We start from the raw sequence: 57,340 nt of genomic DNA, 5'->3' as shown, positions 1-57,340 counted from the left end.
AACAGCCGGCGCGCTTCGTCCACACCTTGAGCGAAATTCAAGTGGAGGCGCTGCTGGCCGCGCCCGACGTCGCCACGCCGCTGGGCCTGCGCGAGCGCACCATGCTGGAGCTGATGTACGCCAGCGGCTTGCGGGTGTCCGAGCTGGTCACGCTCAAGCTGCTGGAGCTGAGCCTGAACGACGGCGTGCTGCGTATCACCGGCAAGGGCGCGAAGACGCGGCTGGTGCCGTTCGGCCAGCAGGCGCGGGTGTGGATAGAGCGCTACGTCAAGGACGCGCGCGGCATCATCCTCAACGGCCAGGTCGACGACGCGCTGTTCGTCACCGGTCGCGGCGGGCCGATGACGCGGCAGATGTTCTGGGTCTTGATTAAAAAACATGCCTTGAAGGCCGGCATCACGGCGCCGCTGTCGCCGCACACCTTGCGCCACGCCTTCGCCACCCATCTGCTCAACCACGGCGCCGACCTGCGGGTGGTACAGTTGTTGTTGGGCCATTCGGATATTTCGACGACCCAAATCTACACCCACGTCGCCCGTGAGCGGCTCAAGCATTTGCATGCGCAACATCATCCTCGCGGCTGAAAAACTTGCGTCGGCCGTAAGTGCGTCATAATGTGGGCAGGTAATCGAACCGTATAAAGAAGAGGTGGCAAATGGCAAAGACAAATTTCGCGTATGAAAAGCGGCAGCGTGAGCTGGAAAAGAAAAAGAAAGCGGATGAAAAAGCCCGCCGCAAGGCCGAGCTGAAGCAGAATCCCGGGCTGGCCCAGGAAGGCGAGCTCGATGAAGCCGATGGCGACGATGCCGCCGACGGCGATACCGCCGCTGAGTAAGCACGAAAAAAAACCGGGCATGCAGCCCGGTTTTGCGTTGTAGATCCCGATTACGCCACTTCGTTGCGGGCCTTGATGTCGTGCAGCGGTTCGATGGCGTCCTGCAGCGCGGCTTCTTCCTCGTGCGCCTTGCCCTTGAAGAAGCGGGCGCAACGCTTGCCCAGGCTGTCCAGGTAGGTGTAGGCCACCGGCACCACCACCAGGGTCAGCAGGGTAGAGGTGATCACCCCGCCGATCACCGCGCGGCCCATCGGCGCCTGCGTCTCGCCGCCGTCGCCCATGCCGATCGCCATCGGCAGCATGCCGAACACCATCGCCAACGTCGTCATCACAATCGGACGCAGCCGCACCTGGCCGGCCGACATGATGGCCTCGCGCTGGCCCATGCCGCCGCGCTGCGCGTGGTTGGTGAAGTCCACCAGCAGAATCGCGTTCTTCGTCACCAGGCCCATCAGCATGATGAAGCCGATCACCGAGAAGATGTTCAGCGTGCTGCCCGTGATCAAGAGCGCGACCAGCACGCCGATCAGCGACAGCGGCAAGGACATCATGATCGCCACCGGCTGCAGGAAGCTGCCGAACTGCGACGCCAGCACCAGATAGATGAAGATCACCGCGATGCCCAGCGCGATCATGGCCGACGACATGCTCTCTTCCATGTCCTGCGCATTGCCGCCAACGTCGAAGCGCACGCCGGCCGGCAAGTCGATTTCCTTCATGGCTTTCTTGACGTCGCTGTCGACGTCGCCGCTTGGACGGCCTTCGACCGCGGCGTACACCGCCACCCGGCGTTGCAGCGCCTGGCGCTTCAACACCTGCGGGCTGAACGACGGCACGAAGTCCACCACCTGGCGCAGCGGCACCATCACGGGACGGCCGTCCGGACCCAGCTTGCTGGAGGCCAGCGACAGGTCGGCCAGGTCGGCGATCTTCTGGCGGCCCGATTTCGGCAACTGCACGTTGACGTCGTAGTTCTGGCCATCGTCGGCCAGGAAGTGGCTGGTGGTGTCGCCCGCCACGAACGGCCGCAGCGCGGTGCCGATCTGCTGCACCGTCAGGCCAAGGTCGCTGGCCAGCTCGTTGTTGATCTTCACCGTGGTCGATGGATTGGCGCCTTCCTGGCTGTACTCCAGGTCGGCAACGCCCTTGATCTTGCGCATCTTGTCCATCAGGCGGTGGGCCACGGCGTCCAGCTTGCCTTCGTCGGTGCCGAGGATGGCGATGAAGATAGGCTTCCAGCCCACCGACATGGTGATGCCGGCGATCTTGCTCAGGCGTGCGCGCACCGCGCCTTCCAGCTGCTTCTGCGTACGGCGCTTGTAGGTCTTGCGGTCCTGCAGCTTCATGTCGATCTGCGCGGTGTTGCGGCCGTCCTGGGTGCCGACCACCGAGATCACGTTGGCGATTTCAGGGAACTCCTTCAGCGCCTGCTCAACCTGCTGCACCTTGTTGTCGGTGTATTCCAGGCTGGAGCCGACCGGGGTCTTCATGCGCAGGTTGATCCAGCCATTGTCCTGGTCGGGGAACATCTCGCCGCCTATCATCGGCACCAGCATCAGGCTGGCGACGAACAGCGCGGCGGCGAAGGCCAGCGTCAGCTTGCGCCAGCGCAGCGCGAGGGCCAGCACCTTGCCGTACACCACGTGCAGCGCTTCGACGCCGCCTTCCAGCCAGTGCATGAAGCGGCCCAGCCACGGCACGTATTTGAAGCGGTCCTTGACCGGGTCCGGCCACACCGACGACAGCATCGGGTCCAGCGTGAAGCTGACGAACAGCGACACCAGCACGGCCACCGCGACGGTGACGCCGAACTGCAGGAAGAAGCGGCCGATGATGCCCTGCATGAAGGCCACCGGAATGAACACGGCGACGATGGCGAAGGTGGTGGCCATCACGGCCAGGCCGATTTCGTTGGTGCCGTCTTCCGACGCGCGGCGGTGGTTCTTGCCCATGCCGAGGTGGCGCACGATGTTTTCGCGCACCACGATGGCGTCGTCGATCAGCAGGCCGATGCACAGCGACAGCGCCATCAGCGTCAGGAAGTTCAGCGTGAAGCCGAAGAATTTCATGGCGATGAAACTGGCCATCACCGAGATCGGCAAGGTCAGGCCGGTGATGATCGTCGAGCGCCACGAGTGCAGGAACAGGAACACGATGATCATCGTCAGCACCGCGCCTTCGATGATGGTTTCCTTCACGTTGTCGAGCTGGCTCTGCACCTTCAGCGATTCATCGTTGAGCACGGTCAGCGTGATGTCGGCCGGCAGCGTCTTCTGCAGATCGGCGGCGACCTTCTGGATGCGGCGGCCCACCTCGACCACGTTGGCGTCCTGCACCTTGGTGATGTCGATGGTGACGGCGCGCTTGCCGCTCAGGCGTGAGACCGACAGCTCTTCCTGCGCGCCGTCGATCACCGTGGCGACCTGCTCCAGGAACACCGGGCCGTTGGCGCGGCGGGCGACGATGATCTTGTTGAAGTCGCGCGCATCCTTCATCTTGCCTTCGATGCGCACCAGCTGTTCGGTGGCGCCGTAGCTGATCGAACCGGCCGGCAGGTTGGTGTTGGTGGCCTGGATCGCGGCGATCACTTCATCGACGCCGATCGCCTGCGCGGTCAGGTCGTTGGGACGCAGGCTGATCAGGATCTGGCGCGAAGCCGTGCCGTTCAGGCGCACCTGGCCGACGCCGGCCACGCCCTGGAAGCGCTTGCCGATCAGCTGGTCCGCCATGGTCGACAGTTCACGCAGCGTGTGGTCGGTGGCGGTCAGGCCGATCTGCGCGATAGGGCGGCTGTTCTCGCCTTCGAAGCGGACGATGAACGGATCCTTGGCTTCTTTCGGGAAGCGTGGGCGCACCTGCGCCACCTTGTCGCGCAAGTCCTGCATCGCCTTGTCCATATTGGTGGACAGTTCGAAATCGATGTACAGGCCGGCGCGGCCTTCCCACGAATTGGCGCGCAGCGTCTTGATGCCGCTGACGGTGTTGACCACGTCTTCCATCGGCCGCGTGATGTCGTTCTCCACCGCCTCCGGCGACGCGCCCGGATAGTTGACCTCGATCAGCGCGCCGGGAATGTCGACGTTGGGCATGGCCTCCAGGCCCAGTCCCCGGTAGGAGAACAGGCCCAGCACGACCAGCGCCACCATCACCATGGTGGCGAAGACCGGGTTCTGGATACTGGTTTTAGTGATCCACATGATTTAGTCCTTCTGGGCCAGCATGGCGGACTTCGGCGGCTGCGCCGGCGTGGCGACATTCACCGGCAGCTTGACCTGGCTGCCCGGCTTGACGCTGTCCAGTTTGGAGACGATGACGCTGGCGCCCGGCTGCAAGCCTTCGACCACTTCGGCATAGCCCTCGTCCTCGTTGCGCAGGCCCAGCTTGACCGGCTGCGCGATGACCTTGCCCTGTTCGATCTTGTACACCACCTGCTGGCCCTTGTCGGTGCGCAGCGCCGGCAGCGGCACGATGGGCATGACGGCGGAACGGTCGGTGACGATGCTGCCCTTGGCGAACATGCCGGCGCGCAGCGCGCTGTCCTCGTTCTTGACGGAGATGTAGACCAGCATGGCGCGCGAGCCCGCTTCGGTGGCGGGGTTGATGCGCGCCACCTTGCCGGCGAAGGCGCGGCCCTGGAAGCCGTCGACCTTGAACTTGACGTCCTGGCCCACTTTCACGCGCGGGATTTCCGAGGCCGGCACCTGCGCCTCCAAGGTCAGTTCGGCCAGGTTGACGATGCTGTAGACCGGCATGTCCGGCGCCAGCTTCTCGCCTGCCTGCACGTGGCGCTTGCTGACCACGCCGCTGATGGGCGCCTTGATCACGCCGTCATTGAGCGCGATGCGGGCGATCTCCACCATCGCGGCGGCCGACTTGACGTTGGCACGCGCCAGGTCGACGCTGTTCTGCGTCGAATCGTAGGCGTTTTGCGAAATGTATTTCTGCTTGAGCAGGGCGCCGCTGTTGGACTCGTTCTTGGTCGCCAGCGACAGCTTGGCCTGGGCTTCGTCGAGCATGGCCTGCTGCTGTTGCAGGCGGGCGCGCAGGTCGGACTGGTCGATGCGGGCCAGCACCTGGCCGGCGGACACCGCCATGCCTTCCTGCACCGTGGTGGCTTCCACCACGCCCGATACCTTGGACTTGATGGTGGCCGAACTCAGGGGCGCCAGCGAGCCGGATAAGGGCAAGCTGACCGCCAATGATCTTGCATCGATGGCCGCGATATCGCCGCTGGCCAATTCGAAGACTTCCTGTTTCTTCTTGTCGTCCTTGCCTGCCTGCGCGGTCGCGGGCGGCGCTTCCTTCTTGCCGTGCATGACGGTCCAGCCGCCGCCGGCCAGGCCGATCACGATCAGCACTGCGAGGGGTTTGCGCCAGCGCTTGCGGCTTGCGGTGGGCTGTGGGGAGACGGGCAAGGTTTCAAGTTTCATATCGTTCTTCTATTAAAAGGTCGCCACGGCGCAGGATTGTGCTGATTTGCGCATGGTGTCACTTTAGGTAGTTGCAAGGCGAACCGCCAGAAAAATGCGATGGGCGGCGCGAAAATGCGGATGAACTGCGAAAACGCGGGATCGAGCGCGTTTGAGGGAGGTCAATGAGCCATCCGCCCCAAGGGCAAGAATGAGCAAGGCCTGAGAAGGCGCGACGCCGGAGAGGGCCACGTGGCACAAGCAGACGACAATCCGAGTGCGGACTACCGCGCGCTGTACCAGCACACCAGCGACGCCTTGCTGTTGTTGCAGGATGGCCGCGTCGTCGATTGCAATCCGGCAGCGCTGGCCTTGTTCGAGTGCGGCGGGCCGCAGCGGCTGCCGGGCCGCAGTCTGGCCGATTTGTCACCATTGCAGCAGACCGAGGGCGTGCTGTCGGCGCGCGCGCTGGCCGACCTGCAGGCCGACGCGCTGCGCGATGGCAACCGCCGCTTCGAATGGTGCTGGGTGGGTTGCGGCGGCCGCCAGTTCTGGGCCGACGTGGTGTTGACGGCTCTTGGCCCGCAGCACCTGTGTGCGGCGATCCGCGACATCTCGGCCCGCAAGCACGAGCAGCTGGTGTTGTATCTGGCCTTGCTGGCCGATGTCGCCGGACGCCGGCCGGCGGAGCAGACCCGCCACCTGGCCGAGCACGATTTCCTCACCGACCTGCCGAACCGCGTGCTGCTACTCGACCGCCTGACGCTGGCGCTGGCGGTGGCGCGGCGCCGGCGCAGCCGGCTGGCCCTGCTGTTCCTCGACCTGGACCGTTTTAAAAACATCAACGATACGCTGGGCCACCACGTCGGCGACCGGCTGTTGCAGGAAGTGGCGGTGCGGCTGCGCGGCTGCGTGCGCAGCGTCGACACCGTCAGCCGCCAGGGCGGGGACGAGTTCGTCATCATCCTGCCCGAGATCGGCGGCATCGACCAGGTCGCCCACGTGGCGGCGGCCGTGCTGAATACGCTGGGCCAGGAATTCGTGCTGGAGCCTTACCGGCTGAACGTGGGCGCCTCGATCGGCATCAGCATCTTTCCCGACGACGGCGCCGACCTCGACAACCTGGTGCGCCACGCCGACCTGGCCATGTACCACGCCAAGGAAAACGGCGGCAACGGCTTCCAGTTCTTCAGCGCGGAGATGAATGCGCTGATCGTCGAGCGGGCGGCGCTGGAAAACGACTTGCAGCGCGCGCTGCGCGAACGCCAGTTCGAGCTGGAGTACGAGGCCCAGGTCGATCTCGCCAGCGGCCTGCCGCTGGCGGCGGAAGCGCTGCTGCGCTGGCGCCATCCGACGCTGGGCCTGCTGCGGCCGGAGCGCTTCATCGCCGTGGCCGAGGCTTGCGGCCTGATGGTGCCGATCGGCCAGTGGGTGCTGGAGCAGGCTTGCCGCGAAGCGCGCCGCTGGCAGCAGGCCGGCCATGCGCTGGCGGTGGCGGTCAATCTGTCGCCGACGCAGTTCCTGCAAAAAGACCTGGCGGTCAGCGTCGACCGGGCGCTGGCGGCGGCCGGCCTGGCGCCGGAGCTGCTGGAGCTGGAGCTGACCGAGGCCGTCATCATGCAGCATGGCGCCGCCGCGCCGGCCACGCTGGGGGCGCTGCGGCAGCTGGGCGTGCGGCTGGCGATCGACGATTTCGGCACCGGCTACACGCGCATCGGCCACCTGCGCGAGTATCCCTTCAACAAGCTGAAGATAGACCGCACCTTCATCGGCGACATCGACGGCGCGGCCGACGGCGCGACGCCGCCGACGGTGGTGACGGCCATCATCGCGATGGCGCGCAGTCTGGACCTGACGGTGCTGGCGGAGGGCGTGGAGACCGAGGCGCAGCTGCGCTTCCTGACGCAGCACGGCTGTCATCAGGTGCAGGGTTACTATATGCGGCAGAACGGCTGGCTCGACAGCCTGGATGGCTTGCTGGACGGCGGCTGACTACGCCCCGGCGTGGTCGCGCGCGCCGAACAGGCGCAGCCGCACCAGTACCTGGCCGTGGTCGGACGCCTCGGGCCGGTGCAGCAGCAGATGGTCGTTCAGATAGGTCACGTCCAGCACCTCGCCCACCGCGTAGCGCGAGGCGGGGTTGAATTCCTCCGACACCAGCACGTGGTCGATGGTCATGTAGTGGCCCTCGTGGATGTTGGTGTAGCCGATGTGGCGCAAGGTGTCGCGGCCCAGCTGGATCTGGTTGCAGTCGAACATGCGGCCGCTCAGCTCCTCGCCCGGCAGGCCGGCCGCGCCGGAGCCCATGACGATGGCGGTGGTGACGGCGTCGGCCGTGTCGTTGAAATCGCCCAGCACCACGCGCGGCCGGCGCGCGCGGCTTTCGAGCAGGCTGAGCAGGGCGCGCAGGGCCACCGCCTCGGTGCCGCGCCGTATCAGCGAGCGCAGGTTGGCCTGGGCGTACAGCAAGGGGTCGGCGTAGTCGTCGCCGCTGCTGTAGTCGGGGCGCTTGGATTTGAGGTGGACCACGACGACGTCGACGATGCGCTGGTCCGGCAGCAGCACCTGGGCATGCAGCGGCGCGCGGGCGAAGCGGTCGGCGTCGCGGCTGCCGGCCGGCAGCGCCACGCCGTCGGGGAAGGCGCTGTACTCGGCGGCCGGTTGCGCCAGCGGCAGGCGCGAGATCAGCGCCACCTGCGGCAGCAGGCGCGCGGCGCCGGTGTGCGGATCGGGCGCGGCGTCGAAGCCGGCCAGCGTGGCTTCGCGGTAGCGGCTGCTGTGGGCCAGCACGTCGCGCATCGCCGCCAGCGAGAACACTTCCTGCAGGCCGACCACGTCGGCGTCGAGCAGGTCCAGCTGCTGCGCGGTCCACAGGACTTTCGCTTGGTAGTCCGCCGGCGTCAATGGCGGCAGATTGTCGTACAATTTCGCCCCAGGCTGGGAAAGATTGCAAACATTGAAAGTGGCAAAGCGAATTTCCTGCTGCATAATTAGAAACTCCCGATCGAACTATTACTTCACAAGCAGCGTACCACGCATGGCTAAAAAAGAGCACATCTCCGAGACCCCGGCAACGCAAATGCTGCGCAAACATAAGGTGGTCTTCAGCGAGCACCCCTACGACTACGAAGAACACGGCGGCACCACGGTGTCCGCGCGCGAGCTGGGCGTGGACGAACACGCGGTGGTCAAGACCCTGGTCATGCAGGACGAGGCCGCTAAACCATTAATTGTGCTGATGCACGGCGATTGCAAGGTTTCGACCAAGAATCTGGCGCGCGGCATCGGCTGCAAATCCGTCGAACCGTGCAAGCCGGAGGTGGCCACGCGCCACAGCGGCTACCAGATCGGCGGCACCTCGCCCTTCGGCACGCGCAAGGTGTTGCCGGTGTATGTCGAGGATAGCATTCTTGCGCTGGAAACGATTTATATCAATGGCGGCAGGAGGGGCTATCTGGTCGGCATCGCGCCGCAGGTGCTGGTCGAGCTGCTGCAGGCCAAGGCCGTGCACTGCGCTCTGGCCGATTGAGGCGCGACAGTGTATATTCAACGGCCCCCAACGGGCGCATGACTACTTTTGAGGAAACAATGAATACAGTTTGGATGACCGTCGCCGCCTATCTGATCGGCTCGATCTCGTTTGCCGTCGTGATGAGCAAGTTGTTCGGCATCGCCGATCCCCGCACCTACGGCTCGAAAAATCCGGGCGCCACCAATGTGTTGCGTAGCGGCAATAAGGCGGCGGCCATCATGACCCTGATCGGCGACGGCGCCAAGGGCTGGCTGGCGGTATGGCTGGCGATCCGCTACCAGGACCAGTTGCAGATCGGCGACGCCACCATCGCGCTGGTGGCGATCGCGGTGTTCCTGGGCCACCTGTGGCCGGTGTTCTTCCGCTTCGTCGGCGGCAAGGGCGTGGCGACCGCGCTGGGCGTGCTGCTGGGCCTGAACCCGTGGCTGGGCCTGGCCACGCTGGTGACGTGGCTGGCGGTGGCTTACGCCTTCCGCTACTCCTCGCTGGCGGCGCTGGTGGCGGCGCTGTTCGCGCCGTTCTACTACGGCCTGCTGTTCGGCGTCGAACCGCAGCTGTTCGCGGTGTTCGCCATGAGCGCACTGTTGGCTTTCCGTCACAGCAAAAACATCTCGAATTTGCTGGCCGGCAAGGAAAGCCGCATCGGCAGCAAGAGCAAGGAAGCGGTTAAACCCCGCAAAAAGTAAGGTCATCCCCCGTCCCGGCGCTTGATTTTGCGCCGGGCGTCGCCATATGCTGAAATACCGTTTTAGCAAAGGCACAGCATGACTACTACCCTCAAGATCGATTTCGTCTCCGACGTTTCCTGCCCGTGGTGCGCCATCGGCCTCAAGTCGCTGGACCAGGCGCTGGCCAATATCGGCGACAAAGCCGCCGTCAGCATGCACTTCCAGCCCTTCGAACTCAATCCCAACATGGGCCCCGAAGGCCAGGACATCGGCGAGCACCTGAGCGAAAAATACGGATCGACGCCGTCGCAGCAGGAGCAGGCGCGCGAGATGATACGTGCGCGCGGCGCCGAAGTCGGCTTCGATTTCGCCATGGGCAAACGCAGCCGAATCTACAACACCTTCGACGCCCACCGCCTGCTGCATTGGGCCGAGCTGGAAGGCAAGCAGAAGGAGCTGAAGGAAGCGCTGTTCGGCGCCTACTTCACCAAGGGCGACGATCCGAGCTCGCACGAGGTGCTGCTGCGCGTGGTCGGCGAAGTGGGGCTGGATGTCGATGTCGCCACCGAAGTGCTGCAAGCGAACCGCTATGCCGACGAGGTGCGCGAGCGCGAGCAGTTCTTCCAGCGCCACGGCATCAACTCGGTGCCGGCCGTGATCATCAACGAGCGCCACCTGATCTCGGGCGGCCAGCCGGCCGCCGTGTTTGAAAAGGCGCTGCGCGAGATCATGGCGCAAGCGGCTTAAAAAATGCCGTCAGCGGCGGGGGCAAGTGCTCCCGCCGTCCCTGTTTTGCGATAAACTGATCGGGTAGCACCATAGTCCGGTCCCGCTGCATGCGGGTGTCCAGAAAAGATCGACGTCGCTACAGGGAGGCCTATGCTGGCCGCAGAAAAAGTACATACACTCTCCATCGCCCGTCCGCAGGCCGACCAGTTCCGGCTGGCCGCACTGCACCGCTACCACATCCTCGATACCCCCGCCTGCGAAGACTTCAGCTTCCTCACCGAGCTGGCCGCCAAGGTGTGCGAGGTGCCTTACGCTTTCATCTCGCTGGTCGATGCCGAGCGTGTCTGGATCAAGTCCTGCACCGGCATGCAGATGGGCGAGCTGCCGCGCGGCGAAAGCTATTGTTCGCTGGCGGTGCTGGGCGAGGCCGCCACCGAGATCCCTGACCTGACGCAGGACTTCCGCACCGCCGGCATGGCGCTGACGGTCAACGCGCCGTTCATGCGCATGTACAGCAGCGTGGCGCTGACCTCGTCCGACGGCTTCGCCATCGGCACGCTGTGCGTGATGGACACCAAGCCGGGCGGCCTGAATCCCGAGCAGCACGCCACGCTGGTCAAGCTGGCCCGCCAGGTGATGGCGCTGATCGAACTGCGCGCCAACGAGAAGGCGCTGGAAGCCACGGTGCGCGAGCTGGAGCAGCTGGCCACCACCGACGAGTTGACCGGCCTGCACAACCGCCGCTCGCTGCTGCACCGTCTGAAATTCGAGACGGCGCGCGCCAAGCGTTTCCGCTCGCCGCTATCGGCGGTGATGATAGACCTCGACCACTTCAAGCGCATCAATGATGAATACGGCCACGCGGTCGGCGACCAGGTGCTGGCCAGTGTCGGCCGCCTGCTGCGCGAGAGCGTGCGCGTGATCGACGTGCCGGGCCGCTACGGCGGCGAAGAGTTGTGCGTGATCCTGCCGAACACGCCGATCGAAGGCGCCTGCAAGTTCGCCGAGAGCCTGCGCGCCAAGATCGAGGCGCAAGTCCACTACGCCGGCCCGCGCCTGCTGCCGGTGACGGCCAGCCTGGGCGTGGCCTCGTTCGACCACATGGAAATCGCCGATGCGGAAAGCCTGCTGCGTCAGGCCGACGCTTCGCTGTATCGCGCCAAGCATGCAGGCCGCAACCGCGTGGAATGCAGCCCTAACTGACACTGAGAAGGAAGTCTTTCTATGCCTACCGCCAGCTGGAATGGCGTCGTCATCGCGCAGGCGCGGGACGACGAAGTTGAAATCGTCGAGAACAATGTCTATTTCCCGCCATCGAGCGTGAAGACGGAGTACCTGCAAGCCAGCGCGCATACGTCGCGCTGCCCATGGAAGGGATTGGCCAGCTACTACAGCCTGAACGTCGACGGCAAGGTCAACGAGAACGCCGCCTGGTACTACCCCGAGCCGTCCGAGAAGGCCGCGCAGATCAAGGACCACGTGGCGTTCTGGCGCGGCGTCGACGTGCAGCGCTGAACCGCATAGGTGCATGGACAATATCACCCACAGCATTATCGGTTTCGGCGTTGGCGAAGTGGTGCACCGCAGTCTGCCCGACGAGGCGGATGCGCCGTCGCAGCAGGTGCGGCACCGCTTGTTGCTGGTGGCCTGCGCGCTGGCCAGTAACTTCCCCGACCTCGATCTCTTCCTGACCAAGCTGCTGCCCAATCCGCTGGGCTATCTGCTGCATCATCGCGGCCATACGCATACGGCCTTGCTGGCGTTGCCGCAGGCGCTGCTGCTGGCGGCCTTGCTGTGGCTGTGCTGGCCGTCGGCGCGCGCGCTGTTGAAGGCCAGCCGCACGGCGCGGCTTGGCCTGGCCCTGAGCGTGGGCCTGGGTTTTGCGCTGCATCTGCTGATGGACTTTACCAATTCCTACGGCATCCATCCCTGGTATCCATTCGACGGACGCTGGTTCTACGGCGATATGGTGTTCATCGTCGAACCCTTGTTCTGGGTGGCGGTTGGCGTGCCGATGGCGCTCATCATGCGCTGGCGCTGGTTGCGCATGCTCGGCCTGGTCTGCCTGTTCGCGGCGCTGGTGGTGTTTGCCGGCAAAGGCTATCTGGCGTGGACTTCATTTGCGGCATTGCTGCTGATTGCGTCGGCTTGCGGCGCGGCGCAATTGCGCGCAGGGGAGCGCGGCCGTGCGGGTTTGCTGCTGGCGCTGGCCGTCAGCGTCGGCTTCATCGCGGTGCAGGGCGTGGCTTCGCGCGCGGGCCGCGAGCAGATCACCGCTGCTTTGTTGAACGCCGATCCGTCGGTGCGCGTGATGGATGTGGCGATGACGGCGTTCCCGTCGCAGCCTTTGTGCTGGGCGTATGCCAGCGTGGAAGCCAATGAGAAGCAGGGCTACTATCGTCTGCGGCGCGGTGTCGCCAGCCTGGCGCCGGAGTGGCTGGCGCCGTTGGCTTGTCCTGCCGGATTGGTCGGAGCGCCTGAAACGAAGCAGGCCTTGTCGCCCGCCGTTCAGCAATTCGGCGCGGTGCTGGCCAGCCTGCCGGCGCTGCGCATTTTGAAAGACAAGAACTGCCAGGTGGATGCCTGGCTGCGCTTCGCCCGCATGCCGGCGCTGATGCTGCCGACCAGTAACCTGGCCGACTACCGCTTCGCCGCCACGCCGCGCGGGAATTTCACGACGCTGCATTTCGGCGAGACCGCGCCGTGTCCCGAGGGCGTGCCGGGATGGCGCTACCCGCGTGAGGACTTGCTGTCGCTCCATCCACCCGGCAAACTTTAAGCAGCCTTTTGCTGCGGGGCGAAATCGGTCGATACCGCCAGATCCAGCCACCGCGCCATTTCCGTTTCGACGAACAGGTTCTTGGCGCGCACGCGTTCCACCGTGTCCGAGCCCAGTTGCAGGCGCACAGGCGGCTTGGCGCTGTCGGCCAGTTGCAGCAGGGCGACTGCCAGCTTGGCCGGATCGCCAGGCTGCTGATGGTTGACGCCGGCCGCGAACTCGCGCATCGCGCCCACTGTGGCGGCGTAATCTTCGATGCGGTCGCGGGTGCTGATCAGCGACGAGGCGTCGAGGAAGTCGGTGCGGAAGAAGCCCGGCTCCACCACCGTCACGTTGATGCCCAGCGGCGCCAGTTCCATCGCCAGCGCTTCGCTCAAGCCTTCCACCGCGAACTTGGTGGAGGCGTATGCGCCCCAGCCGGCAAAGGCCGAATAACCGCCGACCGACGAGATGTTGATGACGTGGCCATTGCCTTGGCGGCGCATCACCGGCAGCACGGCGCGGGTGACGTTGAGCAGGCCGAAGACGTTGGTCTCGTACAGCGCGCGCACTTCCTCGGCGCTGGCTTCCTCCACCGCGCCCAGCAGGCCGTAGCCGGCGTTGTTGACCAATACGTCGATGCGGCCGAAGCGCGCCACCGCCTGCTGGGCGGCGGTGATGGCCTGCGCTTCCAGCTTGACGTCCAGCCGCAGCGCCAGCAGGTGCGCATGCTCACCGAGGGCGGCGGTGACGCTGTGCGGATCGCGGGCGGTGGCGACCACGTAGTCGCCGCGCGCCAGCGCCTGTTGCGCGGTCAGCAAGCCGAAGCCGCGCGATGCGCCGGTGATGAACCATACTTTTTTTGCAGTGCCGGTCATGATCGTTTCCTTTGTGGTGAGTTGATGCAGGCCAGTGTAGCCACGGCCCGCCTGCTACACTAGCCATAGGAAAGCTGTTTGATTATCACCTTTTGGTTGTAAATATGGATAAAGCCCGAGTCATCAGTTTGTTCATCGGCGTGGTGCGCGCCAAGAGTTTCAGCCAGGCGGCGGTGGAGGCCGGCCTGACGCCGCAAGCCGTCAGCAAGGCGGTGCGGCAGCTGGAGGAACATCTGGGCGTACGCCTGTTCCACCGCACCACGCGCAGCCTGAGCCTGACGGAGGAGGGGCTGCGCCTGTTCGAGCTGTCCAACCCCGGCCTGCGCTTGCTGGACGAGGCGCTGGACCAGGTGCGCAACAGCCGCCTCGAAGCCGACGGCCTGATCCGCGTGGTGGCGCCGATGTCGATCGGCGCCGCCGTCATCATCCCCTTGCTGCCGGAGTTCCAGCGGCGGTATCCCGGCGTGCATTTCGATGTGCAGCTGGATGACCATTTCACCGATCTGGTGGAGAGCAAAATCGACGTCGGTTTCCGCGCCGGCAACCCGCCCGAGCGTAACCTGGTGTCCCGCAAGCTGGGCGAGATCGTGCTTGTGCCGTGCGCAACGCCCGGCTACCTGGCCCAGCACGGCATGCCGCGGACGGTGGAGGATTTGCAGCGGCATCGTTGTACCGGCTTCCGTCATCCCAGCACCGGCCGCCTGATGCAATGGGAATTGCAGATGGATGGCGCCACGGTCTACCAGGAGATGCCGGCGGTGGCCAGTTTCAATACGGTGGAGGGGGAATTGACAGCGGTGCTGAGCGGCTTGGGCATCGGCCAATTACCGGTCTTCATGATCGAGGCCGAGCTAGCCAACGGCGCGCTGGTGCCGTTGCTGCCGCGTACGGTGAGTTCGAATAACGGTGTGTTCATGTACTACCAGCAGCGTACGCTGATGCCGCTGCGGGTGCGGCACTTCATCGACTTTGTCGCGGAACGTGCGCCGCTGCGGCTTGCGGCCCAGCACGGGCTGCTCCCGGCCGCCTGAACTTGCACGGATTTGGTGCTTGCCCGGCCGTATCGTGTCGCGTGTTCGCCACAAAAGCGCCTAAAATCTGACCATATGGACAAATTTTGATCTAGTTGGTTGGCACGACAATTGCATTGCCCTCCAGAAAGGAAGATGATCAACAAACATGGAGGCTGTTATGAATACCGTAACTGAACAGAAAACAACGAATACTGTGGTTCACGAATCGTCGTCCGACGAGCATCGTCTGCGCAGCGAGCGCATCGCCGCACGCGGCGTACGCCTGGGCAAGGGCAAGATCAAATACCTGCTGGCGCTGGCCGGCCTGGCCGTGCTGGCCTCGGTCGCGTTTGCGCAGGGTTAAACGACTTTGATTTCGTCCAGCGGCCAGCGTGGCCGCACGTTGAACGAGTAGTCTTTCTTTGCCGCGTCCGGGTTAATCATCAAGCGCATGGCCCCGGCGAAGGCGATCATCGCGCCGTTATCCGTGCAGAATTCCAGCTCCGGATAGTAGACCTTGAACTTCTTCTTGGCTGCCGCCGCGTTCAGCGACGCCCGCAGCTGCGAGTTGGCGCCCACGCCGCCCGCGATCACCAACCGCTTCAGGCCGGTGTGCTTGAGCGCGGATACGCACTTTGCGGTCAGCACGTCGACAATCGCGTCGACGAAGCCGCGCGCGATGTTGGCCTTGTCCTGCTCGCAGATATTGGCGATGACTTTTTCCTCGTGGTTCTTTACCACCGTCAGCACCGCCGTCTTCAGGCCGGAAAAGCTGAAATTGAAATCCTTGGTATGCAGCATAGGGCGCGGCAGCTTGTAGGCCGTCGGATCGCCGAACTCGGCCAAGCGCGAAATCGCCGGACCGCCCGGATAACCCAGGCCCAGCAGCTTGGCCGACTTGTCAAAGGCTTCGCCGGCGGCATCGTCCAGCGTTTCGCCCAGCAACGTGTACTGGCCGACGCCGTCCACGCGCATCAGCTGCGTGTGGCCGCCCGAGACTAGCAGCGCGATGAAGGGGAATTCTGGCGGCTGCGAGGCCAGCAGCGGCGACAGCAGATGACCTTCCAGGTGGTGCACGCCCAGCACCGGCTTGTCCAGCGCCAGGCCCAGGCTGCATGCCACGGACGAGCCGACCAGCAGCGCGCCGGCCAGACCGGGGCCTTGCGTGTAGGCGATGGCGTCGATGTCGGCCAGCGACTTGCCGGCGCCTTCCAGCGTCTGCGTCAGCAGCGGGATGGCGCGGCGGATGTGGTCGCGCGAGGCCAGCTCGGGCACGACGCCGCCGTACTCTTCATGCATCGCCACTTGCGAATACAGGGCGTGCGACAGCAGGCCGTGTTGCGTGTCGTACAGCGCAAGGCCGGTTTCGTCACAGGAGGATTCAACGCCGAGAACGATCATGAAAAGAGCACAAATGAAAAGAGGAATCCGCCATTGTAATGGAAAGTGCGTGCCAGCATGCACCACGGCAGGTCCGCGCCGCACTGGCAAAGTGCGCCATTTCGCCGTTTCCCCGGGCTGGCCGGGCGTTTTCCGTGGCACCGCTTTTGCTTACATCTGTGGAAAAAGTCGATCACGGAGGCGGGCGATGTCTGGACAATGGAAGCTGATTTGCAAACTCAAGGATGTGCCCATGAGCGGCGCGCGCCTGGTGCCGCGCGGACTGGCCTGGCAGGAGTTGCCGGGCGTGGCGCTGTTCCGCGTTGGCGAGGAGCAGGTGCATGCGGTGCTGGAGTGTGCGGATGCCGAGCCGCGCGACAGTCATGCGCGCCGCTATTCGGTCAAGGTGGAGGATTGCAAGGTCTATCTGGATCTCGATGAACTGAGCGCCCCGGCCAGCAAGGCCGAGGCGGCGCTGGCGGGGTCTTTCGGCGTGGCCACCAGGGTGATGGCCTTCGTCTGACGCCCTGTGCTTAAGGACGGTTTTTCAGCTGCTTGTGCGCTTCCAGCAGCATCTTCTCGGTGGTTTCCCAGTCGATGCAGCCGTCGGTCACGGAGCAGCCGTACTTCAGCTCGCTCAAGTTGGCCGGGATCTTCTGGTTGCCGCCGACGATGTTCGATTCGATCATCACGCCCACCAGCGACTGGTTGCCCTGCACGATCTGGTGGATGACGTCGGCCATCACCAGCGGTTGCAGCTCAGGCTTCTTGTAGCTGTTGGCGTGCGAGCAGTCGACCACCAGGTTGGCCGGCAGCTTGGCCTTGGCCAGCGCCTGCTCGGCAATCGCGATCGATACCGAATCGTAGTTCGGACGGCCGTCGCCGCCGCGCAGCACCACGTGGCCGTAGGCGTTGCCGCGCGTACGCACGATCGCCACATTGCCCTGCGCGTTGATGCCCAGGAAGGAGTGCGGATGCGCCGACGACAGGATGGCGTTGATGGCGATGCTGATGTCGCCGTCGGTGCCGTTCTTGAAGCCGACCGGGGTCGACAGGCCGGACGACATTTCGCGGTGGGTCTGCGATTCGGTGGTGCGGGCGCCGATGGCGGTCCAGGCGATCAGGTCGCCCAGGTATTGCGGCGAGATCGGATCCAGCGCTTCGGTGGCGGTCGGCAGGCCCAGCTCGCAGACGTCCAGCAGGAACTGGCGCGCCTTCTCCATGCCGACGTTGACGCGGAAGGAATCGTCCATGTCCGGATCGTTGATATACCCCTTCCAGCCGGTGGTGGTGCGCGGCTTTTCGAAATACACGCGCATCACCAGCAGCATGGTGTCGGCCACTTCAGCTTGCAGGGCTTTCAGGCGGCGGGCGTAATCCAGGCCGGCCACGGGATCGTGGATCGAGCATGGACCGACGACCACGAACAGGCGCTTGTCCTGGCGGTCGATGATGTTGCGCAGGGCTTCGCGGCCCTTCATCACGGTGTCCGAGGCGCTGTCGGTCAGCGGCAGCTTGCTGTGCAAGGCTTCCGGCGACGGCATCGGCGCGAACGAGGTGACGTTGATGTTTTCGATGTCTGGGGAAATCATGATTCTCTACGTATATTTATTGCGGGGGAGGGATAGTGTAGCCGAAATGCGGCGGTCTGGTTTAAGCTGACGCCATGACGACACAATCCACCGAACCCTTCCTGGCCGCACGTTTCATCAAAGAAATAGGCCGCGGCAAAAACGGCGCCCGCAGCATGACCCGCGACGACGCCCACGATTTGTACCAAGCCATGCTGGACGGCCGCGTTTCCGACCTGGAACTGGGCGGCATTTTGCTGTCCATGCGCATCAAGGGCGAATCGGTGGAGGAGATCGCCGGCTTCCTCGATGCGGCCGAGGCCGCCTTCGAGCCGCTCAGTGCGCCGCCGGGGCAGTTCGCCCCGGTCTGCATCCCCAGCTACAACGGCGCCCGCAAGATGGCCAACCTGACGCCGCTGCTGGCCATGCTGCTGGCGCGCGAAGGCGTGCCGGTGCTGGTGCACGGCGTGGCGCACGACGCCGGCCGCGTCGCCACGGCCGAGGTGTTTGAGGCGCTGGGCGTGCCGGCCGCGCGCCACCGCGTCGAGGCGGAGGAGGCCATGTCGCAAGGGCATCCGGCCTTCATCACCATCGACACGCTGGCGCCCAAGCTGGCCCATATGCTGTCGCTGCGGCGACGGCTGGGCGTGCGCAATTCGACGCACACGCTGGTCAAGATCATGCAGCCGTTCGCCGGGCCGGCGCTGCGGCTGGTGTCGTACACGCACCCGGAATACCTGGAGATGCTGGGCGAATACTTCACGACGGCGGCCTTGCCCGAGCGCGGCGACGCCTTCCTGATGCGCGGGACCGAGGGCGAGACGGTGGCCAACGCCAACAAGGCGCAGCAGATCGACTGGTTCCACGGCGGCCTGCGCACGACGCTGGTGCCCAAGCAGACGCTGGTGGGCGAATTGCCGCTGCTGCCGGAGGACAAGGACGCGGCCACCACGGCGGCCTGGATACGCTCGGTGCTGGACGGCGACGTGCCGGTGCCGCCGTCGATCGCCGAGCAGGTGGCGCAGTGCCTGCTGGTGTCGCGCACGCTGCAGTCGCGCCAGCGGGTGAGCGAGCCGATCGAGTAAGCAGGCCGGGCCTTCAAGTACAATACGCCTTTGGACGATTGGATTTGACATGGCAAAGTTTGATGTAGCGGTAATCGGCGCGGGCGCGGCCGGCATGATGTGTGCGGCGACGGCGGCCCAGCGCGGCAAGCGCGTGGTGCTGATCGACCACGCCACCAAGCTGGCGGAAAAAATCCGCATCTCCGGCGGCGGCCGCTGCAACTTCACCAACATCAACGCTGGTCCGGCCAACTTCCTGTCCGAGAATCCGCACTTCTGCAAGAGCGCGCTGTCGCGCTACACCGCCGCCGACTTCGTCGCGCTGGTCAAGAGGCACCGCATCGGCTACCACGAGAAGCATCGCGGCCAGCTGTTCTGCGACGACTCGGCCGAACAGATCATCGACATGCTCAAGGACGAATGCGCCGCCGGCGACGTGCACTGGCGCATGCCGTGCAAGGTCAGCAGCCTGGCGCAGGCGGACGAGGGTGGCTTCCTGCTGCAAACCGACACCGGCGACATCGAGGCCGACAGCGTGGTCATCGCCACCGGCGGCCTGTCGATCGCCAAGATCGGCGCCACCGATTTCGGCTACCGCATCGCCGAGCAGTTCGAGCTGCGCATGGTCGAGCCGCGCCCGGCGCTGGTGCCGCTGACCTTCGATCCGCAGCAATGGGCGCCGTTCGTAGAAATGTCCGGCATCGCGCTGGAAGTCGACGTGGAAACCGGCTCCTTCAAGGGCCGCAACCCGACCGGCGGCCGCTTCCGCGAAGACTTGCTGTTCACCCACCGTGGCCTGTCCGGCCCGGCGATCCTGCAGATTTCCTCGTACTGGACGCCGGGTACGCCCATCGTCATCAACCTGATTCCCGAGCTGGACCTGGCGGCCACGCTGATCGAAGGCAAGGGCACGATCAAGAAGCAGCTGGGCAATGTGCTGTCGCAGTGGTTGCCGGCGCGCCTGGCGGAAGGCTTGCTGCTGGCCCACGGTTTCGCGCTGGACGCGCGCCTGGCCGACCTGCCTGATGCGCAGCTGCGCAAGCTGGGCGCGGCCATCAACCAGTGGACCATCACGCCGAACGGTTCCGAAGGCTACAAGAAGGCTGAAGTCACGCGCGGCGGCGTCGACACGCGCGAGCTGTCGCAGCAGAGTATGATGGCCAACAAGGTGCCTGGCCTGTACTTCATCGGCGAAGCGGTGGACGTGACCGGGTGGCTGGGGGGCTACAACTTCCAGTGGGCATGGGCTTCCGGTGTGGCGGCGGGGCAAGCGGTCTGATATACTGGCGGTCTCTGGAAGTTAGTGGCGTCACGCAATCGTTGAAGTTGTTGAAAGATTGCACCATACGCCGCGTTGTTTTTGCAGTGAAAGCCTGATAGCTGGCCGTTCAGATGGCCGGGCGTCTTCCATTTTTCCGCAAAAGCTGCTATAGTCTCTTTCTCCCTATAACCTCAAACGGTTTGAATTTTTACATGACCACTATTCGCCTTAAAGAAAACGAGCCGTTCGAAGTCGCAATGCGTCGCTTCAAACGCACCATCGAAAAAACCGGTCTGCTGACCGAACTGCGCGCACGCGAGTTCTACGAAAAGCCAACGGCTGAGCGTAAGCGCAAGCTGGCAGCTGCAGTGAAGCGTCACTACAAGCGCATCCGCAGCCAGCAACTGCCGAAAAAACTCTTCTAAGACTGCACTTGCAGATTCAACCCGGCAGTATGGCGCTCACGCCTCGGGTTGTTTCTTGTTGCATCTAAGAGAACACCCGCCCCGGTTCGCCGCGGCGGGTTTTCGCATTTTTACTCCATTAATTTTTTTGAGAGAAACTACGCCATGGGCCTGAGAGAACAAATCACCGAAGACATGAAAAACGCCATGCGCGCCAAGGAAGCCGGCCGCCTGGCGACCATCCGCCTGATCCTGGCTGAAATCAAGCGCAAGGAAGTCGACGAGCGTATCGAAGTCAACGACGACCAGACCGTGGCCATCGTGGAAAAAATGATCAAGCAGCGCAAGGATTCGATCACCCAGTTCGAAGCCGGCGGCCGCGCCGACCTGGCTGACATCGAGAAAGCCGAACTGGTGGTGCTGACCGCCTACATGCCTGCCGGCCTGTCGGACGAGGAAATCGCCGCCGAAGTGGCTGCCGCCGTGGCCGCCTCGGGCGCCGCCGGTCCTCAGGACATGGGCAAGGTCATGGCCATCGTCAAGCCCAAGCTGGCTGGCCGCGCCGACATGACCGTCGTGTCCGCGCTGGTCAAGAAAGCGCTGACCCCGGCATAATGCCGCTGTAGTTCCCTCCGCCGCAGCTTGATCCGCCTCAAAGCCGGATCGCTGCGGCGGTATAGTCTGATCCATAACAAGACCGTCTAGCCTGTGATCCCACAATCCTTTATTTCTGATTTGCTGAACCGGGTCGACATCGTCGACGTGGTCGGACGTTATGTGCAGCTGAAAAAAGGCGGCGCGAATTTCATGGGCCTGTGCCCGTTTCACAGCGAAAAATCGCCCAGTTTCACGGTCAGCCCGACCAAGCAGTTCTACCATTGCTTCGGCTGCGGCGCGCACGGCACCTCGATCGGCTTCCTGATCGAATACTCCGGTATGGGTTTTGTCGACGCCGTCAAAGACCTGGCGCAAAACGTCGGCATGGTCGTGCCCGAGCAGGACGATAAAATCCCGCCGGCCCAGCGCGCGCAAATGGCCGCGCAAAGCCTGGCCCTGACCGAGGCGATGACGCGCGCCAGCGAGTTTTACCGCTCCCAGCTGCGCGGCGCCACCGATGCCATCGCCTACCTGAAGAATCGCGGCCTGACCGGCGAGATCGCCGCCCGTTTCGGCCTCGGCTACGCGCCGCCCGGCTGGGACAACCTGCGCTCCATCTTCCCCGAGTACGAGGCGGTGGCGCTGGCCGAGGCCGGCCTGGTCATCGACAAGGTGGACGAGGACGGCGGCAACCGCAAACGCTACGACCGCTTCCGCGAGCGCGTGATGTTTCCGATTAAAAACACCAAAGGCCAGGTCATCGCCTTTGGCGGCCGGGTGCTGGACCACGGTGAACCGAAGTACTTGAATTCTCCCGAAACGCCTTTATTTTCAAAGGGATTCGAGTTGTATGGCTTGTTCGAAGCGCGCCAGGCGATCCGCGATGCGGGCTATGTGCTGGTGACGGAAGGCTATATGGATGTGGTGGCGCTGGCGCAGATGGGTTTCCCGCAAGCGGTGGCGACCCTGGGCACCGCCTGCACCACCCATCACGTACAGAAATTGTTGCGTCAAACCGACACGGTGATTTTCAGCTTCGACGGCGACAAGGCCGGCCGCCGCGCCGCGCGGCGTGCGCTGGAAGCCTGTCTGCCGCACGTGACGGACAACAAGACCATCAAATTCCTGTTCCTGCCGACCGAGCACGATCCGGACAGCTACGTCCGTACCTACGGCAACGAAGCGTTCGAGCAGGAAATACACGAAGCCATGCCGCTGTCGCAGTTCCTGGTCAAGGAAGCGGTGGGCGAGCATGATTTGCAGAGTCCGGAAGGCCGGGCCCGCGCCCAGTTCGACGCCAAGCCGATGCTGCAGGCGATGACGCCGACCTCGCTGCGCCTGCAGATCGTGCGCGGCCTGGCGCAGCTGACGCAGAGCACGCCGTCTGAGATCGAGGTGCTGTTCGAGTTGGCCAAGCCGGTCGCCGTCGCCCGTCAGGCGCCGCCGCGCACCGGCCGTCCGGTTCCGGTCGGGCTGGAATTGCAGATCGTGCGCATGCTGGTGGCGCATCCACCGCTGGCGCTGAATATCGACGAGGCGGCGCTGGCGGCGTTCAATTACTTTGGCGCGGCGCCGGCCGAACGCCTGGTCCAGCTGGTGGCGTCAGCCCAGTCGATGGGACCGAACGGCGGCTTCGCAGCCTTTGCCCAGCACCTGAAGTCGCAGGGCGACGAGTACGACGCGCTCATCGGCGAGATCGCCAAGGAGCCGGAGGCGGACATCGACGCGGTGCGGATGGAGTTGCGCGGAATTATCCGCCAGGTGAAGACCGAGGCGCTGAAGCAGGAGCTGAGCCAGTTGTTCGCGGCGGGATTGTCGTCCGACGAGATCGGCGTACGCTATCGCGAACTGACGGCGCAGCAAAATCAGCTGCTGCGCGAAGCGGAGGCTGAGTTGGCTAACCGATAATGTTGTAAGGCGTTTTGTATAGTAATGTTTCTGTCATGATTGCAGCGGGGAGAAGTGGGGTTCTGCCCTCTGGAAATTGAAAAGTGACGTGCTATAATAAAACGCTAAGTGTTGTATGTTTTGGCATCGTTTTTCAGTTCAGAGTGTGTTTGTTTTCAGTAAGTTAGGCTCTTGATCGACATGGAAGAACGGGTGTCGGCGGCCAGGGCCAGCTTTGGTTACGGCAGCGCGCTACGGCGGCGCTGTATCGCAAACGTTCTGTTTGCTTTCTAACCTAGTCATGGTTTCTTGCCCCCACGCACGTGTCTGATGCAGTAGAATTTCCGCCGAGAGGGTGGGGTTCTGTTGAGGTCGATCGGCCCGACCAGGTGTAAGTAAGTCGTAGTATTGTCGCACTTGTGCAGTCGGCAAGTTCGAAGACGTAGGCCCGTGAGGGCCGCAAGAAACTTTATCCTAAATAAGCAAGTCGTTGTGTAATCGAAAGCGCCTGTGCCAATCAAGAAACCTGAATCCAAAGCGGCTGCAAAGCCGAGCAAAGTGACCGCAAAATCCGCTAAAACGGCGGACAAATCGGAAACGCGTGTCGCCAGCAACCCGCCAGCGGTCAGCCAGACCACCGATGCGGCGACGCTGGCTGCGATTGATACGTCGGGCTACGTGCTGCCGTCGGTCAAAGTGCCGGGCAGGCGCGGGCGCAAGCCGAAGGAATTCCAGCCGGAAAACGACGAAGTCGCCGCGCTGAACGCGGTCGAACGCGCCGAGCTGAAGGCGGTCGACAAGGCCAAGGCCAAGGACCGCAAGGCCAAGGAAAAGGCGCTGCTGAAGGACGCTTTCTCGTCGGACACGGAAGCGACCGAGGAAGAACTCGAACGCCGCCGCCAGAAACTCAAGACCCTGATCAAGTTCGGCAAGGAACGCGGCTTCCTCACGTACGCCGAGATCAATGACCATTTGCCTGAAAATATCGTCGATCCGGAAGCGATCGAGGGCATTATCGGCACCTTCAACGACATGGGCATCGCCGTCTACGAGCACGCGCCCGATGCCGAGACCCTGCTGCTGTCCGACAATGTCGCCACCGTCACCAGCGACGACGAAGCCGAAGCGGCCGCCGAAGCGGCGCTGTCGACCGTCGATTCCGATTTCGGCCGCACCACCGACCCGGTCCGCATGTATATGCGCGAAATGGGCTCGGTCGAGCTGCTGACCCGCGAAGGCGAGATCGAAATCGCCAAGCGCATCGAAGACGGCCTGAAAGACATGATCCAGGCGATCTCCGCCTGCCCGGTGACGATCGCAGAGATCATCGCCGCCTCCGACCGCATCCGCGCCGATGAAATCAAGATCGACGAAATCGTCGACGGCCTGGTCGACGAGAGCGAGGAAGTCGCCGCGCCGGTAGCGGCCGCGCCGGCCGAAGAGGAAGAGGACGAAGAGGAAGAGGAAGAAGAGGAAGAAGAGGAAGAGGAAGAAGCGAGCGCCTCCGGCGCGGCAGGTTTCTCGGCCGAACAGCTGGAAGCGTTGAAAAACGCCGCGCTGGAAAAATTCGACGTCATCTCCCTGCAATTCGACAAGATGCGCCGCGCCTTCGAGAAGGAAGGCTACAACTCCAAGGCCTACGTCAAGGCGCAGGAAGCGATCTCGTTCGAGCTGCTGGGCATCCGCTTCACCGCCAAGGTGGTCGAGAAGCTGTGCGACACGCTGCGCGGCCAGGTCGACGAAGTGCGCCACATCGAGAAGCAGATCCTGGACGTGGCCGTGAACAAGTGCGGCATGCCGCGCGCCCACTTCATCAAAGTCTTCCCGGGCAATGAAACCAATCTGGAATGGGTGGACGGCGAAGTGGCCGCAGGGCACGCCTACAGCGCCATCCTGGGCCGCAACATCCCGACCATCAAGGAACTGCAGCAGCGCCTGATCGACCTGCAGGCGCGCGTCGTGCTGCCGCTGCCGGACCTGCGCAACATCAACCGCCAGATGGCGGCCGGTGAAATGAAGGCGCGCAAGGCCAAGCGCGAAATGACCGAGGCCAACTTGCGCCTGGTGATTTCGATCGCCAAGAAATACACCAACCGTGGCCTGCAATTCCTCGACCTGATCCAGGAAGGCAATATCGGCCTGATGAAGGCGGTGGACAAGTTCGAATATCGCCGCGGCTACAAGTTCTCGACCTATGCGACGTGGTGGATCCGTCAGGCCATCACCCGCTCGATCGCCGACCAGGCGCGCACCATCCGTATTCCGGTGCACATGATCGAGACCATCAACAAGATGAACCGGATTTCCCGCCAGATTCTGCAGGAAACCGGCGCCGAGCCGGATCCGGCGACGCTGGCCATCAAGATGGAGATGCCCGAGGACAAGATCCGCAAGATCATGAAGATCGCCAAGGAACCGATTTCGATGGAGACGCCGATCGGCGACGACGACGATTCGCACCTGGGCGACTTCATCGAGGACAACAACACGCTGGCGCCATCCGACGCCGCCTTGCACGCCTCGATGCGCGGCGTGGTCAAGGACGTGCTGGACTCGCTGACCCCGCGCGAAGCCAAGGTGCTGCGCATGCGTTTCGGTATCGAAATGTCGACCGACCACACCCTGGAAGAGGTGGGCAAGCAGTTCGACGTGACGCGCGAGCGCATCCGTCAGATCGAAGCCAAGGCGCTGCGCAAGCTGCGCCACCCATCGCGTTCGGACAAGCTGAAAAGCTTCTTGGAAGGCAACTAAGACTTGACTACTGGCGGCGCTAGCCCTTATCCTCGCGAGTTCGTTTTAAAAACGACCGCGCGTAGGAGGGGCTGGCAACTGTCCCCAGCGCAAAGCAACACCCTGGGCCTCTAGCTCATGCTTGGTTAGAGCAGCGGACTCATAATCCGTTGGTGCCGTGTTCGACTCACGGGAGGCCCACCAAATTCAGTAGCAAAATCAAGGAGTTGCGAAGAGATTCGCAACTCCTTTTTTCTTGTCAAAAGAAAGTTCTGGTCCATTTCTGGTCCTCGTTTGTCAAAGTCAAGAAAGGGACGTTGCGTAGAGGTCTACACAGAACAGTTTGCGTAACCTGTGTGCCCGAGTCAGCAGTACGTCCCTCATGCTCCCCAAAATTAGCGTAGCGTCGGTCCTTCAGCCTACGATACGTACCGTGGTCAGTGCTGAGCAAACTCGGTACCTAGCAACCTATCTAGAGGCTCATACCGCCTGAACGGCCCTGTAAGTAGCTGTAAGAGTCAAATAAGTTTGTCTGCGGCAATGCATGGAGCGAAGTGGAAATTGCTACACGTGTACAACGTTTTTGTTATCGACAGAACACTCATTAGATCGGAGGCAGCCCCAACTCACGCAGAAAATTATTGTGGACCTTAGCTGCTTCTTGGGCACGGTTTTCAATCTCGTTTAATTCAGCATTTACTGCGTTCAAATCTATCTCTTCGTCTTCAGTGGCAGTGCTGACGTAACGGGAAATATTCAGGTTGAAATCATTTTTTTCGATCTCATCCATCGACACTCGCCGAGAGTAGCGCGTCTCCTCTTTGCGATATTGATAGGTGCTGACGATCTTGTCGATGTGTTCCGGCAATAAGCGGTTTTGCCGTTTTCCCTTCTCGAAATTGCCTTCAGAGCTTGCGTTGATAAACAGCACGTCATCTGGCTTTTTGCACCTTTTCAAGACAAGAATGCAGACTGGGATGCCGGTTGAGAAGAACAAGTTGGCGGGCAGACCAATCACGGTGTCGATATGACTGTCTTTGAGTAATTTGGTACGGATACGTTCTTCCGCGCCGCCACGGAACAGCACGCCGTGGGGCAGAATAATCGCCATTACGCCGCTATCACTGAGGAAGTGAAAACCGTGCAAGAGAAAGGCAAAGTCGGCGGCCGACTTCGGGGCAAGGCCGTAGTTCTTGAAGCGGAAATCCTCACTCAGCGCTTCTGTAGGCTCCCAGCGATAGCTGAAGGGGGGATTAGCCACTACAGCGTCGAATTGTTGCTTCTTAGCTGGGTTCATCTCGTTGAGGATGTCCCAGTCGTTGAGCAGCGAATCGCCGTGATGAATCTCGAACTCAGTATCCTTCACCCCATGCAGCAACATGTTCATGCGCGCCAGGTTGTAAGTCGTGATGTTCTTTTCCTGGCCGTAAATCTTCCCGACCACACCGCCCTCGCGGTGGAGGCGTTTGCGCACATTTAAAAGCAGAGAGCCGGAGCCGCAGGCGAAGTCCAGCACCTTGCTCAGTTTTTTCTTTTTGCCGTTAGCGGGTTCTTGGCTATCCAACGTGACGATCTCGGAAAGGACAGTTGAAATTTGTTGTGGCGTATAGAATTCGCCCGCCTTCTTTCCTGAGCCGGCAGCGAACTCTCCGATCAGGTACTCATAAGCGTCGCCCAAAATATCTGTGTCGGTACTGAATTTTGAAATACCTTCGGCAATTTTCTGAATGATGGTGCTAAGCTTAGCATTGCGATCTGAGGGTTTTTTTCCCAGCTTTTCGGAGTGTAGGTTAATTTCTGAAAATAATCCCCGGAACGTACTTTCGAATGATTTCTCTTCGATGTACTTGAATCCCTTCCACAACGTGTCCAGCAGGTCGCTATGTTGCGTGCGCGCCATTTCCGCAATACTGCTCCAAAGATATCTCGGCTCGATTACATAATGAACTTTGAGGCGCATCTGTTTTTCAAAGTCTTCGGCATCTTTTGCATTCTCTTCGTACCAGACAGCCAGTGGTGCGCGCCGGTCCCCCGCTGTTGGGGTTGGATAGTCCCTGCCCAATTCCTTCTTTGCCGCCAGCTCGTAGTTGTCTGAGAGGTACCGCAAAAAAAGGAACGACAGCATATAGTCACGAAAATCATCGGCATTCATCGCCCCACGCAACTGGTCGGCGATATCCCAGAGAGTCTTGCCGAGTTGATTCAGTTCTTCTTTAGTCATGCTGCTGTCTCTTCATTTAATTCCGGGAATAAGCCTGGGTTGAACTCATAGTCCGCCATAAACTTTGTTAGTATGTTCTTGAAATGTTGTTTGTTTTCTTCCATCATTTCCTGAGGCTCAAAATGGGAGTATCCACCGTGATTTAGCAATTGAATAATTCGATGATGCAAAACGCCTTCAGGATCATTATCATCATCACGCCTAATGAAGTCGGATAAATTATTGAATCCATGGAAGCTCGCCGCTTTCTCCATAATGTTTCTAAGCATCCCAAAGTGATAGGTGAATAGTTCATTGCGCTTGGCCGCTTTATTTAGTAACTTCAAAACAGCCACATGGTGGAAATATGGTGTATCGGTAGTGTCTTTAAGCGAATACTTGACGCGACCATCATGCTTGCATAGCATATATTTCAACGCTTTTTTCAATTCGTTGCACATAATATTGAAAAATAGCGCGTGATGAGAGGAAATAACTGTTTTCACTTCACCGCTGGAATCCTTCAATAATTGCCCTAAGTGATTGGCGACTGATATAGCGTAGTTGTCATCCAGTGAAGATATGGGGTCATCAATGTAGATATACTTAACCCATTCATAAGGTGAGCCCTCTTCTTTATCTAAAGCTATTTGAGCAACAGCAAGGAAGAAGCACCATATAAAAATATTCTCTTCCCCACGTGATATTTTTATATTGTCGATGATTTCCAATACGCCATCGATTAAAATTTCTCTTTCAAATGAAACATAAGTAATCAGTTGCTTTATGAGTTGATCGCCCTCTTTGAGTTCAATTTCTTTTGTTTTTATTTTAAAGTCAAAATCAACGTGGCGATGAAGAAGGCCACGGATTTTCGTATCTATAGCTGTTCCTAGTAATCCATTAAAGAATCTGGAGCGTGTGTTTAAACAAAGCTCTCTGCTCGAATCACTTTCTAAATCGTTATCCCAGTAAAATAAATCTTCAGTAAAAGCATTGAAGTAGAGAGTGTCCCGAGTGTCGTCGTTCTTGCCAAGATTTTTGAACTCCATCGACAATCGTGTCTTTCCTGTTCCGTTGTAGGCAAACAGGAGTACGTATTTCTTATCTGCGAGCTTCTCGCGTAGGTGCGAAGCTACAGCGCTGAGGTCTGTAAAGGTGGCCAGTTCGTTACTCATGCGCTCTCCTCATCCATTTTTGGAAAAAGTTGCTGCATTAGACCTTTTTTATGGGCCTTAAAGGCATCGAGTTTTTGAGTTTGAGCGGCGATCAATTTGTCGATAGACGCCAGGCAGGTAGCGATTTTTTGTTGCTCACCACTTTCGATATTTGGATACGAGAATGGAATTTGTTTAATTAGAGTCGCACTTAAATTCTCTTGCCCGCCCGGATTGCTTATTTTTCTGATCTCATCGTATCGAGCAGCCAAATTCTGAAAAACGAACTCTGCATTCACTTTATCGTTCAATAAAATAGCGGCACATGCTTGATTAATTGTTGCATCTATGCCGAGTTTAGCCACCTTGCCCCGAGTTATTCCTTGACCATACATAGCCATCAATAATGCACCCTCGGGAATGATTTTAGTCGATGAATTGTTCAAACCATCTTGAGTGATATATTCATTCACATTTTTAATGGTGTTGAAATCAATTAACGTGGTCGAAACCCATGGAATATCTCCATCCCAATATTCTGGCATTGACCTGCTTGGTGTGCCGCCGGACGTTATTTCGCTAATATCGCCGATGGTCGAGGCGACCCACTTGTCCTGATCCTGAAATTCAGGAAAGCGGTGTTTTGGTACAGTCTCGCCCTCCATTGGGAAAAGTCGTTGAAGCAAGCCTCTTTTATGATTTTTTAAGTCGATAAGTTTTTGCGCTTGAGCGGCGATCAGATCATCGATAGAGGCGAGACAATGGGCTATTTTTTGCTGTTCGTCTTTTTGGGGGAATGCGACTGGTAACGCTTTAATTATTTCGGCATTTAAGTTTTTAACTCCTCCGCCTGCGGCTGAATTGAAAAAATAAATTTGACTCTCATTGGAGAGAATTAAGTAATACAAATAATCACGATCAATATTGTCGTTAATGTTTGTAACGGCGATCCAACCATCATGGATGCAAGACGCAATTTTCATAATATACGGTCGACCAAAACTCATAGAGTTGGACATGATTAAGTCGCCGTTATTCACAACCCGAGTTTTACTTAGAGCTGAATCCTTAACTCGCTCTTCCGTGTGAATCACATATTTTGATCCTTTATCTACGTCGCCAATCTTTAGCCAGTTAAGGCCGTTGACGTCGCGCGTTAGAAAGGCTTCAATTGGTCGAGGAGAACCACCACGAACGATTGTCGAAAGTGCACCAAGCTGACTCCTCTCCCACGCGCCCTTATCCTGAAATTCAGGGAAGCGTCGCTCTGGCAACAGTCCTTTTTTCGCTTGCTTACTCATACGCATTCAATCCCGATATCTCGCGGCCGCCTGCAAGCTTTTGTAGATAGGAAACAAGGTCTTCCATTAACGCCAGCTCGGCTTCACGTCGCGCTTTCCACCCCAGCCCTAGCGGCGAAAGCAGGTCGGTCAGTTGTTCTCCATCGAAAATCATTCGGCCCATGATGGCATCTACAAAAGCTTGCAGCGCCGCAGCTTGCAAACCGTGCTTTGTCGCGATACTGGCCAAGTCAGCGGCGGCCTTTTGTGTCTTGAAGGCCTGATAACCGGCACGTATTTCTTTTTCGTTGAGCACTTCGCCTGTTTTCAAGCTGTTGATGTAGGCGATGATCTCTTCGCGCTCTTCCATCAGGTTGGCGTTGGCGCTGATAAGCTCAATCAGCTGAGCGCGGGTCATCTTCTGCTTGCCGGTTTTCTGGGTAGACTTGGCAATTAGCCCCATGATGTAGTCGTAGTCGATTAGGCTGGAGGCAAACAGCACTAGGTCGAATTCCAGTTGTTGCACCTCTGGCCCAGCTTCTCCGGCTTTGCCCTGTTTGCGTTTGAGCTCCAGCGCTGTATCGAGATAAGCGGCCTTGAAGCTGCGCAGGGTGTCGGTAGGAAGTTTTTGCTCGATAGTCTGTTTGCTCTGATCGTCGAGGTCGGTGTATTGCTCAAGTTGGGTCTTGAGTTTTTGCACTTCCTTGAAGTGGTTAATGAATTCTGCCTTGGCAGTGTCACCCTTGAGGTTTAGCACTTGTGAAGGCTCGCACGGCAATCCTTTGGCGGCCATAAAGGTTTCCAGCTTGTCTACGGCGGCTTGGTACTGGTCCACCACTTTGGGGGCGGGATCAACCAACCAGATTTCTCGCGCCCGGTCGATGGTCGCGCCGGAAAACAGTTTGATGGCGTCGTCGACTTCACTCTCCTGATAGCGGAAGTCGAGGATGTTGCCCCAAGGCTTGCTATCGTTGAGCACGCGATTGGTACGCGAAAACGCCTGGATCAGACCGTGATGTTTGAGGTTTTTGTCCACATACAGAGTGTTGAGGTATTTGGAGTCGAAACCGGTGAGCAACATGTCCACCACGATTGTGATGTCGATCTTGTTTTTACGCGGGTAGTCTGCGTTGCTGTACTTTTGATCCTTAATGCGCTGTTGTACGTCCTGATAGTAGAGATCGAATTCGTTGATGGTGTGATTGGTGCCGTATTGGCGGTTGTAGTCGTCAATAATGGTCTTGAGCGCGGCCTTCTTTTTCTCCGGCTCTTGCTTGTTATCTTCTTTTTCCTGTGTGAGGTCTTCTTGCAGTTGCAGCACGTCCTTGTTACCTTCTGCTGGCGGCGAGAAGACGCAGGCGATGTGGAGCGGCACGAAAGTTTCATCTTCGGCCTGTTTTTTCGACTGCATTACTTTGAATAGCTCGTGGTATTCAATGGCGCTGTTGATGGAAGCTGTAGCCAGCATCGCGTTGAAGCGGCGGTGGTCAGTGGCGCTGTCGTGCTTTTGTAGTATGGCGTTGATGACGGCATCTGGCGGAGGCGTCTGCCCTTTCTTGGGCTTTTCGTCACCATCCTTGCCAAAGTAGTCGATGTGGAAACTCAGCACGTTTTTGTCATCGATGGCGTGCGTGATGGTATAGGCGTGCAGCTCTTTTTCGAAGATATCCTGTGTGGTTTTGAATGAACCAACATTGCCATCGATCTGTTGATAGGTGGCGTTTTCGTCAAAGATGGGGGTGCCGGTAAATCCGAACAGCTGCGCCTTGGGAAAGAACTCTTTGATCGCCTTGTGGTTCTCGCCGAATTGAGAGCGGTGACATTCATCGAAGATAAAGACCACACGCTTGTCGCGCAAGGGTTCGAGGCGTTCCTTGTAGGTCGGTTTACCTTCTTTTTGTTTCGCCTTGTTGCGTTTGCTGTTTTCGTCCAGCGCTAGGCCCAACTTCTGGATCGTGGTGACAATCACTTTGTCGGCGTAGTCGTCCGAGAGCATACGACGCACCATGGCTTCGGTGTTGGTGTTGTGCTCGACACAGCCTTCCTGGAATTTGTTGAACTCTTCGCGGGTCTGGCGGTCGAGGTCTTTACGGTCTACGACGAACATGCATTTTTCGATGTCTGGATTGTCTTTCAGCAGCGTGGAGGCCTTGAAGGAGGTGAGCGTCTTGCCGCTGCCAGTGGTGTGCCAGATATAGCCGTTGCCGCGATTCTGATGGATACATTCGACAATGTTCTTGACCGCATAGATTTGGTAGGGCCGCATAACGAGAATTTTTTGCTCACTCTGCACCAGAACCATATAGCGACTGATCAAGCGGCCCAAGCTGCACTTTTCGAGGAAGTCGTCGGCAAAGTCGTGCAGGTGGGTGATTTTGTTGTTTTTATCGTCGGCATGCTGGTAGATGGGCAAAAAGCGCTCTTCGGCGTTAAAGCTGAAGTGCTGGTTGCTGTTGTTGGCGAAGTAGCGGGTGTCGCTTTCGTTGCTGACGATAAACAACTGCATGAAACAAAGCAGCGAGTTGGTATAGCCATTGCCGGGATCGTTTTTGTAGTCGACGATCTGCTCCATGGCGCGGCGCGGACTGATTTGCAGGGATTTCAGCTCGATCTGCACTATCGGCAAGCCGTTAATCAGGATGATGACGTCGTAGCGGTGGTGGCTGTTGTCCGTATTGACGCGAAGCTGGTTGATGACCTCAAACTCGTTCTTGCACCAGTCCCGGATATTGACCAGCATGTATTCCAGCGGGGTACCATCCTCTCGGGTGAATTTGCCCTTTTCGCGCAGACCCTGTGCGGCGGCAAAAACATCAGTGGTGATGATCTCGTCGCGCAGGCGGGCGAACTCGGCGTCCGTGAGGTGGACACGGTTTAACGCCTCAAACTTCTGGCGAAAGTTATGCTCAAGAGTTGCTTTGTCGCGGATGTCGTCGCGATAGATGTATTTTAGATCGGTTAGCTTGGCGATCAGGCTCCGTTCGATCTGGTTTTCTTTTTGTGTCATCTGGCCTACTCAAGTTACTCAATTGATTATTATGGGGCTACGCGCCATCCCAAAAGTAGTCATCTGGCCGCATTTAGCCACTAACTGTACGCTTCACAGCGCAGTTCGCGTCTGGTCTACGGAGCTGTGAGCTAGCCTACAGACTGCAAACATAAGGTTGGTAATTATCGCCGATTTAACGGGCTGAGATCGGAGCCGATCAGGACAAATCTATGGATAAATTGGGCTAACGGCACCCACCAGGAATTTCGAAATCAATACATAAATTGTAAATATATTAATATTTTGATGAGTCTACCGACCCTACCGGAAGCCCAATGTCCTTCAACAGACATTGGGCTTCTTTCATTTTCAGCCAACCAACACGGGAACCTCAACAATGAACACAAAGTACAAGCCATCACCGCGAAGCCATACGTCCAGCGTCGTGAACCGGGGTCCTGAGCGAAGCAGCCGCCCGGTGGGCTCGGTGACGTTGAATTGCGATTTCGGCATCAAGCATCTTCGCGAGAACACATATCCGACCACAAAGTAGGAAGCTTGTGTACAGCGCACACAAGCATGTCTGGACGCCGGCTTGCTTTCGTAAGTGCGCCGTGACAACATGCTTGTGGATAAATAGTTAGACTTGGAGATCCCATTGGAAAAGCGCTATCAAGTTTTTGTAAGCAGTACGTTTCGAGACCTGGAAGTCGAGCGTCAGGAAGTTATGAACGCACTGCTTGAACTGGACTGCATTCCTGCCGGGATGGAGCTTTTTCCTGCAACAAATGAAACTCAATGGAACTTGATCAAGAAGGTAATAGATGACTGCGACTACTACGTACTAATTGTCGGGGGGCGTTACGGTTCTGTTGGAGCAGAAGGCATTAGTTATACAGAAATGGAATATCAGTACGCCCTTTCCACCGGCAAACCAACCATCGCGTTCCTTCATCGAAATCCGGGGAAGATTTCGGCTGATAACTCTGAATCAACCGATGAGGGTAAGAAAAAGCTTAGCGCTTTCCGGACTACGGTCGAAAAGAAGCTTTGCAAACATTGGGAGTCGCCTCAAGAACTTGGTTCGGTGGTGAGCCGAAGCTTAATTCAGCTCATCAAATCGACTCCGGCTGTGGGATGGGTTCGCGCGAACGAATTGGCGGACCGGGAGGCGACTGTTGAACTTCTTCAACTGCGACGGCGAGTCGAAGAGTTACAAGCGGCGTTGGCGCGTGCTCGTACTTCCGCACCCAAGGGAGCCGAAGGATTGGCGCAAGGGGATGAAGAGCACTCGATTCGTTTTTCCTTCAACACCACCGCACCCGGTGAATATCAGTCGGTCACGTGGTCCGCGCAATTTAGTCCATCATGGAATGAGCTTTTCGGTAGTATCGCGCCACTCATGATTCACGAGGCCACTGAACCCGCACTGAAGTCCGCTCTAGACGCCTTTACCGAATCAGAAAATATTGAACGGATGCAAGGCGACAAACGTCTCGTGGGACATTCGATTCGGAGTTTTAGGATTGGACAGGATGATTTCCAAACCATTAAAGTACAGCTTCGCGCATTGGGGTTGATTGCGAGGAGCGACAAAGCGCGAAGCGTTAAGGACTCGGGTACGTATTGGACCCTTACTCCCTATGGCGATGAGGTGATGACACAGCTCCGCGCAATTCGGCGTGACGAAGATGATGCGTCCACTAGCGCTGAGATCGTTGCAGGGGACCCGTAAGTAGCTGACGTCTGACGCCAACCTTGGCGGTATAGCTGTGGGTGTACGTTGGCGTTTTCCGGTCGGGCTCCTGTCTTTCGGTGACATCTGGTGTGCTTCTGGTGCCAGTATTTCATGGCAAAGCGATGTTCTATGCGCCTCAATGGCAACTGCAACCGTTTGTTTTTGCTAGGAAAATTTGTTGAATGTAAGACGGTCTGATGGACCGACTTCACGGGCTCATAATCCGTTGGTGCCGTGTTCGACTCACGGGAGGCCCACCAAATTTCACATGAAAATCAAAGCACCTGGATGGGTTACTGTCCAGGTGCTTTTTTCATGGGCTTGCCGGGTTTGTTCTTTCACGTAATATGATTGGATGTTATTACGTCTTTCCATAAAATTGCTTTCTCAATAATTTACATTTTGATGTAAAATTTTAGAGCTAATTTATCTGAAAGAATAAAATGAAGGTCTCCGAGCAATTACAACTGCGTCGCCGCGAGTTGGGGAAGACGCTGCAGACCATCTCGGATCTGACGGCGATGAGCGTGCCACAGGTCAGCAACGTGCTGGGCGGGAAAGTGGATTCCAGGCTCAGCACCGTCGAGGCGCTGGCCGACGCCATGGATGCGAGCCTGGTCCTGATACCCAAGCATCTGCTCCCCGAGGTTGCCCGCCTTTTGTCCGGCAAAACCATCGGGCCGGACGATGTTCCATCAACGGTCGACCGGCTTCTGCAGGGGGCTTAATTGAGCAAGGCGTTGAAACCGCGATATCTGGAAGTGTGGCTACGCGGGCAGCAGGTCGGCTGGCTGTGCGAAGCAGGACGGGTAACGCGCTTCATCGCTACCGAGCAATACCTGGCCGATACGCGGCGCGCTACCCTGTCGCTTTCCATGACGCTGCCGGGCGCCGAGCAAGTGACGCAGGAAACGCTGAAAAACTACTTCGATCCAGCGCTGTACCGCGAGCGCGGCGAGTTGCCGCCATTCTTTGCGGGCCTGTTGCCAGAAGGGCCGCTCCGTCGCCGGCTGGCGGCTACGCGCAAGAGCGACCTCGACATGGACGACTTTGGCATCCTGGCCGCCGCCGGCGAAGACTTGCCAGGCGCGGCCACCGTGGTGCCGGCCAACCTCGATAATCTGACTGCAGCCGCCCGCGCATATGGCGTCACGGGTGGCGCCGACAACCTGGAAATCGGTGTGCCCGAGCAGGCCGCCGAGGGCGCGGCGTCGCTGTCAGGCGTGCAGGACAAGCTGGCGCTGTCCCGCGCCAGGGATGGAAAACGCTGCTGCATGCCGGTCAAGGGCAAGCCATCCGACCTGGTTGCCAAGCTGCCGCTGGCCGGTGACGACTCGCAAGTGATGAACGAGTACGCGTGCATGACGCTGGCGGGCCTGGCCGGGGTCAACGTCGCGCAATGCAGGCCGGAGCCGATGAGTACGCTGGCCGGCTATCCCGAACTGGTTGACGCCTTGGGCCCCGGCACGCGCTTCCTGGCGGTCGACCGATTCGACCGTGGCCCCGGCGGCGCGGTGCACATGGAAGACGCCTGCCAATTGCTGACGCTGATGCCCGGCCAGAAGTATTCCGGCGCCAAAGAATTCGTCAAGCTGATCCAGGTGCTGGACCGCCTCGGCGTGCGCGGCATTGAGGATGTGCGCCAGTTCTTTATCCGACAGGCTGTCAACACGCTCATCGGGAACTCGGATGCCCATCTGAAGAATTTCAGCGTGCTTTACCACAATGGCGTCCGCCCCGAGCTGTCGCCGGCCTACGATATCGTCTGTGTGGCGGCACTGTCCGGCTTTCGCGGTTTCGGCGCCAATGTCGCCATCGACAAATTGCAGCGACAAGAAACCCTGAGCACCTACACCGCGATTGCCAGACGGGCAGGCATCTCGGAGCGCATCGCCAAGGCGGCTGTCACTCAAACGGTCGCGCGCGCCAGGGATCTCTGGCCCAAGGCCATGCAGGATCTGGCTGTGCCGGATGCGGTGCGCATCGAGATCGAGAACCGTTTGAATACGCTGCCGCTGGCACGCGGCGCAAAGTCCTGATCGAAACTCCCCGTCACCAGTTGCGGGCGGCGTCGATCAGCTGCTGTCGGCAAACGCTGGCGCGGCCGGAGGCGCCGCCTCCCTTGGCGCTGGCGATGTAGAGCGCGAACTGTGGCGCGCGTTTCGGCAGCGGCAGCGCGATCAGCTGTCCGGCGTGCAGCAGCGGCCGGCACAAACACTCCGGCACGACCGCCAGTCCGGCGCCCGCAGCTGCGGCCTCCAGCGCAGTTTGATAGTCCGGTACGACAGCGGACGGCAGCTCCGGACTGCTGCCGAACACCTCGCGCCAAAAGCTTGCCAGCGGCGGTACCGGTCCCTGCAAGTCGATCAGCGGCAAGCCTTTCGGCGCCGCCGACCTGGGCAGGCGGTCGCGCAAAGCCGGCGCGCAGACCAGTTGCTGGCGCCCTTCAAACAACAGTTCGTAGTCGATGCCTTTGTGCGGGATGCGCGCCAGCGTGACCGCCACATCGAGTTCGCGCGCCACCAGTGCCGCCACCAGCGCCGGCGGCGGCATCGCGCGCAGGTCGAGCCGGATCGCGTAGCGCGGCAGCGTGTTCAACGCAGACAGCAGCAGTCGCGAGAAGCCGCTGGTCGCGCCCACGTGAACCACTCCGGCAAGGTCGTCGCGCTGGCCGGCGCCGCTGCCGACCAGCGCATCGAGCGCATCCAGGTGCGGCCCCGCCTGCCGTTCGAGTTCGATCGCGGACGGTGTCGGCGCCAGGCCGCGCGGCAAGCGGGTGAACAGCTGCGACTGCAAGCGCGCCTCCAGTATCTTGATGTGGCGCGATACCGCTGGCTGCGTCAGTTGCAGCGCGAGCGCGGCACGCGAGATCGAATTGTGCCGGTAGACGCTGAGGAAGCTGCGCAGATGCAAAAGGTAAGACATCTTTTATTTTATGGTTAGACCAATAATTGATGATTTGATTTTAGCCTAGTCACTTTGTAATCTGGCGTCAAGCATTCACTGGAGACTAGTCATGACCGAAAAAGCAAACAGCCTTGTTCCCACCTACGCCGACCTGCGCGGCAAGGTGGCCCTTGTCACCGGCGGCTCGCGCGGTATCGGCGCCGCCACCTGCCTGGCGCTGGCGCGCTGCGGCGTCCGGGTCGCCGTCAACGGCCGCGACCGCGATGCCATCGCCACGACCGTGGCCGCGATTCGCGCCGAAGGCGGCGAGGCGTTCGCGGCGGCGGCGGATTGCGCCGACCTGGCCGCCGTCGAACGCATGCGTGACGCCATCGAGGCCGGGTTCGGCTCGCCCGAGTTGTTGCTGGCATTTGCCGGCGGCGGCAGCGGACGTCCCGTCCCTCTGGCCGAGATCACGGAACAGGATTGGCGCTCAAGCATCGATCACAATCTGACCTCGACCTTCTTCACGCTCAAGTGCTTCCTGCCGGCGATGATCGCGCGCGGCGCCGGCAGCATCGTCACGATGGCGTCGGCGGGAGGGCGGGTTGCTTCGGGGGCGCCGGCGGGCTACGGGGCAGCCAAGGCCGGCGTGATCATGTTGACCAAGCACGCGGCCAACGAGGTGGGACGGCATGGCTTGCGCGTGAACTGCATTTCGCCATCGGCGGTGCTGACCGAGCGCACCGCTCTCCGCATGCCGCCCGAGCAGCAGCAAGCGATGCTGCAGGCGTTTCCGCTGGGGCGGCTTGGGCAGCCGGACGACGTCGCGTCGGCCGCGTTGTTCCTGCTGTCCGAGTCGGCGTCATGGATCACCGGCGTCACGCTCGATGTGGCTGGCGGCCGGGTGATGACGTAAGCAGCCTAGTTTGCCGCCTCAGCCGCGCGCACGTCCAGCATCGCCACCACCAGATCGTCGGCGGTCAGCAGGGCTTTCGCCGGGAAGCCATCCTCCAGCGCGACCACCGCGCCGCCGGCGATCTGTTCGTTGCCGGCGGGGGAGGCCGGCATGAAGGCGAATTGCGGGAACTTGGCCTGGCCGTGCTGCGCGATGTCGCGCAGCGTGCGTGGCGCGGCGCGCAGCAGGCCGTTGCGCACGTGGCGCTGGCGCTCTTCGGTGCGCTCCTTGAGCAGCGCGCCCAGGCGCGCGATTTCCGTGGTCAGGCGGTCGGACTCGGCTTGCAGGTGGTGCAGTTCGTCGTCGCTGAGCGCGTCTTCCCACTGCGTCAGTTTCAGCAGGCCGCGTTTGTGCAGCGACTGGCGTTGCAGATCCAGGTCGACCGTGGCCAGCCGCGTTTGATGCGCTTCCAGATCCTGCACTTCCTCGGCGTCGCCGTTGGCGCGGTGCCATTTGTCGCTGAAGTCGAACACCAGCCCGTCGAAGTAGAAATACATCGGCAGGCCTTGTTCGAGCACTTGGCGGGTGGGCTGGTTCCAACGGCTGGCCAGTTCGGCCAGCGTCAGGGTGATCGGTTCGATGATGGGCATGGTTGTCGCTAGTTGAATCCAATCCCGGATTTTCTCACAGACGACACGGCGCCATCACTTTATCCGCTTGCGCATGAAGATGGTCGCCTGCGGGTTGTCGTTGTAGCGCGCGCAGCGTTCGTAGCCGAGCTGTTCGTACAGCTTGATGGCCGCGTGCAGGTCGTCCTTGGTGTCGAGATACACCGCGTCATAGCCGGACTGGGATGCGTGGCTTTCCAGCGCCTGCATCAGCGCCTCGGCCAGGCCGCGCCGGCGGAAACGGTCGGCGACATACAGCCGCTTGCACTCGGTCGCGCCGGCCACTTCCGCCAGCGGACGCATGGCCACGCAGGCGGCCGCGACGCCGTCCACGTAGGCGATCCACATGGCCGAGCTGGCATCGTCGAGGAAGGCGCGGATGGCCTCGTCGTCATCGCGCAGCACGACGTTGATGACGTCGAAATATTCGTACAGCAGATGCCGCGCATCGCCGAGCTGGGCGGTGGTGGCGCGCATCACGCGCGTGGCCGGCGTCGACAGGATGTGCTGCACTTTGCCCATCGCCTCCAGCAATTCCGTGCGCTGCGCTTCGCCCAGCTGGCCCAGCATGCGCACGGTTTCCGCCGAGGCGCGATGGTTGATGTCGGCGATGACGGCCTGGCCCGCTTCGGTCAGGCTTAGCAGGGTGGCGCGCTTGTCCAGCTCGGAGCGCACGCCATGCACCAGGCCGCGCTCGCCGAGCGAACGCACCAGGCGGCTCATATAGCCGCCATCCAGGTCCAGCTTGTTGCGCAGGTGGTTGGCGGTGCAGCCGGGATGCATGGACAGTTCGTACATGACGCGCCCTTCGCTGAGCGAATAGTCGGTGTCCAGGTAGCGTCCGCGCAGCAGCCCCAGGTGCACGGTGTAGTAGCGGTTGAACTGCCTGACGATTTCGGCCTGCTGTTGCATGTCCTGATGCATGGAATCCTCCAGATGCTTGCTTTTGGCAACTATATCGGCGATATGCGGTGCAGTCAATCATGTGCATGTAAAATGGCGGCTTCCTTTAGCGGAGTAGCCACGATGATGTTTTTAAAAGTTCCGTTTGCGGAAAAGGACGAAGCCAAGGCCTTGGGCGCGCGCTGGAATGGCGAGCGCAAGTCGTGGTACGTGCCCGACGGCAAGCCGACCGAGCCCTTCGAACGCTGGCTGGCGCCCGGCGGCGCCGATTTCGTGCCGGCCAAGGCGTCCGTCGCGCCGAAGGCCAAGCCGCTGTCGGTCGATTCGTATGTGGGCAAATCGGTGGTGGGCAAGTTCTACCAGGAACTGCCGCACGACTGCAATCCTTTCGAGGCTTGCCCGGTCTGCGCGCCGGCACTGGCCAGTTCAGGCTGGCAGGCCGCGCACGACAGCGTCGATCAAATGCTGGCCGCGCTGCGGGCCTGATATGCGCACGGAGGACAGGCCGGCCCGCTCCATCACCAGCTTCCAGCACCCGGACGATGTGTTCGAGGCGCTGTTTCAAAGCATCCAGGGCGGCGAAAAGCATGTGCGGCCGCCGATCGTGCTGACGCCCGATAGCCCGTTCCTCCAATTTATCGAAGTCGGCTACGCGCTGCGCGCCTGCCTGGAAGACCGCTCGCGGCGCGACTACCTGATCCAGCGCCTGCGTCCGCATCTGAGCGCCATCATCGGCACCCTGCCGGCCAGTCTGCTGCCGCACGGGATGTTGCCGCGCACCGCGCCGCCGCCGGGCTTCCGCCCGCTGGAGCAGATCAGCGACGCCGAAGTGCGCGCCTGGCTGGCCGAAGACGGCAGCCTGATTTACGGCGAATTCCAGCGCTACGAGCTGGACAACTATTTCGAGGCGATCGCCCCGCTCATCCCTCCCGGCGGCGTCATGGTCGATCTGGGTAGCGGACTGGGCAAGGTGGTGATGTCGGCGGCGCTGGCGTTTCCGTTCCAGCGCTGCATCGGCGTCGAGCTGATGGGCTACCGGCACGCGATGGCGATCGAGCGTCTGCATGTGCTGCTGGCGCTGGCACGCCAGGGGCTGGCGGCGCTGCCGTCGCCGCTGACGCCCGACACGCCGCTGCAGCTGCCGTTCGGCGGCCCCGCGCATGGCAGCCATCTGCTCGATCTCGCTGCACGCATCGCCTTCATCGAGGCGGACATGTTCAAGGTCGATGTGCGCGGCGCCAGCCTGGTGTTCATGTACAGCACCTGCTTCGGCCCCCTGATGGATGCGCTGGGCGATAAGCTGGCGCGCGAGATGCGGGAAGGCGCACTGGTCAGCACCACCACTTATGCGCTCAAACATCCGGCATTCAGGCTGCTGCATTATTTCCCTGCCGGCACCATCGCCTGGACCAGCGTGATGCTGTACCAGCGCGTCGGCCCGCTGGCGACGCTGGCGCCGGCCACCGCGCAAGCGGCCTATGAACCCGATCCTGAGGCCTGGGAAGAGCGCGTGCGGCGGGACCTCGCGGCGCTCGACGGCGCGGCTTAAAGCAGGTATTTGCGCGCAGTAGCGATCATATTGTCAGACAATGCGCGCGTAAATGCCGTCTGGATATCCCACATATGCCAGATCAGCGGCACGTCCAGATAGTCTCCCGGCGTGATTTCCACCAGCGTTCCCGCGCCGAGCTGCGGCGCGCATTGCAGCGCCGGCACCATGCCGTAGCCGAAACCCGCTTCGATAAACCGCACAAAACCCTCCGAGCTGGCGAAGGAATGGTGGGGATAGTGGCCGGTATAGCCGGTACGGCGGGCGATGTAGCGCTCCTGCAGCGCATCCTTGCGGTCGAAATTCAGTGCCGGCGCCTGCTGTACGGCCTCGGCCGTCATGCCGTGCGGGAACCATTGCCGGGCAAATGCCGGGCTGGCGACGCAGTGGTAGCGCATGACGCCCAGCGGCGTCGGCGTGGTTCCCGCCACTTGCGCCGCTTCGCTGGTGACGCAGCCGAATACCCGGCCCTCCCGCAACATCGTCAGCGTGTGATCCTGGTCGTCCAGGCGGATGTGCAGCAGGCAGGCGCCGCTGCTCATCAGCGGCGTCACGGCTTCCGGCACCCAGGTGGCGGCGCTGTCGGCGTTGACGGCGATGGCGATCTCCGGCCGCGCCTCGCCGGAATCCGGGCGGTGCAGCAGCGCCGCCTCCAGCAGTCGCACCTGGCGGTAATGGGCGATCAAACGCTGTCCGGCTTCGGTGGGGGCGGGCGGCTGGCTGCGGACGATCAGCAACTCGCCGGCGTTGTTTTCCAGCATGCGGATCCGTTGCGAGACGGCGGACTGGGTGATCGACAAGGCCACGGCGGCCTTGTCGAAGCTGCCGTAATCGATGACGGCGTCGAGCGCGGCCAGGCCGCGATAGTCTACCTGCTTCATTAGCGTCTCTAATATTTGGTCAGTATTATTAATTATACTTATCTTTGCGCACGATCTAAGCTGTCGGCATTGTTCAAGGAGAAAAAATATGGAAGCCACAGCTTTTTTAAAAGGAATCGGTCTCGGCGGCAGCCTCATCGTCGCCATCGGCTCGCAAAACGCTTATTTATTGCGACAGGCGTTGAAGCGGGAATTCGTATTAACTTGCATCGCCATTTGCGTCATCTGCGATGTTGTATTGATCGGTGCTGGCGTGGCCGGTATGGGCCAGTTGATTGTGGAAGCGCCCGCGCTTTTATTCTGGATTAAGATTGCCGGCGCCGGTTTCTTATTCTGGTACGGATTACGGGCTGCGCGCTCGGCATTCAATCCCGGCGTCATGGCTGCAAGTGAAAACTCCATGGCCGGCGATCGTCGCACGGTGATTGCGGCCATGCTGGCATTCAGTCTTTTAAATCCCCATGTTTATCTGGATACGGTTGTATTGCTGGGTTCGATAGGTGGACAGCAGGCCGGAAATGGCCGCTGGTATTTCGCGCTGGGCGCAATGCTGGCGTCGCTGTTATGGTTTGGCAGCCTGGGGTTGGGCGCCCGTTATTTAACGCCGGTATTTGCCAAACCACGAGCCTGGCAGATATTGGACGGCGTGATTGCGCTGGTAATGTGGGCGTTGGCTATCTCCTTATTTCTCTAAACACAATCCAGCCAACTGCGCTGGGGCGCTGCGCGCGGGTGCTTTGGGTCAAGCTGGAAACTGGCGGGAACGTGCTAATTTTTGGCATAAAAAACATGGTTACCCGCTCGGAGAGGCGCATTGTGCCAATCGGCAACACTCCGCTCCGGCCGGAATACCGCTGTCACAGCCGTTCAGCATACAATGAGGGGAGTTACTCCAATACAGTTCTTGGGCCAGACGCCGGCCGATATCTATGAGCACGGACCTCAGCAATTACGCCCATCTCTCCGCAGTAGCGGCTGCCTTTTCAGCTGACGCTATTCTGAGTACCTTACTTATTTTCCTTTGGCTAATGCAGCGCAAGGAAAAGCATGCCTTATTCTGGGGGCTGGGGCAGTTGTCGGTAATGAGCGGGATAGTTATCTGGTTTATCGGCGACCGCATATTGTCCGAAGCCGTACGTATTCCGCTTTGCGCCATCTTGCTCTCCGCCGGCATGATCGGATATTGGAGCGGAACGAAATTCTTCCTGGGTGAATTACACCGTTATCAAATCCGTTTGATATTGCCGGCCGGGTTACTAATATCCATTGTAAGCAGTGTGGTTTGGGTGGAATATCCCGATTTACTGGCGCCTGGCAGTGCCCTGATTTTAGGCTTGATGATGTTGTGGTGTGGGCAGCGCCTGATCAATAATAAAAACCGTTATCGCTTGCTCGGCATAACGTTGATATTAAGAGGCGGGTTTAATGTCCTGACCTCCGTCACGCTGGGGCCGGAGTTATACCTGATCTGGTTTATCGGCACCACGATATTAAAAACCTTCAGCATGCTTGGTTTGATTTATGCGGTGCAGGACGAGATTCAACAGCGGTATGCGCGCACCATCGATAGCCTGAGCAATGGTTTCCTGATCCGCGACCGTCGCGGTTATGTGATGGTGGCGAATGAACGCTGCGCAAGATTGCTTGGCTTTAACGGTCCCGCCGACCTGATCGGCCGCCACGTTTCCGAGTTGCTTCCAGGCCTCACGCGCCAGATGGCGGACCAGTACTTCAGCCATTTCCTGACCGAAGGCGTCCAGTTCCCCATCGTCGACACCACCATCCTGACTTTGCATAACGGCAATAAACTGCCCGTCGAGATGCTGGGCTCGCCGTACGAAGAGCGTGGCCGCCTGTATTGCCTGGTCCAGCTGCTGGACATCAGCGAACGCAAAAAGAAGGACGACCAGCTCTACCAGGCTGCCCGCATCGATCCCGTCACCGGCTATTTCAACCGCCACGCGCTGTCCAAGCGGCTGGAAGAGGAGGTCGCCAAAGCCGCCTCCAGTGTCTGCGAATGCGCCGTGCTGTTCATCGACCTGGACAAGTTCAAGCGCGTCAACGATTCCTTCGGTCATGCTGCCGGCGACGAACTGCTGCGCCAGTGCGCGCGCCGCCTGCACGGCGTGCTGCGCCCGCAGGACGTGCTGGCCCGCTTCGGCGGGGACGAGTTCATCGTCATCCTGCCCGGCTTGCCCATCGGCACCAGTGAGCAGACCGCCAGCGACTGCGCCACCGGCATCATCGCCACCATGGCCGACAGCTTCAGCCTGTCCCATCACGCGATCGGCGTATCGACCAGCATAGGCATCGCTTGCTATCCCTCGCACGGCAGCGATAGCGATACGCTCATCCGCAACGCCGATATCGCCATGTACGAAGCCAAGAAGGCCGGGCGCGGCGAGATGCGCTTCTTCAACGACGCCATGAACGCCGCCGCCAAGGATGCGCTGGTGATCGACGGCGCCTTGCGAGGCGCCATCGAGGCCGGCGAGTTCCATCTGGTCTACCAGGCCATCACCGACGCCCACACCGGCAAACTGACCAAAGTGGAGGCGCTGCTGCGCTGGAACAGCGCCTTGCTGGGCGCGGTGCAGCCGGACCGTTTCATCCCGGTCGCCGAAGATAGCGGCATGATCGTCGAACTTGGCACCTGGGTGCTGAACGAAGCGTGCCGACAGGTGGGGCAGTGGCAGGCCGGCGCGCTGGGCGGGATCACCATCAGCATCAACGTCTCGGCCTGGCAGCTGGCCGATCCGCGCTTCGTCGAACTGGTGCGGCAGGCGCTGGCCGCCAACGGCCTGGCGCCGCGCCAGCTGGAGCTGGAATTGACCGAAAGGGTGCTGATCGACGACGGCGGCCAGGTGCAGGCGGTGCTGGCGCAGTTGCGCGCGCTGGGCGTCAGCATTTCGCTGGACGACTTCGGCACCGGCTACTCCTCGCTCAGCTACCTGACCCAGTTCCACCTGAACACGCTGAAGATAGACCGCGCCTTCGTCATGGATATCGAGCACAGCGAGCGCAGCAACAACCTGGTGCACGCCATCATCGCCATGGGCCACAGCCTGGGCCTGCAACTGGTGGCGGAGGGCGTGGAGACCGCCGGCCAGGCAGCCATCCTGGAAAAGATGGGTTGCCACTACCTGCAGGGCTACCACATTTCCCGGCCCATACCGGCGGAGGAACTGCTGGTTTTTGCGGACGGCCTGCTCGACAGGCCGCACGTTGACAACTTCGCTATTTAGCCGCTGGGGTCGGCAGCTTTTGCGCCGCCTCCTCGGGCGTCAGTATCCAGATGCGGTCGATATTGCCGTTCATGTCCACCGTGTAGTTGACCACGATGTCGCTGCCGCGCAGCGCGGCCGGCATTTCGATCATATTGTCCTGGTTGAAGATGCGCGCGGCCGGCGACAGCTGGCGCGGCTTGCCGTCGATGCTGACATCGGGGAAGTAGCCGGGCGTCATCTTGCCGCGCAGCGCGTGCGGCGGGAACGGCCGCTCGAACGCCAGCGCCGACAGCGACAGCAGGCCGGCCAGCAGCAGTGCAGGGAATCGCAGCATAAGCAGCTCCACAAGTGACGAGGCTTCAGCTTACCCGATTATTTTCCCATCGTGGCGAACATCGCCAGCACGGCGGCGGCCATCACGCCGGTGCATAGCCAGCCCAGCACGCTGAGCCGGCGCGAGATCACCAGCCTGCCCATCACCGCCGGCCGCGCCGCCAGCAGCATCACCACCACCATGATGGGTACCGAGATCACGCCGTTGAGCACTGCGCTCCAGTACAGCGCGCGGATAGGATCGATGTCGGTAAAGCACAGCGCGGTGCCGATGACTGTGGAGCCGATAATGATGGCGTAGAACCTTGGCGCACCGGAGTATTGCAGCTCCAGGCTGTTCTTCCAGTGCATGGCGCCGGCGATGGCGTAGGCGGCCGAGCCGGCCAGCACGGGCACCGCCAGCAGGCCGGTGCCGATGATGCCCATGCTGAACAGCGCGAATGCGAAGTCGCCGGCTATCGGCCGTAGCGCCGAGGCCGCCTGCGCCGACGATGCGATCTGCGTGATGCCATGCGCGCCCAGCGTGGCGGCCGTGGTCAGCATGATGAACGCGGCCACCAGATTGGAAAAGCCCATGCCGACCACGGTGTCGATCTTGATGCGTTGCAGATTCTGCGGCGCCTGCGCCTGTGCGTGCTTGAGCGCCCTGGCCTTCGGGTCGGCGTGCAAGTCCTCGACTTCCTGCGAGGCCTGCCAGAAGAACAGGTAGGGGCTGATGGTGGTGCCGAAGACGGCCACCACCGTCGTGATGTAGGCCGCGTTCCACGACAGCTTGGGCAGCAGCGCCTCGTGCAGCAGCTTGAGCCACGGCAGCTTGAGCGTCAGCGCGGTGACGACATAGGCCAGTAAGGCCAGCGTCAGCCACTTCAGCACCTTGACGTAGCGGCTGTACGGCAGCGTCACCTGCAGCACCAGCGACAGCAGGCCGGCTGCGGCCGCATACCAGTGGGCGGGACCGCCGGCCAGCAGCGTCACAGCCTGGCCCATGGCGGCGATGTCGGCGGCGATGTTGATGGTGTTGGCCACCAGCAGCAGGCCGACCAGCAGGTACAGCAGCGGCTTCGGAAAGTGGCGGCGGATATTGGTCGCCAGTCCATGTCCGCTGACGCGGCCGATGCGCGCGCTGATCGCCTGGATGCCCACCATCAGCGGATAGGTCAGCAGCACGGTCCACAGCATGCCGTAGCCGAACTGCGCGCCGGCCTGCGAATAGGTGGCGATGCCGCTGGGGTCGTCGTCGGCGGCGCCGGTGATCAGGCCGGGGCCCAGCTTGCCCAGCCAGCCTGATTTGCCGGTGCCCTGCGGTTTAGTCATGTTCATGGCGTCTCCCTGTCGATGACCATGCTAGGGCTGACGCCCTCATGCGGTCCGTACGGCTGCGTACTTATCCTGGGTGAAGAAATGTTGTTGTGTCACCAAGTTGTCACATTCCCGTCATCGCCGCGTCATATGCAGTTCCTACAATCTTGCCAGTTTTGATTCCAGTCCAGTTTCCACTAACTCGCAAGAAAGAAGAACAATTATGCAACAGCGCTTCCCTTTGAAACCATTGTGCCTGGTGGTCCTGCAAGCCCTGGCTTGCCAAGCCTACGCCGCCGCTGACGCGGTCGATGCCGCCGCCGACAGCTCGGTGGCCGGCGCCATCGTCGGTCCGGTGCAAACGGTGGAAATCACCGGTCGCGGCCAGTCGCGTCAAGTGCAGAACATTAACAAGGCCGACCTGGCCGAAGCGCTGCCGGGCACCAGCCCGCTGAAAGTTCTGGAGAAACTGCCAGGCGTGAACTTCCAGTCCGCCGATCCGTTCGGCGCCTACGAGTGGTCGACCCGCTTCAGCGTGCGCGGCTTCAACCAGAACCAGCTGGGCTTCACGCTGGACGGCGTACCGCTGGGCGACATGAGCTATGGTAACAACAATGGCCTGCACATCAGCCGCGCCATCTCGTCGGAAAACGTCGGCAACGTCACCGTGTCGCAGGGCGCCGGCGCCGTCGGCACCGCGTCGACCAGCAACCTGGGCGGCACCGTGCAATTCTTCACGCTGGCCCCGAGCGAGCAGCGCGGCCTGACCTTCGCGCAAACCTTCGGCAGCGATTCGACCTCGCGCACCTTCGCCCGCGTCGACACCGGCCTGATCAACAACGTCGTCAAGGCTTACATCAGCGGCACCCGCCAGCGCACCGACAAGACCAAGGGCGCAGGCGGCCAGGACCAGGATCAGCTGAACTCGCAATTCGTGTTCAACTTCGGCGAAAACAGCCTGACCGGCTTCCTCAACTATTCCGACCGCCGCGAAGTCGACTACCAGGACGTGTCGCTGGAAATGGTGCGTCGCCTGGGCTACGGCTGGGACAACTACCAGCCTGACTGGCAGCGCGCGGTGGACGCCGCCAAGAACAAATTCAGCGGCGCCGTCAACAGCCTGGACGATGCCTACTACTCGGCCGGCGGCCTGCGCAAGGACACCATCGGCGGCCTGACGCTGAACCTGAACTTCACCAACAACCTGGCGCTGAAGACCACCATCTACCACCACGACAACGACGGCCAGGGCCACTGGTACACGCCGTACGTGGCGACCGATGCCGCCAACCCGATCTCGCTGCGCACCACCGAGTATTCGATCGGCCGCGACGGCGTGACCAGCGACGTGACCTGGGAAGTGGGCAACCACACCATCACCGCCGGCCTGTGGGGCGAGCGCAGCAATCACAACGCCACCCGCAACTACTACAAGGTGACCGGTCCTGCGGACACCATGTTCTTCCTGTCGAATCCGTTCCGCACCGACTTCAAGCAGAACTTCGTCACCACCACCTCGCAGTACTACGTGGCCGACACCCTCAGCGCCATGGACGGCAAGCTGAAGATCAACGCCGGCTTCAAGGCCATGGACGTGGACATCAAGGCCACCAACATCATCGGCACCCGCGCTGCCGGCGACCTCGACGCCGAGAAGAAATTCCTGCCGCAGGCCGGCTTCAACTACGCCATCAGCAGCGACGACGAAGTGTTCGGCTCGGCGTCGAAAAACATGCGCGCCTTCCAGCCGGGCGTCAACGGTCCGTTCTCGCAAACCCAGGCCGCCTACAACGCCGGCGTTGGCAATCTCAAGCCTGAAACCTCGGTCAACATCGACTTCGGCTACCGCTTCAAGCGCGCCGACATCCAGGGTTCGGTGGCGGTCTACAACGCCCGCTTCGATGACCGTCTGCTGAGCGTGGCTACCTGCGCCGGCATCGTCGGCTGCCCATCGACCTTCGTCAACGTCGGCAAGATCGACACCAAGGGTCTGGAAGCGATCGCCGTGTGGAAGTTCAACCGCGAAATCAGCTGGTTCAATTCCTACACCTTCAACGATTCCAAGTACAAATCGGACTACACCGACAACAACAAGCTGGTGGCCGTCAGCGGCAAGCAAGTGGTTGACGCGCCGCGTTCGCTGTTCAACACCGAAGTGTCGTATGAAAGCGGCACCTGGTTCGCTCGCGTCGGCGGCAAGTACACCGGCAAGCGCTACTACACCTACCTGAACGACGGCGGCGTGCCATCGTTCTGGCTGGCTAACCTGTCGGCTGGCTACAAGCTGAAATCGCTGGGCATGCTGAAAGACCTGTCGCTGCAAGTCAACGTCACCAATCTGTTCGATAAGCAGTACATCAGCTCGATCGGCACCAACGGCTTCCAGGCCAGCGATGTCGGCGGCACCGCTCAGACGCTGCTGACCGGTGCGCCGCGTCAAGTGTTCTTCACGCTGAACGGCAAGCTGTAATCCTGCGGCGGCGGCTGGCCACGCCAGCCGCTGTTGCTAGCCCAACACAGCCCTATCACGGCGCTGGTGGCGGCCCCCGCATCGTTGCATACTTGATAGTCCCGAGTAACGATGAGGAGACCGCCATGCAATGGTTTTACGACCTGAGAATCGCCACCAAGCTCATAGTTTCTTTCGGTACAGTTTTATTTCTGACGCTCATCATGGGCGTCTGTTCGCTTCTGTCGATGGGGCAAGTCAACCAGGCCTCCAGCGACCTGGCGGAAAACTGGATGCCCAGCGTGCAGGCGGTGCTGGCCTTGCGCGTCGATATCGGCGAACTGCGGCGCTGGGAACTGTCGCACCTGATGGTCGACGAAGAGAAGGCCATGGCGCAGTACGACCAGCGCATGAGCGCCACGCTGGCGGCGCTGGCGACCGACCGCGCACGCTACGAAAAGCTGATCTCCAGTCCCGAGGAAAAAGCCACCTACGAGCGCTTCGCGCAGTCCTTGCAGGCGCTGTTGAAAGACAACGACAAGTTGCTGGCGCTGTCCCGCGCCGGGCAGAAGGCCGAGGCGCGCGCCGTCATCATCGGCAGTTCGGCCGCCACCATCGGCACGCTGATCGAGGAAGTCAACCAGCTGGTCAAGATCAATATCGACGGCGGCAATGACGCCAGCGCGCAGGCCACCGCCACCTTCCACACGGCCCGCTGGACCGCGATCGGACTGCTGGCGCTGAACATCGGCATCGGCATCGTGCTGGCGCTATGGGTGGCGCGCATCGTCTCGGCGCCGCTGCGGGAAGCGGTGGTGCTGGCGCGCGGCGTGGCCGGCGGCGACCTGACGCGTTCCATCGCCGTGCAGTCGGCCTGCGAGACGGGCCAGCTGATGCAGGCGCTCAAGGACATGACCGGCAATCTGCAAAACCTGGTCAGCCAGGTGCGCAGCGGCACCGACACCATCGCCACCGCGTCCAGCCAGATCGCCAGCGGCAACCAGGACCTGTCGTCGCGCACCGAGGAGCAGGCCAGCTCGCTGGAAGAGACCGCCTCGTCGATGGAAGAGCTGACCAGCACCGTCAAGCAAAACGCCGACAATGCGCGCCAGGCCAATCAGCTGGCGCAGTCGGCTTCCGGCATCGCGGTCAAGGGCGGCGATGTGGTGGGCCAGGTGGTCGGCACGATGGCGTCGATCAACGAGTCGTCGCGCAAGATCGTCGACATCATCGCCGTCATCGACGGCATCGCTTTCCAGACCAATATCCTGGCGCTGAACGCGGCGGTGGAGGCGGCCCGCGCCGGGGAGCAGGGGCGCGGCTTCGCGGTGGTGGCGTCCGAGGTGCGCAACCTGGCGCAGCGCTCGGCGGCGGCGGCCAAGGACATCAAGCAGTTGATCAGCGATTCGGTGGAGAAGGTGGAGAGCGGTTCGCAGCTGGTCGACCAGGCTGGCGCGACCATGAATGAAATCGTCGCCAGCATCACCCGCGTGACCGACATCATGAGCGAGATTACTTCGGCCAGCGTCGAGCAGAGCAGCGGCATCGAGCAGGTCAACACCGCCATCGTCCAGATGGACCAGGTGACGCAGCAGAACGCCGCGCTGGTGGAGGAAGCCGCCGCGGCGGCGGAAGCCATGCAGGATCAGGCGGCCAGATTGAGCGAGGTGGTCAGCGTGTTCAAGCTGCAGGCGTCCAGCACGCCGCCGGCTCGCCCGGCGCCGCGCAGCAAGCCTGTCGCTGCGGCGAGGCCGGCGCTGAAGAAGCCGGCCAAGGCTAGTGCCACCGCCGGCGACGAGTGGGAAACGTTTTAAGCAAGCGGCGTATGGGTTCCCGCCTGCGCGGGAAGGACGGCTCAGGTGCCGGTGGGCTCCTGCCGCCGCAGCACGATGTGCGTGGCCTTCTCCGATGCGACGGAGTCCACGCATGTGTATCCAAGCGTCCGCAAGTCCAGGCCTTCGAACAGCGGCTCTCCCCGGCCTAGCAGCACCGGCGAGATGGCGATGTGCAGCTCGTCGATCAGGCCTTCGCGCAGATACTGGCGGATGGTGTCCGGCCCGCCGCCGATGCGCACGTCTTTGCCGGCTGCGGCCTCGCGTGCGCGGTCCAGCGCTTCGTGTATGCCGCCTGTGATGAAGTGGAAGGTGGTGCCGCCCTCCATCTCGATGGGCGCGCGGGCATAGTGGGTCAGGATGAAGACCGGTGTGTGGTACGGCGGGCTGTCGCCCCACCAGCCTTTCCAGTCCGGGTCCGGCCAGTCGCCGCGATCGGGCGAGAACATATTCCGTCCGAGTATCCAGGCGCCGATATTCTGAAAACCACGGGCGGCGAAATCATCGTCTATCCCGGTCGTGCCGCCGTCCTGGCCGAACAGCGCCTGCTGGAAGGTGCGTGTGGGGAGCAGCCACTGGTGCAGCTCCGTTCCGCCTATGCCGAGCGGATTGTGGATGTCCTGGTCCGGACCTGCGCCGTAGCCATCGAGCGAGATGGTGAAGCCTTCAACGCGAACTCGTGTCATCGTTTGCCTCCGTCTGGTGTTTGACTATGCTATCACTCATGCCCGGGATGGCGCTCCCGCCACGCCTTCAGTGCGGCGCGGTAGCGGTCCAGTTCATCCTGGTACATGTCTTCGACGCAGAAGGTGCAGCCGCTGTGGCAGCAGTCGCCCGGTTGCGGCGGCTGCGGCGCTTGCGGCTTCGGATCGTCGGCAGTGGTGGAGGCGGGGGTGTCGCTCATCGCCGTCCTCACATCGGCGGCATGGCCAGCAGCGCCATGTTGCGGCCTTTTTCTTTTGCACGATACAGCGCGCGGTCGGCCATCTGCACCAGCAGCTCGGGCGAGCTGTCCTCGGTCGGCACCATCACCGCCACGCCGATGCTGATGGTCAGGATGCCGAACGGCGATTGCTCATGCGGCAGCTGGCGCCGCGCCAGCTCGGCGCAGATTTCCTCGGCGATGCCGAAGGCGTCGGCGGCGTCGGTGGCGGCCGCCAGCAGCGCGAATTCCTCGCCGCCGTAGCGCGCCACCAGGTCGGTGGTGCGGCGGCCGTGCGTGGTGATCAGGTCGGCCACGGTGCGCAGCGTCGAGTCGCCGGCCAGATGGCCGTAGTGGTCGTTGTATTTCTTGAAGTAGTCGACGTCCAGCATCGACAGCGCCAGCGTCTGGCCGGTGCGCGCCGCGCGCCGCCATTCCGCCTCCAGCGCCAGGTCGAAGCCGCGCCGGTTGCTGACGCCGGTCAGGCCGTCGGTGGTGCTGAGCGCGGCCAGCTTGCGGTTCGATTCCTCCAGCTCGCCGGTGCGCGCGGCCACCAGCTGCTCCAGCTCGGCCTGGTGGCGGGTCAGGCGCTGGATGCGGATCTTGTAGGCCAGCAGCAGCGAGCCGACGATCAGCGCGGCGCCGCCGGCGCGGAACCACCAGCGCTGCCAGAACGGTGGCGTGATGGTGATGTTCAAGGTGGCCGGCTCCGGGTTCCACACGCCCAAGTGGTTGGCCGCCTTGACGCGGAACACGTAGTGGCCCGGATTCAGATTGGTGTAGCTGGCGCTGCGGTGGGCGGCGTCGGTCTCCACCCATTCGCGGTCGAAGCCTTGCAGCTGGTAGGAATAGCGGTTCTCGCTGGGCTCGGTGTAGTGCAGCGCGGCGAACTCCAGCGAGAACACCGTGGCCTGCGCCGACAGCGTCAGCGCGGTCGGCGACGTCACCGGCCCTTCGGCCTTGACGTTCTCGCCAGGCTTGCCGTCCTGCAGAGAATGATTGAACACGGTGATGTCGGTGATCGCCACCTGCGGCGGCACCGAGCTGGTGCGCACTGCCGACGGCGTCACCGCCGTCATGCCGTGCACGCCGCCGAAGTACAGCACGCCGTTCTCGCCCATCGATGAAGAGTTGACGGTGAAGCCTTCGGTCAGGCCGTCCGAGGCGGTGAAGCGCGCCACCTGGCCGCTGGCCGGATCGAGCCGGTACAGGCCGGCGATGGTGCTGCACCAGATCTTGCCGTCGAGGTCGTGCTGGATGGCGAGGATCTTGGGCGCGCGCATGGCCGCCGCGTACGACTTGAAGCTGATCTGGCCGTCCGGCTTGAACACCACCAGGTCCAGCCCCTTGCTGGTGCCGACCCAGATGCGGCCTTGCGCATCCTCGTGCAGGCTGGCGATGTTGTCGTCGCTGAGGCTGTTCTTGTCGTTGCCGGCGTGGCGGTAGTGGCGGAACTTGCCGGTGGCCGTGTCGAGCAGGTCGAGGCCGCCGCCATTCCATTCCGAGCCGGCCCACACGCGGCCGGCGCGGTCTTCCAGCACCGCCGAGGTGCCGTTGACGCTGCGCGTGCTCGGGTCTTGCGGATCGTTGTAGTAGATCTTGCGGGCGTCGGTCTTGGTGTCGTAGCGTATCAGGCTGTTGCCGGTGGCCAGCCACAGCATGCCGCCGGCGCCGGGCGCGATGGCGTTGATGTAGTCGCTGGCGGTGTTGCCGAAGTGGATAACCTGGAAGGCGCTGTCCGGCGTGTCCAGCCGGTTCAGGCCGTTCGACGTGCCCAGCCACAGCGGGCCCTTGCCGTCGTCGTCCTGGTACATGCTGTAGACGATGGAGTGGCTCAGCATGCCGGGCTTCTTGTCGTCGGCGCGGTAGCTCTTGATGACGGTGCTGGTGGCCGGGTCGTACAAGCTCATGCCGACGTTGCCGCCCAACCAGATGCGGCCGCCCGGCGCGCGGGACAGGCTCAGCAGCGCATTGCTGGCCGGCGCCGAGCGGCTGTCGATGCGGAATGGCACGTGGCGGGTGAAGCCTTCGCTCGACAGGTTGGCCAGGCTGATGCCGTCGGTGAAGGAAGCGATCCACAGCATGCCGCCGCGGTCCTGCATCACCGCGCGCAGATTGTCGCCGGGCAGGCTGTACGGGTCGTCGGCCGCGTGCACGAACTGGTCGAATTCGCCGTTGGCCTCGTTCCAGCGCAGCAGGCCGGCCGACAGCGTGGTGCACCACAGCGTGCCCTTGTTGTCGAGGTTGAAGTTGGTGATGCGGCTGTACGGCGAGGCGATCGCCTTGCGCGTGTCCCAGTCGCTCTTGCCGTCCCAGCGTATCACGCCCGATTCCGTGCCTATCCACAGCATGCCGTTCTGGTCGAACTGCAGCGCGCGCACGATGTTGACGCGGGCGTCGGGCTTGGGCGCCGGGTCGACCTGGTGGTGGCGGAAGCGGGTGGCGCCGGGCGCCAGGTAGTCCAGCCCGCCGGGCCAGGTGCCGATCCAGACGCCGCCCTTGGCGTCCAGCGCCAGCGCGTTCAGGTCGTTGCTGGCCAGGCTGTCGGGATCGGCGTCGTCATGGGCGTAGACGGTGAACTTGCCGGTGGCCGGATCGAAGTGCTGCAGGCCGCCCCAGCTGCCCACCCACATGCCGTTCTTGCCGTCGGAAATGATGTTCTTGATGATGCGGTGGTTCTTGGGCGCCTTGCCGGGCGGCGCGAACAAGGTGAAGTTGTTGCTCTCCGGGTTGAAGCGCGCCAGGCCGTTCTGGGTGCCGGCCCAGATGCGGCCCTGCTTGTCCTCGTAGATGGCGGACACGCGGTCGTGCGGCAGGCTGTTGGGATCGCCGGGGTTGTTGATGTACTTGACCGACTGGTAGCCGTTGTAGCGGTACAGGCCGTTGGTGTGGGTGCCGACCCACACGAAGCCTTTGCGGTCCTGCATCAGCGACAGCATCGACGGCTCGTCGCCGCCCAGCGGCCCCAGCTTCTTGAAGCGCAGCGACGGCGCCGGCGCGGCATCGGCCCGCGGGGCGAGCGGCAGCATGGCAAGCAGGGTGATCAGCAGCAGGAATGGCAGGAGCAAACGGCGTACAACCGGCGATGACAGGAGCATGGGGGGAATCCGATGGCGGGAGATTTCTGGTCAGATTAACTATTATACATACCATTGATGCAATGGTTTCGATATAAAAGCCGGTGGTTTTTAGCGCAGTTGCCGGAAATTAGGGTATAGTTTACGGCGCTCATTGTATCCTGCTGTTATCGCGTGCCGCCCCGCCGGTCCTTCCGCACTTCCTCCAAGTTGACCATCAGCCAGGGCCGGCAGTGCAAATATGTTGTTATTTGAAGAAAGCTTGGCTGTCCGCCGCAGGGCCGCCGCACACATTATGTCCGAAACCGAGATCATTACCCCGACCGTTATTGCGCCCGCTCCGGAAGCCGTGGCCGCCGAAGCCGTAGAGACTGCCGTACCAGCTGCGCCGGCGCCCGCCGAAGTTGCCGCCGCACCCGCCGCAGCCGCAGCCGCAGCCGCAGCCGCAGCCGTGGTTGCCGCGCCGGCCGCCGAGCCGTCCCAAGTCCGCTTCGCCGATTTCGGCCTGTCGCCGCACATCCTGCGCGCGCTGACCGACCAGGGCTATGTGCATCCGACGCCGATCCAGGCCCAGGCCATCCCGGTGCTGCTGCAGGGACGCGACGTCATGGGCGCGGCCCAGACCGGCACCGGCAAGACCGCCGGCTTCGCGCTGCCCATCATCCAGATGCTGCTGGCCCACGCCAGCACCAGCACCTCGCCTGCGCGCCACCCGGTGCGCGCGCTGATCCTGACCCCGACCCGCGAACTGGCGGTGCAGGTGGCCGAGAACGTCAAGGCCTACGCCCAGCACACGCCGCTGCGTTCGACCGTCGTCTTCGGCGGCATGGACATGAAGGGCCAGACCGTCATCCTGAAGGCCGGCGTCGAGATCGTCATCGCCACCCCGGGCCGCCTGCTGGACCACGTCGAGCAAAAGAACATCAGCCTCGGCCAGGTGCAGATGCTGGTCATGGACGAAGCCGACCGCATGCTGGACATGGGCTTCCTGCCCGACCTGCAGCGCATCATCAACCTGCTGCCGGCCAAGCGCCAGAACCTGATGTTCTCGGCCACGTTCTCGCCGGAGATCAAGAAGCTGGCCAACACCTTCCTCACCAATCCGGTGACGATCGAAGTGGCGCGCAGCAACCAGACCGCCGACAAGGTCACGCAAGTGGTCTACAAGGTGCCGGAAAACCAGAAGCACGCATTGACCGCGCACCTGCTGCGCCAGCGCGAGCTGAAGCAGGTGATCATCTTCTCCAACACCAAGATCGGCGCCTCGCGCCTGGCCAAGGGGCTGGAGCAGGAGGGCATGAAAGCGGTCGCCATCCACGGCGACAAGACGCAGCAG

The 57,340-nt window shown here is 61.4% G+C and carries 48 protein-coding genes and 1 tRNA gene (2 of these 49 cut by a window edge); 30 read left to right on the top strand and 19 right to left on the bottom strand.

Translation table 11 applies throughout. The features are described 5' to 3' along the window. Together xerD and GEV01_RS17255 are read left to right on the top strand one after the other, a co-directional pair. Nucleotides 1-584 carry the 3' portion of a site-specific tyrosine recombinase XerD gene (gene xerD, locus GEV01_RS17260; RefSeq protein ID WP_152806630.1) on the top strand. 322 nt of this gene lie to the left of the window's left edge, so the window shows 584 of its 906 coding nt (coding positions 323-906); its start codon lies beyond the left edge, outside the window; its stop codon occupies nt 582-584. Nucleotides 585-655: 71 nt separating this feature from the next. After that, nucleotides 656-835 (top strand): hypothetical protein, encoded by a 180-nt coding sequence (locus GEV01_RS17255; RefSeq protein WP_152806628.1) that lies wholly within the window; start codon nt 656-658, stop codon nt 833-835. A 50-nt stretch (nt 836-885) separates the two neighbouring features. Here the strand turns inward: GEV01_RS17255 and GEV01_RS17250 are convergent, their stop codons facing one another. Both GEV01_RS17250 and GEV01_RS17245 read right to left on the bottom strand, forming a co-directional pair. Further along, a complete protein-coding gene (locus GEV01_RS17250; RefSeq protein WP_152806626.1) occupies nt 886-4,032 on the bottom strand; it encodes an efflux RND transporter permease subunit in 3,147 nt (1,048 codons plus the stop codon). 3 nt (nt 4,033-4,035) lie between these two features. Beyond that, nucleotides 4,036-5,265: an efflux RND transporter periplasmic adaptor subunit gene (locus GEV01_RS17245; protein ID WP_152806624.1), complete on the bottom strand. Its 1,230-nt coding sequence runs from the start codon at nt 5,263-5,265 to the stop codon at nt 4,036-4,038. Between the two features lie 231 nt (nt 5,266-5,496). Here GEV01_RS17245 and GEV01_RS17240 point away from each other — a divergent pair, with 231 nt between their 5' ends. Then, nucleotides 5,497-7,236 carry a putative bifunctional diguanylate cyclase/phosphodiesterase gene (locus GEV01_RS17240; RefSeq protein WP_328595538.1) on the top strand — a complete coding sequence of 580 codons (1,740 nt, stop codon included), beginning with the start codon at nt 5,497-5,499 and terminating at the stop codon, nt 7,234-7,236. Here GEV01_RS17240 and GEV01_RS17235 read toward each other — a convergent pair whose 3' ends face one another. Then, nucleotides 7,237-8,232 carry an endonuclease/exonuclease/phosphatase family protein gene (locus tag GEV01_RS17235; RefSeq protein WP_152806622.1) on the bottom strand — a complete coding sequence of 332 codons (996 nt, stop codon included), beginning with the start codon at nt 8,230-8,232 and terminating at the stop codon, nt 7,237-7,239. It abuts the gene before it with no gap. 49 nt (nt 8,233-8,281) lie between these two features. Between GEV01_RS17235 and ybaK the strand changes: the two genes are divergently transcribed. The 6 genes from ybaK (at nt 8,282) to GEV01_RS17205 (ending at nt 12,952) form a co-directional block, all read left to right on the top strand. Beyond that, complete coding sequence (ybaK, locus tag GEV01_RS17230) at nt 8,282-8,773, top strand: Cys-tRNA(Pro) deacylase (RefSeq protein ID WP_175023096.1); 492 nt, start codon at nt 8,282-8,284, stop codon at nt 8,771-8,773. 59 nt (nt 8,774-8,832) lie between these two features. Next, on the top strand, nt 8,833-9,462 hold the full coding sequence (plsY, locus tag GEV01_RS17225; RefSeq protein WP_152806618.1) for a glycerol-3-phosphate 1-O-acyltransferase PlsY: 630 nt from the start codon (nt 8,833-8,835) through the stop codon (nt 9,460-9,462). A 78-nt stretch (nt 9,463-9,540) separates the two neighbouring features. Further along, nucleotides 9,541-10,191 (top strand): DsbA family oxidoreductase, encoded by a 651-nt coding sequence (locus GEV01_RS17220; RefSeq protein ID WP_152806616.1) that lies wholly within the window; start codon nt 9,541-9,543, stop codon nt 10,189-10,191. Between the two features lie 132 nt (nt 10,192-10,323). Further along, on the top strand, nt 10,324-11,376 hold the full coding sequence (locus tag GEV01_RS17215; RefSeq protein ID WP_152806614.1) for a GGDEF domain-containing protein: 1,053 nt from the start codon (nt 10,324-10,326) through the stop codon (nt 11,374-11,376). 21 nt (nt 11,377-11,397) lie between these two features. Then, nucleotides 11,398-11,688: a DUF427 domain-containing protein gene (locus GEV01_RS17210; RefSeq protein WP_152806612.1), complete on the top strand. Its 291-nt coding sequence runs from the start codon at nt 11,398-11,400 to the stop codon at nt 11,686-11,688. Nucleotides 11,689-11,701: 13 nt separating this feature from the next. Continuing rightward, entirely contained in the window at nt 11,702-12,952 is a 1,251-nt protein-coding gene (locus GEV01_RS17205) for a metal-dependent hydrolase (protein WP_152806611.1), read from the top strand. Here GEV01_RS17205 and GEV01_RS17200 read toward each other — a convergent pair. After that, a complete protein-coding gene (locus tag GEV01_RS17200) occupies nt 12,949-13,809 on the bottom strand; it encodes an oxidoreductase (protein WP_152806609.1) in 861 nt (286 codons plus the stop codon). The two genes, GEV01_RS17205 and GEV01_RS17200, sit on opposite strands and share 4 nt — an antisense overlap. 104 nt (nt 13,810-13,913) lie before the next feature. Here GEV01_RS17200 and GEV01_RS17195 point away from each other — a divergent pair, with 104 nt between their 5' ends. Further along, the gene (locus GEV01_RS17195) at nt 13,914-14,840 is read left to right on the top strand and encodes a LysR family transcriptional regulator (protein ID WP_152806607.1); all 927 of its coding nucleotides are present in this window, start codon (nt 13,914-13,916) and stop codon (nt 14,838-14,840) included. A gap of 160 nt (nt 14,841-15,000) precedes the next feature. Continuing rightward, on the top strand, nt 15,001-15,186 hold the full coding sequence (locus tag GEV01_RS17190) for a hypothetical protein (RefSeq protein WP_152806605.1): 186 nt from the start codon (nt 15,001-15,003) through the stop codon (nt 15,184-15,186). On the opposite strand, the gene tsaD is transcribed toward GEV01_RS17190, so the two are convergent. Next, a complete protein-coding gene (gene tsaD, locus GEV01_RS17185) occupies nt 15,183-16,223 on the bottom strand; it encodes a tRNA (adenosine(37)-N6)-threonylcarbamoyltransferase complex transferase subunit TsaD (RefSeq protein ID WP_152806603.1) in 1,041 nt (346 codons plus the stop codon). The two genes, GEV01_RS17190 and tsaD, sit on opposite strands and share 4 nt — an antisense overlap. Before the next feature lie 187 nt (nt 16,224-16,410). Between tsaD and GEV01_RS17180 the strand changes: the two genes are divergently transcribed. Next, nucleotides 16,411-16,725, top strand: a complete 315-nt coding sequence (locus GEV01_RS17180) for a Rieske (2Fe-2S) protein (RefSeq protein ID WP_070270685.1) — start codon at nt 16,411-16,413, stop codon at nt 16,723-16,725. 10 nt (nt 16,726-16,735) lie between these two features. Here GEV01_RS17180 and GEV01_RS17175 read toward each other — a convergent pair whose 3' ends face one another. Beyond that, complete coding sequence (locus GEV01_RS17175) at nt 16,736-17,794, bottom strand: 3-deoxy-7-phosphoheptulonate synthase (protein ID WP_008451882.1); 1,059 nt, start codon at nt 17,792-17,794, stop codon at nt 16,736-16,738. A gap of 74 nt (nt 17,795-17,868) precedes the next feature. Between GEV01_RS17175 and ybiB the strand changes: the two genes are divergently transcribed. The 7 genes from ybiB (at nt 17,869) to GEV01_RS17140 (ending at nt 25,920) form a co-directional block, all read left to right on the top strand. Next, nucleotides 17,869-18,858: a DNA-binding protein YbiB gene (ybiB, locus tag GEV01_RS17170; RefSeq protein ID WP_152806601.1), complete on the top strand. Its 990-nt coding sequence runs from the start codon at nt 17,869-17,871 to the stop codon at nt 18,856-18,858. A 49-nt stretch (nt 18,859-18,907) separates the two neighbouring features. Further along, nucleotides 18,908-20,116, top strand: a complete 1,209-nt coding sequence (locus GEV01_RS17165; protein ID WP_152806599.1) for a BaiN/RdsA family NAD(P)/FAD-dependent oxidoreductase — start codon at nt 18,908-18,910, stop codon at nt 20,114-20,116. Nucleotides 20,117-20,310: 194 nt separating this feature from the next. Further along, complete coding sequence (gene rpsU / locus GEV01_RS17160) at nt 20,311-20,523, top strand: 30S ribosomal protein S21 (RefSeq protein WP_008451879.1); 213 nt, start codon at nt 20,311-20,313, stop codon at nt 20,521-20,523. 144 nt (nt 20,524-20,667) lie between these two features. Then, on the top strand, nt 20,668-21,117 hold the full coding sequence (locus GEV01_RS17155) for a GatB/YqeY domain-containing protein (protein WP_008451877.1): 450 nt from the start codon (nt 20,668-20,670) through the stop codon (nt 21,115-21,117). Nucleotides 21,118-21,210: 93 nt separating this feature from the next. Then, complete coding sequence (gene dnaG, locus GEV01_RS17150; RefSeq protein WP_328595537.1) at nt 21,211-23,007, top strand: DNA primase; 1,797 nt, start codon at nt 21,211-21,213, stop codon at nt 23,005-23,007. Nucleotides 23,008-23,496: 489 nt separating this feature from the next. Further along, nucleotides 23,497-25,737, top strand: a complete 2,241-nt coding sequence (gene rpoD, locus GEV01_RS17145; protein WP_408014830.1) for an RNA polymerase sigma factor RpoD — start codon at nt 23,497-23,499, stop codon at nt 25,735-25,737. A 104-nt stretch (nt 25,738-25,841) separates the two neighbouring features. Continuing rightward, a tRNA-Ile gene (locus GEV01_RS17140) sits at nt 25,842-25,920 on the top strand. A gap of 400 nt (nt 25,921-26,320) precedes the next feature. On the opposite strand, the gene GEV01_RS17135 is transcribed toward GEV01_RS17140, so the two are convergent. From GEV01_RS17135 to GEV01_RS17120, 4 genes are read right to left on the bottom strand one after another with little or no spacing between them, the layout of a single operon-like run. Next, nucleotides 26,321-27,937: a type I restriction-modification system subunit M gene (locus GEV01_RS17135; RefSeq protein WP_152806597.1), complete on the bottom strand. Its 1,617-nt coding sequence runs from the start codon at nt 27,935-27,937 to the stop codon at nt 26,321-26,323. Beyond that, the gene (locus GEV01_RS17130) at nt 27,934-29,094 is read right to left on the bottom strand and encodes an AAA family ATPase (protein WP_152806595.1); all 1,161 of its coding nucleotides are present in this window, start codon (nt 29,092-29,094) and stop codon (nt 27,934-27,936) included. The genes GEV01_RS17135 and GEV01_RS17130 overlap by 4 nt, the downstream gene beginning before the upstream one ends. Then, on the bottom strand, nt 29,091-30,374 hold the full coding sequence (locus GEV01_RS17125; RefSeq protein WP_152806593.1) for a restriction endonuclease subunit S: 1,284 nt from the start codon (nt 30,372-30,374) through the stop codon (nt 29,091-29,093). The genes GEV01_RS17130 and GEV01_RS17125 overlap by 4 nt, the downstream gene beginning before the upstream one ends. Then, the gene (locus GEV01_RS17120; RefSeq protein WP_152806591.1) at nt 30,367-33,360 is read right to left on the bottom strand and encodes a type I restriction endonuclease subunit R; all 2,994 of its coding nucleotides are present in this window, start codon (nt 33,358-33,360) and stop codon (nt 30,367-30,369) included. The genes GEV01_RS17125 and GEV01_RS17120 overlap by 8 nt, the downstream gene beginning before the upstream one ends. Before the next feature lie 640 nt (nt 33,361-34,000). Here GEV01_RS17120 and GEV01_RS17115 point away from each other — a divergent pair. From GEV01_RS17115 to GEV01_RS17105, 3 genes are all read left to right on the top strand, one after another. Next, nucleotides 34,001-35,077 (top strand): DUF4062 domain-containing protein, encoded by a 1,077-nt coding sequence (locus GEV01_RS17115; RefSeq protein WP_152806589.1) that lies wholly within the window; start codon nt 34,001-34,003, stop codon nt 35,075-35,077. A gap of 446 nt (nt 35,078-35,523) precedes the next feature. After that, a complete protein-coding gene (locus GEV01_RS17110) occupies nt 35,524-35,808 on the top strand; it encodes a helix-turn-helix domain-containing protein (RefSeq protein WP_152806587.1) in 285 nt (94 codons plus the stop codon). Further along, nucleotides 35,809-37,119: a type II toxin-antitoxin system HipA family toxin gene (locus tag GEV01_RS17105; protein WP_152806585.1), complete on the top strand. Its 1,311-nt coding sequence runs from the start codon at nt 35,809-35,811 to the stop codon at nt 37,117-37,119. 13 nt (nt 37,120-37,132) lie between these two features. Here the strand turns inward: GEV01_RS17105 and GEV01_RS17100 are convergent, their stop codons facing one another. Continuing rightward, nucleotides 37,133-38,005 (bottom strand): LysR family transcriptional regulator, encoded by an 873-nt coding sequence (locus GEV01_RS17100; protein ID WP_152806583.1) that lies wholly within the window; start codon nt 38,003-38,005, stop codon nt 37,133-37,135. 91 nt (nt 38,006-38,096) lie between these two features. On the opposite strand from GEV01_RS17100, the gene GEV01_RS17095 reads away from it, so the two are divergent. After that, nucleotides 38,097-38,885, top strand: coding sequence for an SDR family NAD(P)-dependent oxidoreductase (locus GEV01_RS17095; protein ID WP_152806581.1), 789 nt, complete (start codon nt 38,097-38,099; stop codon nt 38,883-38,885). A gap of 5 nt (nt 38,886-38,890) precedes the next feature. On the opposite strand, the gene GEV01_RS17090 is transcribed toward GEV01_RS17095, so the two are convergent. After that, complete coding sequence (locus GEV01_RS17090) at nt 38,891-39,514, bottom strand: hypothetical protein (protein WP_152806579.1); 624 nt, start codon at nt 39,512-39,514, stop codon at nt 38,891-38,893. Between the two features lie 54 nt (nt 39,515-39,568). After that, on the bottom strand, nt 39,569-40,456 hold the full coding sequence (locus tag GEV01_RS17085) for a bifunctional helix-turn-helix transcriptional regulator/GNAT family N-acetyltransferase (RefSeq protein ID WP_152806577.1): 888 nt from the start codon (nt 40,454-40,456) through the stop codon (nt 39,569-39,571). A 102-nt stretch (nt 40,457-40,558) separates the two neighbouring features. Here GEV01_RS17085 and GEV01_RS17080 point away from each other — a divergent pair, with 102 nt between their 5' ends. Beyond that, nucleotides 40,559-40,921: a DUF5710 domain-containing protein gene (locus GEV01_RS17080; protein WP_152806575.1), complete on the top strand. Its 363-nt coding sequence runs from the start codon at nt 40,559-40,561 to the stop codon at nt 40,919-40,921. Nucleotide 40,922: 1 nt separating this feature from the next. Beyond that, entirely contained in the window at nt 40,923-41,984 is a 1,062-nt protein-coding gene (locus tag GEV01_RS17075; RefSeq protein WP_152806573.1) for a histone methylation protein DOT1-like protein, read from the top strand. Here GEV01_RS17075 and GEV01_RS17070 read toward each other — a convergent pair. Beyond that, on the bottom strand, nt 41,981-42,865 hold the full coding sequence (locus tag GEV01_RS17070; RefSeq protein ID WP_152806571.1) for a LysR family transcriptional regulator ArgP: 885 nt from the start codon (nt 42,863-42,865) through the stop codon (nt 41,981-41,983). The two genes, GEV01_RS17075 and GEV01_RS17070, sit on opposite strands and share 4 nt — an antisense overlap. A gap of 88 nt (nt 42,866-42,953) precedes the next feature. Here GEV01_RS17070 and GEV01_RS17065 point away from each other — a divergent pair, with 88 nt between their 5' ends. Next, nucleotides 42,954-43,559: a LysE/ArgO family amino acid transporter gene (locus GEV01_RS17065; RefSeq protein ID WP_152806569.1), complete on the top strand. Its 606-nt coding sequence runs from the start codon at nt 42,954-42,956 to the stop codon at nt 43,557-43,559. Between the two features lie 811 nt (nt 43,560-44,370). Beyond that, nucleotides 44,371-46,110: a putative bifunctional diguanylate cyclase/phosphodiesterase gene (locus GEV01_RS17060; RefSeq protein WP_235914400.1), complete on the top strand. Its 1,740-nt coding sequence runs from the start codon at nt 44,371-44,373 to the stop codon at nt 46,108-46,110. On the opposite strand, the gene GEV01_RS17055 is transcribed toward GEV01_RS17060, so the two are convergent. Together GEV01_RS17055 and GEV01_RS17050 are read right to left on the bottom strand one after the other, a co-directional pair. Beyond that, nucleotides 46,103-46,426: a hypothetical protein gene (locus tag GEV01_RS17055; RefSeq protein WP_152806565.1), complete on the bottom strand. Its 324-nt coding sequence runs from the start codon at nt 46,424-46,426 to the stop codon at nt 46,103-46,105. The genes GEV01_RS17060 and GEV01_RS17055 overlap by 8 nt on opposite strands. Before the next feature lie 38 nt (nt 46,427-46,464). Then, nucleotides 46,465-47,745 (bottom strand): NRAMP family divalent metal transporter, encoded by a 1,281-nt coding sequence (locus GEV01_RS17050; protein WP_152806563.1) that lies wholly within the window; start codon nt 47,743-47,745, stop codon nt 46,465-46,467. A gap of 220 nt (nt 47,746-47,965) precedes the next feature. Between GEV01_RS17050 and GEV01_RS17045 the strand changes: the two genes are divergently transcribed. Further along, on the top strand, nt 47,966-50,194 hold the full coding sequence (locus GEV01_RS17045; protein WP_235914399.1) for a TonB-dependent receptor: 2,229 nt from the start codon (nt 47,966-47,968) through the stop codon (nt 50,192-50,194). 125 nt (nt 50,195-50,319) lie between these two features. After that, nucleotides 50,320-51,987: a methyl-accepting chemotaxis protein gene (locus GEV01_RS17040; protein WP_152806559.1), complete on the top strand. Its 1,668-nt coding sequence runs from the start codon at nt 50,320-50,322 to the stop codon at nt 51,985-51,987. 41 nt (nt 51,988-52,028) lie between these two features. Here GEV01_RS17040 and GEV01_RS17035 read toward each other — a convergent pair whose 3' ends face one another. Genes GEV01_RS17035 through GEV01_RS17025 form a run of 3 tightly spaced genes read right to left on the bottom strand, consistent with a single transcriptional unit; the run spans nt 52,029 to nt 56,025 of the window. Then, nucleotides 52,029-52,691, bottom strand: a complete 663-nt coding sequence (locus GEV01_RS17035) for a dihydrofolate reductase family protein (protein ID WP_152806557.1) — start codon at nt 52,689-52,691, stop codon at nt 52,029-52,031. 32 nt (nt 52,692-52,723) lie between these two features. Continuing rightward, nucleotides 52,724-52,909: an oxidoreductase-like domain-containing protein gene (locus tag GEV01_RS17030; protein ID WP_152806555.1), complete on the bottom strand. Its 186-nt coding sequence runs from the start codon at nt 52,907-52,909 to the stop codon at nt 52,724-52,726. 8 nt (nt 52,910-52,917) lie between these two features. After that, on the bottom strand, nt 52,918-56,025 hold the full coding sequence (locus GEV01_RS17025) for a ligand-binding sensor domain-containing diguanylate cyclase (protein ID WP_152806553.1): 3,108 nt from the start codon (nt 56,023-56,025) through the stop codon (nt 52,918-52,920). Between the two features lie 274 nt (nt 56,026-56,299). Between GEV01_RS17025 and GEV01_RS17020 the strand changes: the two genes are divergently transcribed. Beyond that, nucleotides 56,300-57,340, top strand: partial view of a DEAD/DEAH box helicase gene (locus tag GEV01_RS17020; protein WP_152806550.1) — the 5' portion only. Its footprint extends 588 nt past the window's final position; 1,041 of the gene's 1,629 nt are visible here — the first part of the coding sequence; the start codon lies at nt 56,300-56,302; its stop codon lies off the right edge, out of view.

Source organism: Rugamonas rivuli, from assembly GCF_009380165.1.
Classification (GTDB): Bacteria; Pseudomonadota; Gammaproteobacteria; order Burkholderiales; family Burkholderiaceae_D; genus Rugamonas; species Rugamonas rivuli.
Note: the sequence above shows the minus strand (reverse complement) of the source record. Positions and strands in the feature narration are given on the sequence as shown.

Excerpts from the sequence above, each read along its gene's own strand:
- GEV01_RS17255 (WP_152806628.1), top strand. The coding sequence starts at position 656 with ATGGCAAAGACAAATTTCGCGTATGAAAAGCGGCAGCGTGAGCTGGAA.
- GEV01_RS17250 (WP_152806626.1), bottom strand. The coding sequence starts at position 4,032 with ATGTGGATCACTAAAACCAGTATCCAGAACCCGGTCTTCGCCACCATG.
- GEV01_RS17245 (WP_152806624.1), bottom strand. The coding sequence starts at position 5,265 with ATGAAACTTGAAACCTTGCCCGTCTCCCCACAGCCCACCGCAAGCCGC.
- GEV01_RS17235 (WP_152806622.1), bottom strand. The coding sequence starts at position 8,232 with ATGCAGCAGGAAATTCGCTTTGCCACTTTCAATGTTTGCAATCTTTCC.
- ybaK (WP_175023096.1), top strand. The coding sequence starts at position 8,282 with ATGGCTAAAAAAGAGCACATCTCCGAGACCCCGGCAACGCAAATGCTG.
- plsY (WP_152806618.1), top strand. The coding sequence starts at position 8,833 with ATGAATACAGTTTGGATGACCGTCGCCGCCTATCTGATCGGCTCGATC.
- GEV01_RS17220 (WP_152806616.1), top strand. The coding sequence starts at position 9,541 with ATGACTACTACCCTCAAGATCGATTTCGTCTCCGACGTTTCCTGCCCG.
- GEV01_RS17215 (WP_152806614.1), top strand. The coding sequence starts at position 10,324 with ATGCTGGCCGCAGAAAAAGTACATACACTCTCCATCGCCCGTCCGCAG.
- GEV01_RS17210 (WP_152806612.1), top strand. The coding sequence starts at position 11,398 with ATGCCTACCGCCAGCTGGAATGGCGTCGTCATCGCGCAGGCGCGGGAC.
- GEV01_RS17205 (WP_152806611.1), top strand. The coding sequence starts at position 11,702 with ATGGACAATATCACCCACAGCATTATCGGTTTCGGCGTTGGCGAAGTG.
- GEV01_RS17200 (WP_152806609.1), bottom strand. The coding sequence starts at position 13,809 with ATGACCGGCACTGCAAAAAAAGTATGGTTCATCACCGGCGCATCGCGC.
- GEV01_RS17195 (WP_152806607.1), top strand. The coding sequence starts at position 13,914 with ATGGATAAAGCCCGAGTCATCAGTTTGTTCATCGGCGTGGTGCGCGCC.
- GEV01_RS17190 (WP_152806605.1), top strand. The coding sequence starts at position 15,001 with ATGAATACCGTAACTGAACAGAAAACAACGAATACTGTGGTTCACGAA.
- tsaD (WP_152806603.1), bottom strand. The coding sequence starts at position 16,223 with ATGATCGTTCTCGGCGTTGAATCCTCCTGTGACGAAACCGGCCTTGCG.
- GEV01_RS17180 (WP_070270685.1), top strand. The coding sequence starts at position 16,411 with ATGTCTGGACAATGGAAGCTGATTTGCAAACTCAAGGATGTGCCCATG.
- GEV01_RS17175 (WP_008451882.1), bottom strand. The coding sequence starts at position 17,794 with ATGATTTCCCCAGACATCGAAAACATCAACGTCACCTCGTTCGCGCCG.
- ybiB (WP_152806601.1), top strand. The coding sequence starts at position 17,869 with ATGACGACACAATCCACCGAACCCTTCCTGGCCGCACGTTTCATCAAA.
- GEV01_RS17165 (WP_152806599.1), top strand. The coding sequence starts at position 18,908 with ATGGCAAAGTTTGATGTAGCGGTAATCGGCGCGGGCGCGGCCGGCATG.
- rpsU (WP_008451879.1), top strand. The coding sequence starts at position 20,311 with ATGACCACTATTCGCCTTAAAGAAAACGAGCCGTTCGAAGTCGCAATG.
- GEV01_RS17155 (WP_008451877.1), top strand. The coding sequence starts at position 20,668 with ATGGGCCTGAGAGAACAAATCACCGAAGACATGAAAAACGCCATGCGC.
- GEV01_RS17135 (WP_152806597.1), bottom strand. The coding sequence starts at position 27,937 with ATGACTAAAGAAGAACTGAATCAACTCGGCAAGACTCTCTGGGATATC.
- GEV01_RS17130 (WP_152806595.1), bottom strand. The coding sequence starts at position 29,094 with ATGAGTAACGAACTGGCCACCTTTACAGACCTCAGCGCTGTAGCTTCG.
- GEV01_RS17125 (WP_152806593.1), bottom strand. The coding sequence starts at position 30,374 with ATGAGTAAGCAAGCGAAAAAAGGACTGTTGCCAGAGCGACGCTTCCCT.
- GEV01_RS17120 (WP_152806591.1), bottom strand. The coding sequence starts at position 33,360 with ATGACACAAAAAGAAAACCAGATCGAACGGAGCCTGATCGCCAAGCTA.
- GEV01_RS17110 (WP_152806587.1), top strand. The coding sequence starts at position 35,524 with ATGAAGGTCTCCGAGCAATTACAACTGCGTCGCCGCGAGTTGGGGAAG.
- GEV01_RS17100 (WP_152806583.1), bottom strand. The coding sequence starts at position 38,005 with ATGTCTTACCTTTTGCATCTGCGCAGCTTCCTCAGCGTCTACCGGCAC.
- GEV01_RS17095 (WP_152806581.1), top strand. The coding sequence starts at position 38,097 with ATGACCGAAAAAGCAAACAGCCTTGTTCCCACCTACGCCGACCTGCGC.
- GEV01_RS17090 (WP_152806579.1), bottom strand. The coding sequence starts at position 39,514 with ATGCCCATCATCGAACCGATCACCCTGACGCTGGCCGAACTGGCCAGC.
- GEV01_RS17085 (WP_152806577.1), bottom strand. The coding sequence starts at position 40,456 with ATGCATCAGGACATGCAACAGCAGGCCGAAATCGTCAGGCAGTTCAAC.
- GEV01_RS17080 (WP_152806575.1), top strand. The coding sequence starts at position 40,559 with ATGATGTTTTTAAAAGTTCCGTTTGCGGAAAAGGACGAAGCCAAGGCC.
- GEV01_RS17075 (WP_152806573.1), top strand. The coding sequence starts at position 40,923 with ATGCGCACGGAGGACAGGCCGGCCCGCTCCATCACCAGCTTCCAGCAC.
- GEV01_RS17070 (WP_152806571.1), bottom strand. The coding sequence starts at position 42,865 with ATGAAGCAGGTAGACTATCGCGGCCTGGCCGCGCTCGACGCCGTCATC.
- GEV01_RS17065 (WP_152806569.1), top strand. The coding sequence starts at position 42,954 with ATGGAAGCCACAGCTTTTTTAAAAGGAATCGGTCTCGGCGGCAGCCTC.
- GEV01_RS17060 (WP_235914400.1), top strand. The coding sequence starts at position 44,371 with ATGCTTGGTTTGATTTATGCGGTGCAGGACGAGATTCAACAGCGGTAT.
- GEV01_RS17055 (WP_152806565.1), bottom strand. The coding sequence starts at position 46,426 with ATGCTGCGATTCCCTGCACTGCTGCTGGCCGGCCTGCTGTCGCTGTCG.
- GEV01_RS17050 (WP_152806563.1), bottom strand. The coding sequence starts at position 47,745 with ATGAACATGACTAAACCGCAGGGCACCGGCAAATCAGGCTGGCTGGGC.
- GEV01_RS17040 (WP_152806559.1), top strand. The coding sequence starts at position 50,320 with ATGCAATGGTTTTACGACCTGAGAATCGCCACCAAGCTCATAGTTTCT.
- GEV01_RS17035 (WP_152806557.1), bottom strand. The coding sequence starts at position 52,691 with ATGACACGAGTTCGCGTTGAAGGCTTCACCATCTCGCTCGATGGCTAC.
- GEV01_RS17030 (WP_152806555.1), bottom strand. The coding sequence starts at position 52,909 with ATGAGCGACACCCCCGCCTCCACCACTGCCGACGATCCGAAGCCGCAA.
- GEV01_RS17025 (WP_152806553.1), bottom strand. The coding sequence starts at position 56,025 with ATGCTCCTGTCATCGCCGGTTGTACGCCGTTTGCTCCTGCCATTCCTG.